This window comes from Thermococcus sp. (assembly GCF_026991495.1).
Lineage (GTDB): Archaea > Methanobacteriota_B > Thermococci > Thermococcales > Thermococcaceae > Thermococcus.
The window spans coordinates 1-52,090 of the sequence record NZ_JALXBJ010000052.1; the positions used below are offsets into that span (position 1 = coordinate 1).

Here is a 52,090-nt window from a genome sequence, read left to right on the forward strand (position 1 = left end):
TATGTGAACTATGGATCATAGGCCCCGCCTCAACAGGAAGCGAGGAGTTCGGGCCGGGTGGGGGCTCTGACGTCTTGTCCTCTGTTCTTTTCTTCTTGCTACATTGCAAGGGAAAGAGTTTAAATTCTATAGTAACAATAGGCCCGGGGGTTATCGATGACGGCAATCTGCGATGAACTTAGGAGCTTAACAATCAAGAACTTCTGCCGTAGGATTATTACATTGGCGAGGGAATCAGGTGGCTACTTTGAGCCGATTGCTCAGGAGTTTTTGGACGAGTATTACAAACTCGTTGAGACTCCGAGGATCAGGGGACACTCCCGGAAGGAGAGTACAGGCAGAAGGGAAACGCTTTTCGTGATTTCATAAGTGAGCTAATCTTTGTTAGGTCCGGAGGTACATATAGACTACTTGACAAAAAAAGTTCGGGGCTATACAGAGCGCAATCATGACGTGGATTTAGCTTACGTTGCTGGGGGCACAGTTCTTGTTGCGGGAGAAGTGAAAATGACGGGCAGTCCTCCCTACCTTAGGAGAAGTTACGTCCAGAAGGAAAGGAAGACTCAGAGTGACCTTGACAAGAGATTAAAGGAAGTAAAATTTACCGCCGTTGACCTGAAGCTTTATCACACTCCTAACGAGGTTATAGTTAAAATCTTATCCAGCGACGGGGATCTTTTATCCGCAACTCTACCTCTATGGTGGGACGAGTGGGTTAAAGCCTCAATTCCAGGTTTTTATTCATTTTGGGCATCGAGACTGGCGTCCGGACAGCTCAAGAACGGTAAAGTTGTAAACGCGGACAATCCTGATCTGCTCCTTGAGAAGTTTGATAGGCTACGGAAGTACAATAACGCCGTTGGTGTCTTTATGTTCAAAGAGGAGAACGACAGATACGTCCCAGTTGAGGTAGAGAATATAAAAAAAGCTAAATCTGATGATAGATAAGGCAATTGATGACTTAATTAGCTTTCTTGACTTCCACGTGGATTCATCTCCTTGATTTTTCAAGTCTATTTTTCCTTAAGTGTTCCCAGACTTCTGTAATCGTTTCAATCTCATCTCTGTGGAGCCCTAGTTCTCCTTCAAGCAAAATTTCATTGAGAATTTCAACGGCATCAGTGACCCTCCTCTTCCTGATAAGTGAGTCAACTTTCCCGCTGACGTTAATAATATCCTGATTGTCTTTGACACATGGAAGTACTACTCTCTCGGCCTCCCTCGGTTCAATCTTAAGTACTCCACCACCGTAGAACCTCCCGTTCAGCTCAAAAGAAGCCAGGGTTAGTGAATTATAGAATGACGTTACAACAACAGTAGGCTCAACGTTTTCTCTTAGGAACACTTGGTGAACTGTGTTCGTACTCGTAGCTTTCTTGTTGTCTATCTTGATTTCGTTGGCTGATGCTTTGGGGACATCGTGAATCATGTAGCTCATAAACACATCTGGAAAACGAACACCTGGAACTTCATACCATCTTTTCCTTATCCTAACTTTGTATCTCTCCTTTACTTTTAGTTCCTCCCCTCTGACTTTAAGGTAATCCCTAACGGATTGCGACAGCCTTTCCCAAGGCTCGGTTATGTAAAGCAAATGGCATTTTTGGCCAAGTTTGCATAAAAGTCTCCAATCGTTGTTTGTGGTTTTAGTACCTTGAATGTGCTCTGCACGCGAGATAAGTGGGACCAGGTACTTTTTCTCAATGTTCCACCTCTCAGCTTCTTGAGCGGTGAGCGTAAAAAATCTGTTGTCCCCTGTAACGACGCCAATGGTTACCTTTCCAAGTTCGTCTAGGGTCGTTATTTTGTCCCTTGTCTTCTCCATAATCTTCAGGTATGCTTTAAGAATGCGGGGAGGTATAATGTACTTAGTCCACTTCTCATCTGCCTTTGGACTAAAAGAAGTGTAGTTTTCAAATTCACCCTGAACGTCAATGCTAAGAAGGTCTTCTTCTGGGTTAACCGTTACAAACCAAACCTTAGGAGTTTTTGCATTGCCTTTCACTCCCATTAAGATAATCGTGTCCTCTAACACAGAAAACGCTCTTTTTTCGAAGGAGATTATGACAATGCTCTCAAAGTTTTTCAAAAGCCATTTCCTTAGAGGTTTGGCGTAGTTAACGTGTAACAACTTGGAGGGAAGGACCATCGTCATTCTTCCTCTTTTTTTTCAGGAATTTCCCTGCGTGTATAACGAATGGAACCCATGATGCCGTAAGTTCTGGTAAATCCACGCCCTCCTCGCTTGAGAGTTTTATTGCCTTCTTCCTGATATTACCCTTGAAGAGCTGATACCTTATGTATGGAGAGATGGGAGTTGTATGTCGAAGAAGTTGGAGTTAATAAGGGTTGGAACAACTCCAAACTCTGACAATAGCCTCCTCCGGGTTTCCTCAATCATATCCCTATCAAGTTCGATTCCATACACTTGATGTGGAATATCATCCGGTTGGGCTCCTAATGATAGAAGCTCCTGTATCGAGGCCTTCAGAAAGACTCCATCTCCACAACTTGGTTCTAATATTTTGTCCTTGGGTGTTTTAATCGCCCATCGAGCCATGAACTCGGCTATGGTTGGCGGAGTTAGTACCTGGCCTAAGCTCTTCACCCTGCTGGAAATTGTGGTCTCCATTTTCTCACCTACTCGAGTTCACTCGAGCGATCTGATAAACTTTATCCCAGCAACTCTTATAATCGGGTATTCGATTGTTGTTCAGGTGGTAGAATGAGGGCAGTCGTCATAGGCTCTGGAATCGGGGGGCTTTTGACGTCATCATTCCTAGCGAAAAACGGCTACGAGGTTACGGTCCTCGAGAAGGCTCCCTACCTCGGCGGTCGTTTCACAAATCTGAATTACAAAGGCTTCGGTCTCTCCACCGGTGCCTTCCACATGCTCCCGCACGGCGAGGACGGGCCTTTGGCTTACCTGCTAAAACTCCTCGGCGCGGACGTTACGATAGTGAACTCAAATCCGAAGGGTATGATTTTCTACGGAGGAGGGATCTTCCACTACCGCGAGGGCTGGAAGTATCTCGGCTGGAGGGAGAAGGCGAGGGCGGTAAAGCTCCTAGCAGATATCAAGAGGAACAAGTTGCCGACCGGCGAAGAGGCCGAGATGAGCGGACGGGAGTGGATAAGGGAGAAAATCGGAGACAACGAGTTCGTTGACCTCTTCATTAAAAGCTTCCTCGGCTGGGCCGACAGTGTCTTAGACGTTCCGGCGGGAGAGCTGGCGAGGGAGATAAAAGCGGCCCTGAAGTGGGGCGGCCCCGGTCTCATCAGGGGAGGCTGTAAAGCTGTAACGGATGAGCTGGCAAGGCTTACCGAGAAAAACGGCGGGAGAATACTCACGAGGAAGAGGGCAGTAGAGGTTGATCCCGATGGGAAGAAGGTTTTCACAGCTGATAACGAGGAGTTCCCCTACGATATCTTGATTTCCAACATCGGCATAAAGGAGACCGTCGAGCTCATCGGGCGGGAACACTTCGACCGCGATTATCTAAGGCGCGTTGATTCCCTTAAGCCAAGCGAGGGGATAAAGTACAACGTTGCCCTTAGAGGGGAGCCGAGGATTGGGAACACCGTCGTCTTCACCCTCGACACCGAGAGGATAAACGGCTACAACGAGCCTTCATCGCTGAGTCCCGAGCTTGCACCTGAAGGTTACACGCTGGTGATGCTTCACCATGCCCTCCAGAGCAGAAACCTCAAAGCAGAGCAGAGGAAGGGCATCGAGGACATCCACCACATATTTCCAAACCTCGATGAGGAAGGGGAGATCCTGCTAATTCAGACGTACCTCGACGGGAACCCGGTCAACAGGGTCGCGGGCGGGCAAACGGTAGAAGACTTCCCGGTTAGAAACGTCTATGTGGTGGGCGATGCGTACAGACCCGCCGGTGGGATAGAGGTCGAGGGGATAGCTTTGGGGGTCATGAAAACCCTCGAAAGGCTGGGCATTGGGAGTTTCAAGGGCTGGTACCCCTGAGCCGCTTTACTTTTGCCAAGCTTTTACTGCCTTTCCCGAACTTTTTTTCCATGGGGATCACCGGCACCTAACGAACGTTTTTATTCTGATGGGCCAACTCTCTCATCCGGGAGGTGAGGGCATGAGGAAGAGGGTCGTCATAGCGCTCGGGGGCAACGCGATTCTCCAGAGGGGCCAGAGAGGTACTTATGAAGAGCAGATGGAGAACGTGAGGAAGACGGCGAGGCAGATAGCCGAGATAATCCTCCACAACGACTACGAGGTTGTTATAACCCACGGCAACGGGCCCCAGGTTGGGGCTTTGCTCCTCCACATGGATGCCGGCCAGCAGGTTTACGGCATCCCGGCCCAGCCGATGGACGTTGCGGGGGCGATGACCCAGGGGCAGATTGGCTACATGATAGGCCAGGCCCTCATGAACGAGCTGCGAAAGAAGGGAGTTGAAAAGCCCGTTGCAACGGTTGTGACCCAGACGGTCGTTGAGGAGGACGATCCAGCATTTCAGAACCCGAGCAAGCCGGTTGGGCCGTTTTATGACGAGGAGACCGCAAAAAGACTTGCGGAGGAGAAGGGCTGGACTGTTGTAGAGGACGCCGGGAGGGGCTGGAGGCGCGTTGTTCCAAGCCCGGACCCAAAGGGCCACGTCGAGGCGCCGGTCATTCAGGATCTCGTTGAGAAGGGCTTCATAGTCATAGCGAGCGGAGGCGGTGGCGTCCCAGTTGTGGAAGAAAACGGCCAGCTTAAAGGCGTTGAGGCAGTCATAGACAAGGATTTGGCCGGTGAGAAGCTTGCAGAAGAGGTCAGCGCTGATATCTTCATGATCCTGACGGATGTGAACGGTGCCGCGATAAACTATGGGAAGCCTGACGAGAGGTGGCTCGGAAGAGTTACCGTGGGGGAGCTGAAGAAATACTACCTGGAGGGCCACTTCAGGAAGGGCAGCATGGGGCCCAAGGTTCTCGCCGCAATCCGCTTCATCGAATGGGGCGGTGAGAGGGCCGTTATAGCCTCGCTCGACCGGGCAGTTGAGGCCCTTGAGGGGAAAACCGGAACCCAGATTCTCCCCCTCTGATCTATATACCTCTATATGCCCTATTTTGTTGAATATATTCTACTGCGGCAAGGCATTTATAGGGCCCCTCCAATGGCCTTCGGTGGGGTTGATGGACTCATGGCTGGTGGTGACGTTAATCCTCGGTTTCTGGATGGCATGGAACATCGGCGCCAATGATGTGGCTAACTCAATGGGAGCGGCTGTGGGCGCTAAGGCCATAACACCGAAGCAGGCGGCAGTGATAGCGGGTATTATGAACTTTACCGGCGCTTATTTTTTCGGTAAGAGCGTCACGGAGACAATACGAAAGGGCATACTCCACGTGAACATGATACACGACCCCTGGGTAATAGTCTACGGCTCCTTGGCAGCCCTTCTGGCGGCTAGTACGTGGCTCATATTTGCAACTTACAACGGCCTGCCCGTGTCAACGACACACTCCATAATCGGCGGCGTGGTCGGTTATGGCTTAGTTTATGCTGGTACCTCCATAGTCTCCTGGGGTAAGCTTGGTCAAGTTGTTTCAAGCTGGATTCTCTCCCCGATATTTGGAGCTGTAATGGCGTTTCTGATTTTCAAGGCCATCAAGAGCACAATACTGATGAGGGATGACCCTCTAAAAAGCGCCCGGCACTGGGCTCCAGTTTGGATTGGATTGGCCTTTGTTGTTATCGGGACCATGTTTTATATGAAGGTGGTTCACGGTAAGAACCTCCTGCTTGGGATTCTGTACTACGGGATTCCAACTGGTGTGGCCGTGCTTGTTCTCAGCTATGTTCTAATCAGGGCGCACTTTGTTTCCAATGATCCATACATAGGGGTTGAGAGCATATTCAAGAAGGTTCAGGTTGTCACATCAGCCTACGTTGCACTTGCCCATGGCTCAAACGATGTTGCCAACGCGATAGGGCCTGTGGCTGCTGTATACACCGTGGCAACGATGGGCATGGTCGGGATGAAGGCCCCCGTTGCAAGATGGATACTCGCCATGGGAGGTCTTGGGATAGCAGTTGGCATATTTATGTACGGCTACCGTGTCATGGAGACAGTTGGGAAGAGGATAACTGAGCTTACCAACACGCGCGGTTTTTCCATAGATTTCTCGGCTGCGACCGTTATATTAATAGCGAGCTGGCTCGGCATGCCGATCTCAACGACCCACACGGTTGTCGGTGCTGTCATAGGGGTGGGCCTCGCCAGGGGGATAAAGGCAATAAACAAGGCCGTCGTCTACGATATAATAATCTCGTGGTTCGTGACGGTACCTGTGGCGGCAGCCATAAGCGCCGTGATATTCAAGCTCCTAATTCTGGTGGGGTGATAGGATGCAGGTCTGGACGAAGCTCTTCGCCAAGAGCCCCTTCAAGCCCCTGATAAAGCACGCAGAAGTGGTCCTTGAGACTGTTGAGACCCTTGAGGAGGCCCTCAGGGCCTGGCATGAGGGGAACTATGAAGACATGGAAAAGCTTGCCGTCGAAGTAGACCGGCTTGAGGACGTCGCAGACAGGATAAAAGAGGAGATAAGGGACTCCCTGAGCTCAAGACTCATGATGGCCGTTTCTCGGGGGGACGTCCTGGTGTACCTGCACATGCAGGACAAGGTGGCCGATGCCGCCGAGGACACAGCTAAGTGGCTGCTCGTTGGCAGGCCTGGGGAGCTACCCCCCGAACTGAAGGATCTGATCCTTGAGATGGGCGTGAAGAGCATAAGGGCCGCCAAGCTCGTTTACGACGCCATAGTGCAGATGGACAGGGTCATAGAGAGCGGTTTTTCGGAGGAGGAGATAGGCAAGGAATACGAGATAATACACGAGATCGAGGGGGTCGAAAAAGAGATAGACGAGCTCGACACGAGGCTCATGAGGAGGGTATTTGAGCTCGCCAACCGGCTGGACTGGGGAACGGGCCTCTACATCCTCAACATAGCGAGAACGCTGAGCAACATCTCGGACAAGGCGAAGGACTCCGCGGAGAGGATAAGGCTCATGATGAACAGATGAGCTCCCGTAGAATGAGAAGGAAGGGAAGGGGTTCAGATGGCTATCATCGTTGATGTCATCTGGATCTCGGGCATGCGCCTTATCTTCTCCGTTATGAACTGGTCGAGGTCCTTGAGCGTTTCAGTCTCGACCTTGACGACGAGATCGTACTCGCCGTAAACGACGTACGCCTCCTTAACCTCGGGCATTGCGAGGAGCTTCTCCATGACTTCCCTTTCCTTTCCAGCGGCCGTGACCATCAAAATAAAAGCCGTCACCATGGCTATCACCAAAAGTATTTTATTGGCTGTGGTATTTAAGCTTATCGAGATGAGAACCTGGTCAGGGATTTTGGGGGAGCTTCTCGAAGAGTTTAAGGATGAGATGGGGAGAATCGGAATCCGAAACATTGAACCCCTCTCAAAGGGAACGAGCAGCGTGGTTCTCTTGGGGAGACTCCCGGGGAGGAAGGTGGTCGTAAAACTGCAGAGGCCTGACTCCCCGAGGAGGAACCTCTTCAAGGAGGCCGCGCTCACCCGGGCGATAGAGCCCTTCGGGATAACGCCCCCTCCAATCTGCGCGGGCACTTTCCGGGGCCTTGAGTACTTAGTCAGGGACTTCGTTGAGGGGGAGCCTATCCTAACCGCGAGGGTGAGGAGAAGGCACGTATTTGAGATAGCCCTCAAGACCGCCGCCCTCGACCGGCTCCGCCTTGATCACGGCCAAATACAGGGGGGAAAGCACGTGATAATCGGCAGGGGGACCTGGGTAATAGACTTCGAGAAGGCCAACTGGAGGAAGCCGAAGAACCTGACCTCGGCCATGTCAATGCTCTTCCTCGGGAAGAACGCCGTCTCGTTGAGAATCAGGGAAAGGTTCGGTGTGGACGGGGCCTTTCTTGAGGAGCTCAGGAGGGAGCTTCTGAACTACAAGAGGGGGAAGGGCATCTCAGGCCTTCTGGGCCTCCTTTCCACTCTTTAGCCTGTCCGCGTAGAGGGCCAATATGGGCACCACTATCGCCAGCGTTATCAGGCCCAGCCTCGGATCCCAGAGGTAGTTGAAGGCTATGATGACGAGAACCGCTATGACTATCATGATGAACAGATCCCTGTCGTAGAGCCGCGAGCTCGCGAGTATGTTCTGGTGTCTCGCGATGTAGGCGAGGTAGGCCGGTATGCCGAGGGCCGCTATGAGGACCCCGTAGTAGGTTTTGAGGGCTATTGAAACGACCATTCCCAAGGTGAATATCACTGCAACAGCCGTGGTCTCCCTCATGCTCTCACCCCGCGGGGTTACCCTTAAATACTTTTAAGGCTCTCTGATACCTGGGTGATACCGTTATGAGCAATATCGAATGGAACGAGAAGACCTTTTCGAGGTTCGCCTACCTCGGCGACCCGAGGATAAGTGGCGACTTCGTAGCCTACACCCTGACGAAGGTGAACATGGAGGACAACAAGTACGAGAGCACGGTCGTCGTCGAGAACCTTGAGAAAGGTTCGAGGCGCTTCGTCGAGAACGCCTCGATGCCGAGGATTTCTCCCGATGGCAAAAAGCTCGCCTTCACGCGCTTTAACGATGACAAGAAGGCAACCGAGATATGGGTGGCTGAGCTGGAAAACCTGAGCTCGAAGAAAGTTCTCACCGCCAAAAACGTCCGCTCCATCGAGTGGAACGATGATTCGAGGAGGCTCCTCGTTGTGGGCTTCAAGAGGAACGATGACGAGGACTTCGTCTTTGATAGCGATGTCCCCTACTGGTTCGACAACATGGGCTTCCTCGACGGGGAGAAGACGACCTTCTGGATACTCGATACCGAGGGCGAGGAAATCGTCGAGGAGTTCGAGAAGCCCCGCTTTTCGAGCGGAATCTGGCACGGCGATGGAGTTGTCATCAACGTCCCCCACCGCGAGGCTTCAAAGCCGGAGCTCTTCAAGTTCTGGGACATCTACCTCTGGAAGGACGGAGACGAGGAGAAGCTCTTCGAGAGGGTCTCCTTCGAGGCGATAGATTCCGACGGGAAGGGACTGCTCCTCCGGGGGAAGAGGGAGAAGAAGTACCTGAGTGAGCACGACTGGCTCTACCTCTGGGACGGCGAGCTAAAAGCGGTCTACGAGGGACCGCTGGATGTTTACTCTGCCAAGCTCGACGGTGGGAGGGTTTACTTCCTCGTTCCGGACTCTGGAAGGGTGAACCTCTACCTCTGGGACGGGAAGGCCGAACCGGCTGTTGTCGGCGACCACTGGATTTACGGCCTCGACGTGGACGACGGCAGGGCGATTCTCCTCATAATGACTGCAACGAGAATTGGCGAGCTCTACCTCTACGACGGCGAGCTTAAGCATATTACAGACTACAACGGGCCGATGTTTGCCAAGCTGAAGACCTTCGAGCCGAGGCACTTCAGGTTCAAGAGCCTTGACCTTGAGATAGACGGCTGGTACCTTAAACCCGAGCTTAAGGAGAACGAAAAGGCACCCGTCATCGTTTTCGTCCACGGCGGGCCCAAGGGCATGTACGGGCACCGCTTCGTCTACGAGATGCAGCTCATGGCGAGCAAAGGCTACTACGTAGTCTTCGTTAACCCGCGCGGAAGCGACGGCTACACCGAAGACTTCGCGCTGAGAGTTCTTGAGAGAACGGGCCTTGAGGACTTCCAGGACATTCTCAACGGCATAGAGGAGTTCTTCAAGCTTGAACCTCAGGCAGACCGCGAGAGGGTTGGAATAACGGGCATAAGCTACGGCGGCTACATGACCAACTGGGCGTTAACACAGAGCGACCTCTTTAAAGCGGGAATAAGCGAGAACGGTATAAGCTACTGGCTCACCAGCTACGCCTTCTCGGACATAGGCCTCTGGTTCGACGTCGAGGTAATCGGGCAAAACCCGCTCGAAAACGAGAACTTCAGAAAGCTGAGCCCCCTATTCTACGCGAAGAACGTTAAGGCACCTATCCTGATTATCCACTCTCTTGAGGACTACCGCTGTCCCCTCGACCAGAGTTTGATGTTCTACAACGTTCTCAAAGACCTCGGCAGGGAAGCCTACTTAGCGGTCTTCAAGAAGGGGCCGCACGGCCACAGCATCAGAGGGAGCCCTAAGCACCGTTCAAAGCGCTACAAGCTCTTTGCTGAGTTCTTCGAGAGGAAGCTGAAGAAGTATGAGGAGGGCTTTGAGGTGAAGGGCCTTTTGAAGAGCTGATCCCTTTCTCTTCATCTACTCTTTCAGACCCACACCTGAGAAAGAGCTTTAATGGCCTCCACCGATTTTCGGTGGGTGGTTCCTGTGAAGGTAAAGGCTCTAATGGCCCTGTTAGTGGTGGGTCTCGTCCTCCTCTCAGCGGGTTGCCTCGGTGGAGGGGGAAAGACCACGGGCTCAAGCGGGAGTAGTGCTGTCAGCTCAAAGTCGAGCAGCTCTTCAAGCGTCCCAACTGGCAGTACGTCCTCAACGACGTCCAGCCCATGGATCCCAGAGGTCTCGATCTTCAACCTCGGGAAGTTCATAGGAAAAAACGTCACGGTGAAGGGGAAGTTCGTGGGCATTGGCTACAACTCAACGAGCCACACGTACGTCCTCACGATAGAGGGCGATGGAAGGAAGGTCAGGATCATAGCGAAGCGCAGCCTGCTCTCCGTCCTCAACCCCATCACCGTCGGAGTCGGGACAACCGTTAAAGTCACGGGAGAGGTCAAAGACGCCGATGAGATGATGGCTAAGGAGATCGTGCTCTTAGAGCCGCTTCAGTCGCCCAAGCTTCTCCCGATAGGGAACGTAAAGGAGGACATGCTCGGCGAGATAGTCGTCGTTGAGGGCAACGTGAAGGAGCTGAAGGAGATAGGCTCAAACCTCAAGCTCGTTTTAGACGACGGGACCGGGGAGATAGCCGTTTTCATACCCGGCTCAGTCGTCAGGGAGCTCTCAAACGACACGCGCTCCAAGCTGAAGGAGGGCCTCGGCGTTGAGGTCGGCGGCTACCTCGATGAGTACAAGGGAACCCTTGAGATCATACCCTACACGGCCTCGGGAATCAGACCCCTCGGAAAGCCACTGGGCGTAACGACGAGCTCCCCCGCGACCTCGACAACCTCAACCGCTGAAACCGGCGGAGGGGTCAAGTGGGTCACCGTTGCTGGCCTTTCAAACGCCTCCGGCGAGGTCTACCTAAACGCCACCTGGGTGAAGCTCTACTACTCCAACCACAACTACCTCATGGAGGTCTCAGACGAAAGCGGGAAGGCCAACCTCACGGTTTCAAGGGATCTCCTTCCGAACCCTGCGGAGGATGGAACAGGGAGCCTGCTGGAGCTCGTTGTGGACGCGCCCTCAATGATCATCAAGAACCTCTCCGTGCTGAACCCGAACCCATCGCCCCTCCTCAGCACAGCTAACATCACCCCCGAGCTGATGGGCAGGACCGTTGTGGTCGAGGGGGAGATCTCGGGCTTCAAGACAATAGGGGCCAACCTTAAGTTCACGGTGGTTGACGGAACCGGCAACGTCACGGTTTTCGTGCCATCATCAGTGGCCGGGAAGCTTCCTTCCGACCTCAGGGAAGGGCTCGGCGATGGCGCCAAGGTCACGGTGGCCGGCTACGTTACCGAGTACAAGGGGACGATCGAGATAATCCCGTACTCCCCGGAGGGCCTGAAGCTCTCCCGCTGACCCTTTCTTTTTCACCGTCCAATTATATACACGAAAATGTTAAAAGCATCCCCTCGAACTCCCTTGCTACGCTTCAAATCTCGCCGCGAGGAGGTGTTGTGAGATGGGGTCAAGCGATTCAAATCGACGGGAAGACTCTGTAAAGGGCGAAAAAAAGCTTTATTATCACGGATTAATCGAGCAGAAGAGGATAGACATCTCAAAGCTTAAGGTTCTCTCCATCATCTTAGCCGTCGCTGGGCTCGCCGTCATACTCATAGCGGCCCAGAGCGCCCAGGCCCCGCTCGCAAAGGTGGGGGACGTCTACGGCAACTACCTCATGAACTACGCAGTTGTTAGGGTTGAGGGCAACGTCAGCGAGGTGCCCTCGGTCTCAGAAAGCGGCGGCAAGCTCTCCATCATCTTCAGCGTGAACGACGGAACCGGGAGCCTGGACGTAAGGGTCTACTCACCGGTGGCTGAGAGGATGATAAGAGAGGGAAAGATCCCGATGCCGGGCGACAGGGTCGAGGCGGAGGTTCAGCTCAGGGTCAGGGAGACCTACACCTACGGCATCCTCAACTACCTCGGCGGCCTCAAGTTCATAGGAAAGGCCTACTCCCCGAACCCAGAGAGGGTGAGCTCCCTCGATAAGTCCCTCTCCCACCGCTACGTAATGGTCGAGGGCATGGTTGAGGACTCAAGGGAGGTCTCAAGGGGCCTCCTCTTCGACGTCGATACAGGCGGGGGAAAGGTCACGGTTCTCCTCCCGAAGGTTCTCTACGTTCTCTCGGGGAAGCCAAACGTAACTGCAGGTGACTCGGTCAGCGTCGCGGGGATTGTCTACCTCTACAGGGGCAGCAGCCCAGAGCTCGTTGTTAGGAACCTCTCCGAGGTGAGGGTCAAAAGGCTGGAGGCCAGGGAGGTTCCCCTGAGTGAGGTCGCCTCGCACGAGGGCGAGGTCATAGAAACGACCGGGAGGCTCGGGAGGATAAGCTACGACCCAGGCACAAAGGAGTACCTCGTTGCCCTCACAGACGGTTCCAACGTTACGGCGGTCGCAAGCAGGGAGGTTCTCTCCGGGATAGACCCCCTCAAGGCCGGAACGGGAAGCGAGGTCAGGGCAGTTGGGAAGGTGGTCGGCGGTAAGATAAAGGCCACGAAGTTCGAGGTCGTGAAGCCCGTCCCGCCGCGCATCTCAAAGGTCTCGGAGCTCACGTCCTCTGAGCTCGGGAAGATAGTGGTCGTAGAGGGCAACGTGGTGGACGTGACTTCAATAGGCTCGAACCTCAAGCTGACCCTGAGCGATGGTAGCGGGAAGATAGCGGTCTTCATCCCATCCCCGGTCGTTTCAGAGCTGGGCGATGAGGTTTCAAAGATCAAACCAGGGCTCGGGCTGAGGGTGGCCGGCTACCTCACCGAGTACAGGGGAAGCCTTGAGATAGTCCCCTACACCGGGGCTGGGGTAGTGACCTACGGGGAGCCCGTCGGCGGAAGCGGGGGAAGCGCAGCCCACACCGCAACCTACACCAAGCTCTCGGAGCTCTCAAGCGCCTCAGGAACCGTAAAGCTGCGGGTGAAGTGGCTCGGCGTTTACTACTCAAAGCCGAACTACCTGATCGAGGTGAGCGACGGGAGCGGAACCGCGAACCTAAGCATAAAAAGGAGCCTCATCCCCAACCCCCTCAAGGCGGGAACGGGCAGCGAACTCGAGGTAACCTACGACGCGGACGCAAAGGAGGTAACCGGCGTTGAGGTGGTATCGGGCGTCGCCTCGCCGAAGCTCCAAACTGGAGAGGTGAGCACGGGCTACCTCGGAAAGACGGTGGTTGTGGAGGGGGTTGTCAGGGGCGTCTACCAGGGCTCGACCTTCGTGAAGCTGACCATCGACGACGGGAGCGGCGAGCTGACCGTATTCATACCGAAGAGCGTTGCCGGCGACAAGACCTTCAGCGAGGGGCAGACAGTGAAGGTCGGCGGCTACGTAACCGAATACCGCGGGAGCGTCGAGGTGGTTCCCTACCGCGGGGACGGTATAATCCTGGAGGGATGAAGATGCTCCCGGTGTCCCAGCTCATCCTCTGGTCATTAATCGGTGTCGTCTTCGGCTCGCTGATATCCTGGATACCGGGGTTCCACATATTCAACATAATGGCCCTCTTGGTGGCCGTGTTTGGGGTCGGCTCGCTGATGCCGGTGAGCGCCTTCCCCTTCTTTGCCATCGGAAGTATAGTGGCCTACGCCTACGTCAGTGCCATTTCGAGCGTTTACTTCAGCGTTGCAGACGAGAGCGCGGTTTTCCTCCTCTTCCCAACCCAGAGGTATCTCCTGCTCGGCAGGGGTCATGAGGCCGTCATGCTCTACCTAATAGGCGCTGTCACCGGAACTTTGATACTCGTCCTCAGCGCGGTCTTCATCTTCCCAAAGGTGCTGCCGCCGATATACCAGGCGACGAGCCCCTACATCACCTACTTCCTCACGGCAATAGTGGTCTTCATGTTCATGAGCGAGTGGCCCAAGGAGGGCGACAGGGGCAGAGGGGCCGGAGAAAGGCTGTGGCTGGCATGGAGGCAGATACTCGGCGGAATAGCGGTTTTCTTCCTCGCCGGAATCCTGGGCTTCGCAGTTATGAACACCAACCTCCTCCCCTCCACAAGCGCCTACACGAGGCTCACGCCGATGTTCATAGGCTTCTTTGGGATGTCGTGGGTTCTGCTCAACATACTCTCGAACCCCCCGATGCTCGAGCAGGTGGTCGATGACAGGGTCGAGAGCAGCCACTACAACATAGCGAAGGCGAGCTTCGGCGGGGCCCTCGGGGGAACGATAGCGGCGATCTACCCCATAATCACCGGTGGAATGGGGGCATTAATAGCGGGCCACATGACGAGCCAGAGGGGCGACGACGCCTTCATAATAAGCCAGGGCGTCAACAGGGTCATCTACTACGTCGGGGCTTTTACTCTGCTCTTCCTGCCCGACCTGCGCCTCACGAGGGGAGCGGCAGCCTGGCTCGTAAGCTCGGTCTACACCCCGAAGAGCTACTCCGAGTACCTCGCCGCGGTTGGGGTCATACTCCTCAGCGCTGGCATAAGCTTCCTCTTCGCCTACTACCTCTCCAAGGGCATCGCCAAAACCTTCAGGGTGGTGCACATCAAGAGGCTCTCCTACATCGTGGCGGTTCTCCTGGTCGGGATATCCTACGTCCTGACGGGGCCGATGGGGGTTCTTGTTCTCTTCGTCTCAGCGGCCATAGGCCTCATGGCAGCGGCCTTCAACACGAGGAGGAGCTACTGCCTCGGCGGACTGATACTCCCGGTGCTCATCAGCATGACCGGGCACACGGGAACCTTCATGCACCTGCTCGGACTGGGGTGATGAAGATGAGGGGTTTCACGCACTACATCTCGGGCCTCGCCGCGGTTACCTTCTTCCCCTCCTTAGTGGCCGACCTCAGAATGGGTATCCTGATCCCGGTCATAGCGGCTGCAGCAGCCTACTTCCCGGACTTCATGGACTTCAAGTTCGGCAAGTTCCTCTCCAGGAGGGACTACGAGATAGACCCGGCCCCATGGGACGAGAAGAAGCACTACGCGCCCAAGATCGTGAAGATCGGTGAGCTCAGCGAGGCCAACAGGTACCAGTTCTTCGCCCTCAGGGGGATCGTAAGGGAGGTGCTCACAAAGGGCTCGGGAGTGCTGAGCTACAGCGTTGTGAAGGAAGACGGCACCGTCGAGACGGTCAGCGAGGAGTACAAGAGCGTGGTATTCACCCTCGACGACGGAACGGGCAGAATAACAGTTGAGGCCTTCGGGGACGACTACAGGTTCTTTGAGGAGGAGTTCGGCAAAATAGAGGAAGGAAAGGAGATGCTGGTCTTCGGCTACATAGACGTGGACGACGAGGGGAAGCTGGAGCTCGTGGTCAGCGACGCACCCCACCCGCAGGGCATAGCCGACACCATAGCGAGGGCCATAGAGGAAGCCTACAGGGAGGGCGAGAGGATAGTTAAGATACACAACGTCCGCCTTCCAGGGGACGTTTACAGGCGCTTCTGGGTTCACCTCGACCCTCCAAAGAGGGAAGTCCGCGTTGAGATGGGGCCGATAGTTACCCCGGGCGGCGTCTCCATAGGGGGCGAGGTTCCGGAGTACAGGAGGTACGGGGTGGCGAAGGTCGGCGTCCCCTTCATCAAGACCTATCCAAAACCCACGAGGGTGGATTCTTTCTCAGGTCCAGAGATAGCCTTCAGAAGGTCCGAGTTCAGGGGAAGGAAGGTCGTCAAGGACAGGTTCCTCCCGTGGCACCACGGCTTCAGCCACTCAATGACAATGGGCCTGATAATAGCGGCGGTGGTCTTCGCCTTCTTCAAGTTGATAGGCTATTCCCACGCCCTTGACCTCGCCCTCGCCTCGATGATAGGCCAGTGGCTCCACGTCTTCGAGGATCAGCTCGGCTTCATGGGCAGCAACCTCTTCCCCCCGCTGACAAAGGATGTCATCCCGGGATTCAAGCTCGGTGAGAGCGGCAGCGGCTTAACCAACTTCTCCACGGCCTGGCTGATGATAGCGCTGATGATATGGAACTTCAACCGCTTCACCCAGCCGAGGCCAATCCCCGTGGGCGACGTTGAGCTCCTGCTCCTCCTCATCTGGCCTTCCCTGATAGGCTTCGCCATCGCAGTGATCAAGAGCTTCCAGCTGAGGAGGGAGGTTAGCCGCCTGATGGACTACTACACGAACCTTGAGGCCTTCGAGGAGATGGAGGAAGTCGGGGGAATCTGATCATTTCCCTTTCTCGGGCTTTCTCGCCACCACCCCAAGGGCCTCCCTAACCCTTTTTACCCCGACGAAGCCTGCTTTCCTAAGCCTCTCCATGACGCCCTTCTGCAGGTCCTTTCCCCTGTACCTACCCCCGGGGTTCCCCACGTAGTGGAAAAGCCTCCCGCCGGGCCTTAAGACCCTGTAAAGCTCGCGGTAAAACTCCTCCGAGTAGAGCTCACCGGCAAGTGAGAACCTCGGTGGGTCGTGGATCACTGCGTCAAAGCTCCCCTCCCTGAACTTTTTAACGACCTCGAAGACGTCCCCCCGGACCACCTGAACCTTTCCGCCAGTGAAGAGCTCCCGGCTCCATGGGTTGATCTTAGCCAGCTCGAGGACGTTCGAGTCCTTCTCCACGGTTATGACGTAGGCTCCACGTTTTGAGGCCTCTATGGCAGTGTAGCCTAAGCCCATGCAGGTATCGAGAACGGTCTCGCCTTCCCCGGGCTTTACCGCTTCAACCTTTCTCCTCGCGTCCCTGAGGGGGTTCGTTCCCTTCGTCCTGTGCATCCTTATCCCGTCTATCTCTATCGTCGGGGGCACGGTGGGAACGAGCTTGTAGTAGTGCCTCCCGGCGATGGCGGCCTTGTAAACGGCCCCTCCCCTTACGAAGTAGAGCGTAGACTCATCCTTGGCTATCCTCTCGATAACCGCCCTCTCCACCCTCGTCCCGTCCGGGAACAGAAAGGCCTCCCCCCGGCGGAGCACCTCGAACGTCCTGTTGGTCTTCCTTAGGTCAAGGTTTAGCCTGGCGCCTTCCCTTGAGAGCAGCAGCCTCAGGGCGTCTCCAGGGAGTATGAAGTAGATCCCCTCCATGATCCCACCTCCGGCACCCCGTATAAAACGCTTTCCGCGGGAAAAATGTTAAAACCGGGGCTGTTCAAAATTAGGGTTGTACGCGGTGGTGGGAATGAAAGCCGGCGACCTTGAGAGGGTGTCCACAGGGGTGCCGGGGCTCGATGAGATAATAGAAGGCGGCCTCATCCCCGGCAAGACCTACCTGATAGTTGGACCGCCGGGGAGCGGCAAGACCACCTTTGGCTTTCACTTCCTCCTTCAGGGGGCGAGGAGAGGGGAGACCGTCGCCTACGCCTCCCTCGTAGTGGATCCGAACGAGGTCGTCAAGGACATGCTCCGTTTTGACCCATCAGTTCAGGTCTACGTGGGCTCCAAAAAGCTCCGCCTCTTCGACCTCGGCCCAATCCTGTGGAGGGAATCCAGCCACGTTCCCACCTGGAAGAGTGTTCTTTTCAGGCTGAGGGAGATAGCGGAAGAAGGGCTGTCGAGACTTGTTATAGATCCGCTAACAGCGATAGAGTTCCCCATGGGCAATCCAGCGGAGAAGAGGGCCGAGCTTGCCCGCTTCATAAGGGGACTTGAGGACCTCGGGGTCACGTCCTACCTCATAGCCGAGCTCACCGACATGAGCAGGTACACCGAGGAGCACTACCTCGTGAGCGGCGTCATAATGCTCCACTACTTCCTGAGAAACGGTAGAATGGTTCGCGGGGTGCAGATCCTGAAGATGAGGCGCACCAAACACGACACCGCCGTTTTTCCCCTTGAATTCACCCACCGAGGGCTCCTTGTAAAGGGGGAAAGCCTTCCGATCTGAAGGGTTCTCAGGGGTCTTCTGAGGTGGAGAACCTACCCAATGACCCGTTCAAAGACCCGCCTGAAGTTTTCAAATGCCACGGCCCTAATCTCCCTTTCGCTGAGCCTTTCGCCGAGCTTTTCGAGCAAGACCGGTATCCTGGACTCGTTCTCGAACCCCTCGATGGACTTTCCGTTCCAGCCGGGGAGGTAGTAGATGAAGTCGAAGCCGAAGCCAACGTGCCTGTAGCCAGCGGTGTCTATCATGTGCTCTATGTGCTCGACGTACCTGTCGAGGGTCGGCCTTTCCCTGTCCACGAAGCTCGGTATCGCGACCGCCCCTATAACGCCGCCCCTCTCGGCTATCGCCTTTATCTGCTCATCCGTCAGGTTCCTTGGATGGTCGCAGAGGGCCCTTGCGTTTGAATGTGAGGCTATAACCGGAAACGCAGTTACCTCAAGGGTGTCCCAGAAGCCGGCCTCGTTTATGTGGCTCAGGTCGAGCAGTATCCCAAGCTCCTCGGCCTTCCCGACAACCTCGACCCCGAAGTTGGTCAGCCCCCCGTTGGTCCTCTCAAAGACGCCGTCCCCGATCATGTTCCTCAGGCTCCACGTCAGAGTTAAGACCCTCAGGCCGAGAGAGTAAAAGACCTCCAAGACATCCAAGCTTTCCAGGGGCTCACCTCCTTCCATACCTATCCAGAGGGCCTTTCCACCGTTTCTCAGAACCTCGTCCATCCCCCCAACACTCGTGACTATCTCAAAGCCCTCAGTCCTGCTGACCTCCTTCCTCAAGCGGTTAACGACCTCTATGCCGTACCCTAACGCCCTCGATCTCTTATCCGGCGGCGTCCAGACCGCCATCACCCTGGCCGAGACCCAGTCTCCGAAGAACTTGCCGGCCCCCTCCCTTAGGGAACCCTTCCTCTTCCATATCAGCGTCGGAAGATCGGAGTGGGCGTCGAAAACCCCCATCATGCTTCCCACCTCTCCCTCTCCTCGATCCTCCCTATCTCCTGCAGGAGCCTTGCCCTGAGCATTGAATCCCCGACTTTCCCGGCCACCTCCCTCGCGTAGATGAAGTCCCTGCCCTCCGCCAGCTTGAGGGCGACCGCGGCGAGCGCTTCGTCCCTTTTCTCCGGATCCTTGATTTCAAGCGCGAAGCTTAAGGCCCTCTCCGGGGAGCCCATCTCCGTCAGTATGGCCGCGGCCTTTTGGACGTTGGCCTGGGACAGGCCGATGCCCTCGAGCAGTTTGAAGGCCTCATCCATCACGTCGAAGTACTCCGGTGCGCCAACCTTCTTGAGCCAGTGGGCGAGTTCGAGCATGGCGATGAACCTATCCTGGGGGTCTTTGAGCCTCTTCTGGAGGCTCTTGAGGGCATACATGTACCTTCCCTCCAGCAGTGCCTTCCTCACCTCTGGGGAGCCGAAGTCAGAGACCGTCCTTGCCACATCCATCTTCTTCTCGACCTCCGCCGCCTTCTGGCTCACGTAGAGCTTGTCGAAAATGTCGTAGGCCATCTCGTAGAACCTCAGCGCGTCCCCCGCGCTCAGCGCGTCCCCTGCGGCCTCTATGAAGTTGGCGACCTCTATTATCAGGTCGAGCTTCCGCCGGTAGTCCATGTTGGCGGAGACCGCGAGGTTGAAGGCCTCCTCAAAGGCCGCGAGGCCGTCCTCGATAAAGCCGGCTGTGGTGAGGTGATAGGCCATTAGGGCCAGGGCGAGCGTCTTCTCCCTTACGTCCTTTATCTTAGCTATGCTGTCTGCGGCCTCATCGAAGAGCTCTGAGGCCTCTTCAACGTTGCCTATCCTACTATGGAGGTGGCCAAGCCTTGAAAGAACATATGCCCTTTCATAGGGCTCCTTTATTTTCTTCAGGCTCTTGTCGATTAGCCCCATTATCCTCTGCATGAGGTCGTCCCTGTTCCCCGCGGCACGGAGGGCGACCTCTATGAGCGCGTCTACCCTGTCTGAGGGTTCTTCTATCTGGGCCGCGAGGTCTATGGCGTCTTCAAAGAGCCCCCTCGCGGCGAGAACCCTGACATCATCAACCGCCGCCATCTCCTTCGCCGGTCTCCATATACACCGAAGTCCTTATAAGGTTCCCGGGGAGGAGGTTTTAGAATGCTTACCCTGGCCCTCTACAACACATACGACCCCAAAAGGTTGCACGAGGCCCACCTGAGGGCCATAGCGCGGGCCGGCCCGGTGGCCTATGCATTCGGCTTCCACTTAGCCCTCGTTGGCTTTCCTGTCGAGGGGAAGCCAGAGGAGGTTGCATTAGAGGTCGGGGAGCGTACGACGATAGGGGAGGGCGGCAGGTACCTGAGGGAGCTGGCAGAGGCCGGCCGCCTCCACATCCTCCCGTTCCCGTCCCGGGGCTTTCCTCCCCAGTTCGGCACGGTTGTAGCGACGACGAGAAAGCCCGCCGATGAAAAGGCCATAACCCCGGCCGAGCTTGCAAAAAGGGCCCTTGCTGGGGAGAGCTTCATCCTCCTCGTTGGCCTGGGCCGGCACGGTCTCCCGAAGGAAACGTTTAAGGCTGCCGCCCACCATATGGACATCACAGGAAGGGGAGTGAGCCTCGAAACCTGCACTGCGATCGGTGCCATAGGGGCGAGGATACGCACGCTGATGGAGGTGCTGAAATGGGTGGGTGGAAGAAGGAAGTTGCGTGGCTTCTGATATCCCTACTCATCGTCTTCGGCTTTGAGTACGGGCTCAAGTGGGCGATGAACACCAGCTCCCCCCTCGTCATAGTCATAAGCGGCTCCATGGAGCCGGTCTTTTACAGGGGGGACGTGGTGCTGCTCAAGGGGGTTAGCCCCGATGAGATACACGTTGGGGACGTCATAGTCTACAACGCCCCCATGTACCCATACCCGATAATCCACAGGGTCCACGCCGTCGAGACCGTTGACCTCGGGGGAAAGATGGAGAAATGCTTCGTGACGTGGGGCGACAACAACCCAGTCCCAGACTGGAGCGAGTACCGCCTCTACCCAACCCCATACGGAGGTGTCCCATGCGTGCCGGCTTACGCCGTTGACGCCAAGGCGGTTATGGTCTTCCCGAAGGTCGGACTGATACCCCTCTGGATCAGGGAACGCATGTGAGGTGGCGGCATGAGGTTCGTCCCCCTAATAGTTGCAAGGCCGGAGGTTCAGATGGCAATAGACGAGGCGGTAATGCGGGCGAGGATCGAGGGGAAAGTCCCTGACACTGTCCGCTTATACGCCTTCTCACCAAGCTCCGTAACTATAGGCCGCTTCCAGAGCGTTTTTCACGACGTGAACTTGGAGGAGGCGAAAAAACTTCGCATCCCTGTGGTGAGGAGGATTACGGGGGGCGGGAGCGTCTTCCACGACGAGTTCGGAGAGATAACCTACTCCGTAGTCATCGGCGAGGACTTCCATCCAGCCCTGAGGAAGGTTGAGACGAGCTACCGCTACTTAGCCGGCCCAATCGTAGATGCTTTAAAGGAACTCGGACTCGACGCTGCCTTTTCGGGCCTGAACGACATCACAGCAAACGGAAAGAAGATCAGCGGCTCGGCCCAGACGAGGAGGAAGGGCGTGATTTTACAGCACGGAACCTTCATGTGCTCCACGCGCGTTGAGGTTCTTGGAAAGGTTCTGAAAGCCTCGAAGGAGAAGCTGAGGGACAAGGGCGTCTCCTCAATATGGGAGCGCGTCACAACGCTGGAGCGCGAGGGGATAAAGCTCAGCCGCTGGGAGGCCTACGGACTTCTCAAAGACAGCTTCTTCAACGCGTTCCCGATGGAGGAAGGGGAACTGACGGACTACGAGCTTGAGCTGGCCGAAAAACTGGTTGAGGAGAAGTACGGAAACCCCGAGTGGAACGAGATGCGTTAGAAAAGACCAAAATCAAGACTCTTAGGGCGGATTCCCGACTGGTGTTAAGGCCTTCCCTTTTTTTCGCCCGCAAAAGCGCCTATGGTAGCCCCGCCGGGATTCGAACCCGGGTCGCGGGATCCAAAGTCCCGCATGCTTGGCCGCTACACCACGGGGCTGCCCTGTAGAAAGAGCTGGAGAGGGGCTTATAAAGTTTAAGAAAACATAGCGCCATTAAAAGGAGAACTCCTCCACGGTGAAGGTCTCCATAACCCTCTCAAAGTCGTGCTCCGGAACGTAGGTAAAGCCGCAGTTGTGGCACTTCAAAACACCGTTCTCTTCGCTAAGAGGTGAGAAGCAGACGGGACAGCGGTAGTCCTCGCGCTTCAGCCTATCGTAGATTTCATCGCGCATAACCAAGAGGTTGAGCTCACTCTCCCAGTCCTCGTGGAGCATGCCCCAGTAGGGGGTCTCCACTGGGTAGAAGTCCTCAAGAACCAGCGCGTTTACCCCAATGCTCCGTATTCCCGGCGGAAGTTTTCCAGTTGGCTCGATTGAAACCACGTACTGGTCGTAGAACTCTATTCCCTCGACCCTAATCGTCAGACCCTTGGAAAGCCGCGACCGGAGCGGCAGGAGCTGGAGGAAGAGGCTCTCCCTTTCAACATCCCAGCTCGCGCTTATCGAGAGCCCGCCCTTGGTGAAGAACTGGGTTATGAAGTGCCCACCCCTTTCTTCCCCGGCGAGGGAGAAGCCCAACTTACCCATGGCCCTGGAGAGAAAGCCCGGCCTGGGAAGCCTCCTGTAGTTTATCAGGTACTCCCCAATCCAGCCGGCGAGCGGCATTGAATAGCCCACGAAGACCTGCCTCTGAACCCTGAGGTAGGCAACGCTGGGAAGGAGCTTGAAGCCCTGCATCTTCACCGGAATAAGAACGGCGCTATCATATATATGGTTAACGGGGAGATACTCAGGAGCCAAAGAAGTCGTCAAGCCTTATACCCTTCTTTTTCTTCTTGTTTGACTTCTTGGGGGTTTTTGCTCCAGATTCCCCAGCCTTGGGTTCCTTGGATTTCTTCTTTTCTTTACCAGTTCCCTTGGACTTTCCGTTAAACTCATCGAGGTAGCCGTTCCTGCCGTTTGAGTGGCCGGTCCTCTCCTTCACCATCTTTTCGCAGACGTCAGCGGAGAAGCCCATCAGCGTCCTCTGTCTCTCGGGGAAAACGTTCTCGAAGAGCGTCTTTATGTCCTTCTCGGTCAGGCATATCCTCTGTCTCGTATAATCGAGAACGTTGTACTTTGTAACGAGCATCTTCGCAGTCGGGAGGTACTTCTCAACGGCGCCCTTGCTCACCGTCAGGACAATCTTTCCGCCGCACTTCGGGCACTTGCCGGTTAAAGGTGGCCTCCTGTACTTTGTATTGCACTTTACACAGCGGAACTCCTGCCTCGTGAAGCTCCTGAGGTTGCCCCTCAAATCGGGAATCAGGTGTGAGTTGAGTATCGTTTCGGCGACGTGGTGCTCGTCAACGGCCCTTATGCGCTCGGCTAAAGCGAGCTGTCTCTCAACCTTATCAACCATATCGCCGAGCTGTTTGTAGAGGCTCATCTTTGGTCCCAAACCGATGTCATCTGTGTCGTGGGTGAACTTTATGCCCTCGTACATCTCGGGTTTGCCGAGTCTGTCCTCTACGCGCTCGATGACCTTTACCTCCTTCGGCGATTTCAGCTCGTAGGTCGCTTCGTAGAATTCAATCGGGTAGTAGCGGACGACGTCCATGTTGTGAACCTCGCTGTCCACCTCCCTCGGGTCCAAACGGGTCGTGACGACCAAAGGCGCATCCATCTTTCCGCCGCGCTTCTCGGGCAGATAGTAACGGGAGAAGTTCAGAAGTGCGTCCATAAGTAACATTACACTATCCTCATCGCCATCACAGTTGCGTCTTTTTGCCGCATGGTAATACGGATGGGCATAACCCACTAAAACGTCGGAGAAGCCTATAATCCTGCCGATGATTCCCGCTGAAGTGTGGGGTGCCAAGCCTATTACCAGGTGCCCAACTAAGTCCTCCATCTTCTCGGCGTTGTAGAACCTCGGAAGACCGTAGAACTTCTCAAGGAGGTCATCTATGAAGCGGGCCACCTTGAGGAGGTATTTCCCAGCTTCGTAGGGAAGGATTACGTCCTGAACTTTCAGCTCTACTATCTGGTCGTCCCGCTCAAGGGGCTTCCCCTCGAAGTCGTGGGTGTAGCCGAGCTCGCGGAGCTTTTCCACGCTCGTCCCTATCTCCCTTGGCTTGAAGTGGGTTAGCGGGGCATCTGTGGCGTCGAAGCGTATTGTACCATCTTTGAAGACGTAGACGTCGTTTTTAGCCCTGAGAAGGCCTTTCTCCAGCGGTTCTGCCATCTTGTAGCCGGAGGTCATCCCCTTTACGCCCTTGAGCCTGTCTACCCCGTAGACCTTGACGTTCTCCATAGCTTGGCGGAGCAGTTCCGAGGGCTTTATCGTTCTCCTCGTGTAGGGTTTGAGTTCAACACCACAGCGCGGACAGCGGAAGTCAAACTCCTTTGCCTCGCTCTCGGTGTAGTCGGCGTTGCACTTGGGGCAGTGCCAGAGGAGCTCCTTCCTCGTCCCGCAGACTGGGCAGAGGTGCTCAGGGCCAACATGTCCGCATTCCGGACACTTGAAAAAGGCTATCTCGACGCTCGCTATCTTGCCTTCCTCAGCTGCCTTCTTTATGTCCCTGCTCGGCCCCCCAGCGAGGCCAATCGGGAAGAGAACCTGTACGGGAGGCTTCATCTTCCGCTCCTTGGCCTTCTCCGGCCTGCCCATCCTCGCCCCTATCCAGCTTATCCCCCTATCGCGAAGCTTTATTCTGTTGTTCTCGTTGATGATATCTATGACCTTGAAGAATGGCTTCGCCTTGAAATCCCACTCAAGGTTGCCGAGGGGGGTTAAGAGGGAAGCCGACCACGGGTAGTCGATTACGATGACCTTCCTCCGATCCTCAGTGCGCTCAAGCCTGTGCGGGAGACCGAGCAGTTCGAGGTAGCGCTTGATTTTGGGATCGTTGTCGAGTATTACCTTCCTCGCGAACTTTATCTTCCTGAACTCGCCCCACTCTATCTGGGTGTTCACCAAAGCCCTCTGAAGCTCCTCCACCTCGCCAGGCTCCAGGGTGTTCCAGTAGAGGGTATAGTAGGGATGAAATGGAACATCGAGAACCTTAGAGAGGTGGATGGCCTCTTCAACGCTTGGCCTGACGCGCAGTGGATCGCGGAGGAGGTTCCAAAGAAAATCGGGATCGATCTCGATGTACTCAGCGGCTTCCTCGACGGCCTCACGCGGGTTCTCCTCAAAGGGCCTGAGCTCAACCTCGTATGTCTCGGCCACGGCCCCAACAAGCTCCTGAATCCACCATTCTTCCACGTAGTTGGCTGGCAGAAGAGTCTGGTTGTTCTCGACGAAGTCGCCGAAATTCACTAAGGCGTCGCCTACGTACAGTATCTCGGCTATCCCGTTACGGACCTTTAGGGCCGTCTCGTAGTCGTCAACCCTCACAACCGAGCCGTTCTTGAGCTTGACCACTGGCCCCTCGACCGTCGTCACAGGGGTAACTATGCAGCCCTTGCCAGGCCTTTCCGTCTTCATCTGCGTCCCAATCGCTATGAACTCGTCAAGGATGAGCATGGTCGCTGGGTTGACGCTCCATGTGGCGAAACCGCTGACGCGGGAACGGCCGTAGCGAAGTCTAAAGCCGCCGTTGGTTGAGGGCTCGGCAAAGAGGGGCCTCCCCCCTATTATCTCCTTGGTGTACTTCTTGTTGGGAGCAATGTTGGCCTTAAAGCGCTCGTAGAGCTCGTAATAAAAGCCCGTCTCGACCTTCTCCTTAACTTCATCCCTGCCAGCTTCCTCGGCTTTGGAGCCGTTAGAGGGCTTTTCCTCGGCCTTGCCCTTTTCCTTGGCCTCCACGAACTCCTTTATCCAGTCCCAACCTTCAACGCCCATCTTGTCAATGTACTTGACGAGCTTCTTCGCCTTCTGGAGGACGCCCTCGGCCAAAACGAGGATTGCACCACCACGGAGGTGGTTGGTCTCAACGCCCGGGATGTCCCTGTGGGAAACCTCGACCTTATCGGTTTCTTCCCCGGTTATCTCTATCGGGATGTTCCTCACTGCGAGTCTCACTTCATCAACCTCTGGATGGTACTGCAACCTCGTTACCGCGCGGTGATAGAGGTCAACCTCCTCGACCATCCTCTCTATGTGCTCATCACTCGGCTTGAAGCGGTCAAGGTCGAGCTTTTTGCGAACGTAGTCCCCGACGAGAACGCTCAAAGCCTGGGCCGTTCCACCGGAGCTCCTTATCGGCCCGGCGTAGTAGAGAGCGAGATACTCGCTGTTGTCAGCCCAGGTGTTTCGCTTGATTTTAACGTCAGCTATTCCCTCCAAAGGGGCGGAAACGATTCCCTCGGTGAGGATCGCCAAAGCGGTCCTGACGGCCTGTTCTGCATAGCGCTCCTTGCTACCGAGGTCGCCGAACTTGCCGTCTATGATCTCATCGACTATCTTGAGGGCGGCAAGCTCTTTCCCGTACTCCTTGACGAGGCTTCTAATGCGGGGGGCAACGCCCTTGGGCCCCACGAGGCTCTCAACGCGGCCGGCCATGTCAGTCGCTTGAGGAACCTCTACCTCCAAGCTCGGGTCTTTTCCCTCGGAGCGGGCTTTTCTCGCTATCTCGTATGCCCTGTCTATCTCGCGCTGAAGGGATTCGAAGTAGGCCTTCATCTCGGGTGAGTAGAGCTCAGACATAAGAAGCAACCCCCTCAAGATTAATCTCAGACATAAGAAGCAACCCCCTCAAGATTAATGATAAAGAAAAGAATACTAACTAACAATCTCATCAGGGGCATGCCTCCTTTCGGAGACATGCCCTCATTACAAGGTTGGCCAAACAATCTATAAAAAGGTTTCGGGATCATTTAATACCCTCCATTAAGCGATGTGAAAGATCTTGTAACGAGAGATAGTCAAAGTCAAATCCTAAGTCATACACCAAATGATGAACAATTTTATTACTTACTGGGCCAGTGGAAACAAGAAAAACATCTCTGTTTCCATCACCACTAATTAAGGCCCTATCACCGACACCATCAAACGAAACCATCTTCAGAGATGCATCCATTAGGTAGGCATAATGAAGCAGATATTGATAGTAGGGAGACTTTCTAAGGATAACAGATTCTTTTTTAATACTGTTTTCAGCAACTACAAGTATAATCGGACGGCTATAATATTCATAAGCTGGTATGTCCTTGTAAGACAGATTTCCAGTTTTAATTGGGTATGGGATTAATTCAATTAAATCCTTAGTACCAGCATGATAAACTCTTAAATTTGGCGTATTCAGCGAAGATTTAATTTTTACTATATCAAAAAAGACATTATTTCGAAGCATATGCAGTTCAATATACCTCAAAACAAGATCTGCAGCAGAGATAAAGGGATTCACCGAATCCCCCGAGGGGTAAACGCGAATATTATTATTGGATCTAATAAGTTGTAACCAAGCATTGGTATATGGTGCACCCGGAGAAAACGCATCAATAAAGCAAGTTGAGCCTTTGATATTCGCACTAGATATTACCTTCCAAGTTGGGATGTAGGAATAATAAGATGCCAACTTATTTAAAAATTCAAACACATTCAAAAGACTGCCCTTAAAAGGTATCCACCTACATTTAGAGATTTCCATGGGCTTTTGACATTTCCCCGAAGGAGTTTTAAAAGAGCTGTACACGAAGTTCACGATAATATCGTCATGGGAAATGACCTCCCCCATAAACATCCCTAAAATAGAATACAATTGATTCTCCCCAAAATAATGGGATAAATCTGATGACTTAAAAATTATTCGTGGGTTAGTAACAAAGTGATGGGGTGAGCTTGAGGAGGATTTTAGTTTTTCAAAAAAAGTAAGATATCTATCAAGAAAATTATGCGGGCGAGAGAAAGAAAGTGAAACCCCAATAACTGCCCTAAAGGACTTTCCGGAGGAAAATTGCCTAATAAATTCCTTAGAATCACTGGAAATGGCTTTTATACCCTTAATTCTAAATCCATCTGTCATCATCTTGGTGCTAAATTTCATTTCTCAAACCCCCTCGCAGAACTGATCGAAGTTGACAACCGCCCTCAGGCGGGCCGTTTCGACGTCTATTATCGGGACTTTCGCAGGCGTAGGGACGATGTTAACCATCTTCTGGAACTCCGTCTGCGCCTGCCAAGTTCCGGTGTTTATGATGAAGACACCGTTGTAGGTCAGGAACTCAAGGACGTGGACGTGGCCGGCCTGGAAGAGATCGGGAACGGACTCTATGACAAGGAAGTCCTCGGGATCCGGGGCCAGCGGGACTTTTTCCCCAAACGTGGGGGCGAGGTGCCTCAGCTTGAGAAGCTCCATCATGGCTTCTGCAGGGTGGTGGTGATCCCTGCCCGGCACTTCCGTGACAACGTCCTCTATACCCCGGCCGTGGGCTATGAGAAAGTCCCTCCCGTGAAGCCGTATCACCGCGGGGTTGCTGATTATAACCGCGTTTTTGAGCTTGAAGAGCGGTCTGGCGTACTCCTCGTAAAAGCCCGGCTGGGGCAGGGCGGCTCTCGCCGCATCGTGATTTCCTGGGCCGATGAACATCGTTATATGCCCCGGCACGTTTCTCAGGAGGTTTGCTAAAGCTTCATACTGGTCGAATATATCCGGAATCGCAAGCTCGTTGTACTGGCCCGGGTAGATCCCGATCCCGTCCACGACGTCCCCGGCGAGGATGAGGTACTTTATCCTGCTGACGAGCTCGGCGTGGGCTTCGTTCTCAACGTTGCCGTTCAGCCATTCAAGGAACTTCTCAAAGGCCTTTTCACAGAACTTGTTGCTTCCAACGTGGATATCGCTCAGGAGCACCGCGTAAACCTTCTCCTCAAGGGGGGGCTTCTTCCTTCTGAACTTCGGAACGTCGGGAAGGTATATCCTGTCCGCGAATATGATCCCCCTGCCGGAGTACTGCCCCTGAACGCCTATAACAGAGTCGTGCATTATGCCTTTGACAAGTCCCGCGTCCTCCTTGTCGCGGCTTATGAATGCCTTAACGATGCCGGTGGCGTCCTCGATCTCCAAGATGTAGCCTTTGGCGCTCTCCCTCTTATCGTTCACCAGGCCTATAACGGTAACCTGCTCCCCGGCCGAGATGTAGCCGAGCTTTCCGATGTCGATCACGCCGCCGACCTCCGGGTTCTCCCGGAGTATCCTGCGCATCTTCCTCACGCGGGATAGAAAGAGGGAGCGGTAGCTCTCAACGAGCAACTCCCCCTCCTTTCCGGAGGCGTTCTTGGCCTTAGGCGGACTTACCTTTAAGTGAGTGAGATCCAAGGCGATGGCGTAGTCATCGGGGATCTGGGCAGCCCGGTAAGAGAACCCCTCCTTGGGGGAGATCCTAACGTCATCGTAGACATCGTAGCTCTTCTCAGCGGAGGGCAGCTCCTCCTCAACGTATGTTATGGGGATGCCGTAGTCACCGTAGACCACCGGGACTTCAACCTCGTCCCCGTTTTCCAGTGGAACATCCCCTCCTGAAAGGCCGTTTTCATCGGCTTCATTTTCATAGGAAGCCTCTTCCACGGGAGTTTGATGGGCCTCGTCTCCAGTGGAAATAGAACTCTCCCCCTCAACAGGGAGGGTTGTATCTCCCATTTCAACGCCGTTTAGAGCAGCTGACAGAGGGGCATTTCCAGTGGAAATGGACCCCTCGACCGCGCCTTTGCCTTCACTCACCGGAGGTTTCTCCTCGCCACCTTCGGGGCGTTCAACGGGGAGCAGCCCTTTACCCCTCAAGAACTCCTCGGCGATCTCAAGGTCTATAACGAACTTTCCCTTTGCCTTAACGAACTTTATCAGTTCGGAGAGGGTGAAATCCCGTCCATAGTGTGGCTGGAGGAGGTGGTAGGCGGGGGCGGTTATCAGGTAGTTGTTCTTCAGGAGGTCTTCAACGAGCATCAGATCAGCCTCCTCTGGCGGGAGAGGTTAACGGTGAGGAGGGGCCGGAGCTGGTCGTCTTGGCCGAAGATCTTCTTAACCTTGTGGGGGATAACGTTAAGCCTTATCTCCTTGGTGCGCCCGTAGCGTCCCTTGCTGACGACCTTCGCGTTTATGATGCCGAGCATGTCGAGCTCGTTTATGAGGTCGCTCACGCGCCTCTGAGTAAGGGAATCAAGGTCTATGTACTCGCAGAGGGTTGTATAGACCGAGTAAACGTCCCCCGTGTTAGCTGGGAGCTCTCCGTTTTCATCGAGCAGGACTATCGAGTAGAGGAGAACCTTAGAATGCAGGGGAAGGGTTTTTATGACCTCCTCCATTGTATCCTGCTCGATCTTCTCCTGGGCAAGCCAGACGTGCCTCTCGGTGACTTTGCCCGCGCCCTCGCGCTCGGCTATCTCCCCGGCGACGCGAAGGAGGTCGAGGGCACGGCGCGCATCCCCGTGCTCCCTCGCCGCCAAGGCGGCGCAGAGTGGGACGACGGCGTCATCGAGGACACCCTCGTTGAAGGCATTTTCAGCACGCTGCAGGAGGATATCCTTGAGCTGCGTGGCATCGTACGGGGGGAAGACCACCTCCTCCTCGCTCAAACTCGACAGAACCCTCGCATCGAGGTACTCCTTGAACTTAAGGTCGTTCGAGATCCCGATGATGCTTACCTTGGCACGCTTCAACTCGGTGTTTATCCTCGTTAGAGAGTAGAGGATGTCATCCCCGCTCTTTTTTATCAGCTTGTCTATCTCGTCGAGGACGATTATGACGAAGCGCTCCTTAGCATCTATAACGTCCTTGAGCTTGGCGTAGACCTCATCGGTTGGCCATCCAACGAGGGGGACCTCCACCCCGCTCTCGTTCTTAAAGTGGTTCACTATGTTTGCCAGAACCCGGTACTGGGTGTCCACTATCTCGCAGTTGATGTAGATCACCTCAACGGGGACGTTATATTTGTCGGATATCCTCTTCAGCTCTTCGGTGACGAACTTTATCGTGACGGTCTTCCCGGTACCGGTTTTCCCGTAGACGAAGACGTTGGAAGGCGTTTCACCGCGCAGAACCGGAACCAGAATGTGGGCAAGCTCCTCTATCTGTTCCTTTCTGTGAGGAAGCTCCTTGGGCGTATAGCTATGCCTAAGAACCTCCTTGTTCTTGAAGATCTTCTTCGCATGCAGATAGCGCTCGAATATCGAGTTTATGTAATCTGCCATCGCCCACACCGTTCCACTGGAAATACAGCCCACCATCTAACATTTAGCAATATATTTGTAAATTTTTCATCCCTATTCGCCAATTATTTGTAATTTCTCAAACATTTTTTATAGTTATTGGGGGATTTTCTTACGCGTCATACCCCGTTCCAGGGGAAGCACGGGGTACAGTGGAAGCAAACCCCAGTAGCAAACAACCCCTTATATCTTTTGTTGGGCATCGGCGTGTGTAATCCAAGCGACCACCCACCCACCATGAACAAGCCGGGGTAAGGCCCTCCACCGGAAGCCGGAGAGTTTTCAGTGGAAACGGTCAAATTAAATGCACATTAAAGTACATCAGATTTTACATAAGAAAAGTCGAGGTCGAAGGGGGAAGGGGTTTCCACTGAAAGAAAAATGAACATTGTTGCACAGCCACATACGAGCATTAACGCCCCAATACGGTCATTCTGATAAAACAAAATTGTTTTCAAAATTAGCAAATGAAAACAGATATATACCCCCAGGGGGTTTTGTTTCCACTGGAACGGGGTTTTGGAAAGATACCCAGTCTAATATCGTGAAACTGATGAAATACTCCCGTTTTTTAGTCGCCCTATCCTTAATATATATTTCTATGAACAATGATCATTTTACCCCGGATACAATGCGAATTTTTAAGAGAATCCCCTAAATTCACCTCTGAATTCTGAACGCCTAAGTCCGTTACATTCATAAAATCTACTCCTAAATCCTCTTTATTTTTGTAATGGCTCTGAAAGATTCCATTTTCCAAAACCCCGTTCCAGTGGAAATGAAACTCTGGGGGGGTTCTTAGATATCTATCATAACGTTTTCATAGTGGTGCAAATATAGTGGAACTTTGGGCTTCTCCCGTTGTGGGGGGTCGGGTATAAGGTTTATCCCGACGCTATTGGCTTAAAAAAGCTTTAATTCTTGGTTTTTTTGAAATTGGGGCCATGAAAATCGGCTCTAAAGATAATGGAAAAGTATTTAACCCTATTTTACTTTCCGATTTTAGGGCAGAAGAGTGGTGAATGGTCATGGCCCGAAAGAAGAAGGATGCTGTTAAGGAGCTTGAGGAGTTTGAGGAGCTTGAGGTGGGAGAGAGCGCCCCCAAAAAGAAGGTGGCCACCCTTGAGGATCTCCCTGGTGTGGGGCCGGCGACCGCCGAAAAACTCAGGGACGCAGGCTACGACAGCCTTGAGGCCATAGCGGTTGCCTCCCCACTTGAACTAAAGGAGATCGCGGGCATAAGCGAGGGTGCGGCGCTCAAGATAATCCAGGCTGCGAGGGAGGCCGCCAACATAGGGACTTTCATGCGTGCGGACGAGTACATGGAGCGGAGGAGGAGCATAGGAAAGGTTTCCACTGGAAGCAAGGCCCTTGACAAACTGCTCGGTGGGGGCATAGAAACCCAGGCGATAACGGAAGTCTTCGGAGAGTTCGGGAGCGGAAAGACTCAGCTCGCCCACACCTTAGCGGTTACGGCCCAGCTCCCACCGGAGGAGGGAGGCCTCGGGGGTTCCGTTATCTGGATAGACACCGAGAACACCTTCAGGCCCGAGAGGATAAGGCAGATCGCCGAGGAGCGGGGCCTCGATCCCGATGAGGTTCTCAAGAACATCTACGTGGCGAGGGCCTTCAACAGCAACCACCAGATGCTCCTCGTCGAGAAGGCAGAGGACATAATAAAGGAGCACGCTTCCACGGACAGGCCGGTAAAGCTCCTGATAGTGGACTCCCTCATGGCCCACTTCAGGAGCGAGTACGTTGGCAGGGGCACCTTGGCAGAGAGACAGCAGAAGCTCGCCAAGCACCTCTCCGACCTGCACCGCTTGGCGGACCTCTACGATATAGCGGTCTTCGTCACGAACCAGGTGCAGTCCAAGCCCGACGCTTTCTTCGGGGACCCGACAAGGCCCGTTGGAGGCAACATACTCGCCCACAGCGCCACCCTGAGGGTGTACCTCCGGAAGGGGAAGGCGGGTAAAAGGGTCGCCAGGCTTATAGACAGCCCACACCTTCCCGAGGGCGAGGCCGTCTTCAGGATAACCTCGAAGGGCGTCGAGGACTAAACTTTTTAACCTCTTTCCCCTTTTCCCTCTGCGATGCCCCCGGAGAAGATCGACTTCGTCACCAATCCCAGCCCGGATGAGCTCCTTAAACTTGTGGACCGGGCGCTTCTAAGCGATTCGATGCTGGTTGTCTTTGCCCGCTGTAAGGTTCACTACGAGGGGCGGGCCAAGAGCGAGCTTGGGCTGGGAGACAGGGTTATACTCGTGAAGCCCGACGGCTCGTTCCTGATCCATCAGAGCAGAAAGAGGGAGCCCGTGAACTGGCAGCCCCCTGGGAGCATGGTCAGGCTTGAGCTCAGGGAGGTCCCGGTGCTCGTCTCGGTCCGCAGGAAGCCTAGGGAAACCCTCATCGTGGAGCTTCACCGGGTTTACCACGCCGTGCTTTACAGGGCGGAGGACTACGAGGAGCTGTCCCTTACTGGGAGCGAGGCGGAGATGGCAGAGCTAATCTTTCGGGATCCATCGGTTATAGAGCCCGGGTTTAAGCCATTATACCGTGAGAAGCCCGTAAAGCACGGGATAGTGGACATCCTCGGAGTTGACTCCTCGGGCAGGCTCGTTGTTCTTGAACTCAAGAGGAGGAGGGCCGAGCTTCACGCGGTGAGCCAGCTCAAGCGGTACGTGGAGGCCCTCAGGGAGGAGCACGGCGACGTGAGGGGGATACTCGTTGCACCCTCACTAACTTCAGGTGCTAAACGGCTCCTTGAGGAGGAGGGGCTTGAGTTCAGACGGCTTGAGCCCCCTAAGAAAGGTGAGAAGAGGAGGGGACGGCAGGCAACCCTCCTTTAATCAACCCATGTTTGCCTCGTGGAGGCGGAACTCCCTAACTTCCGCCCTGATGATCTCGCCCCTCTCAATCCCACTTATCCTCCCGAAGCCGAGGAGCCTTACCTTCACCCTGCACACTGTGACCTCCCTCTCATCGCTCTCACGCCAGGGGATCCTTGTCTCGATCTCCTTTACTTCCACAGGCTCCGCGAGGAGTCCCTCCGTTCCGACCCTGACGTCCTCGAAGGGATCGTAGGTGAGGAAGAGCTTGAGGGCTTCGCTGAGGGCCTTTTCAACCCCGATGACGTTCTTGGCACTCCTGAGCTCTATCGTGCGGTACGGGTTCTTCAGGAGCTCATCGAGAACCCTCCTCGCGACTCCGGCGATAACAACGGCCTCCATACTATCACCTCACAGGTAGAGGGTCTCGTACTGCTGCTGGGCCTTTTTGCGGGCCTTCTCCATCTGCTCGTGCATTCTCCTGAGCTGCTCCTCTATCATCTCGGCCTCCTTCAGCAGGGGCTCCGTCGAGACTTCTATGCCTATCAGGCGTTTTAGGACTTCAATAACGTTGGCCGCTGCCCTCGGGTCTGGCCTGTCCCCGAAGGTCTCCCCCAAAAGCGCGTAGGCCTCTAAGCCCTCTTTCTTGGCTTCCCACAGCAGTTTTCCACTCATGCCCATTATTGAGCCGTACTGGAGGAGCTTCGCCCCCGCTTCCTGGAGCTTTCTGTTGAACTCATCCCTCGTTCCGACCCCCCACACGTCCATCTTTTCCTTGAAAAAGCCGATGCCTATGCCGCCCATCGACACTATCTTTCTCACGCCCATCCCCTTAAGGTACCCTACCAGCTCCTTGGCTATCTCGTTGACGAGCGTGGGGGGAACGTAGATGTCCGCGACAGCCACTATGAGGTTGTCCTTTCCATAGAACCTCAGGGGCGGGTTCGGCTCCCCTTCGAGAACGGTGCTCATCGGGGGCAGAAAAGGACTCTCAACGTAGCCTATCAGCGTCATGTTGAGCTCCTTCGCCAGGAAGTTTCCTGCTATATGGCCCACAAGGCCTATTCCCGGATAGCCCTCTATGAGTACCGGGTTCTTTATCTCGGGGAGGACGATCCTCGCCGGTTTTTCAACCGTCATTGCATCACCCTTAGGATTTTTATTTCCAAAACGTTATTAAACTTTCGGAGTCTGGTTTCCACCGGAAAGGCAACCCTTAAATAACTCGGCCCCTATTTTTATCAGGGTGATGACCATGCCGAGGATAGGGATAATAGGCGGCTCCGGTGTCTACGGTGTCTTCGAGCCGAAGGAGGCGGTGAAGGTTCACACGCCCTACGGGAGACCTTCTTCCCTGGTGGAAATAGGCGAAATAGGGGGCGTTGAGGTTGCATTCATTCCAAGGCACGGGAAGAACCACGAGTTTCCTCCCCACGAGGTTCCCTACCGTGCGAACATCTGGGCACTCAAAGAGCTCGGCGTCGAGAGGGTTATAGGCGTCACGGCGGTTGGCTCGCTGCGCGAGGAGTACAAGCCGGGCGACATCGTCATAACCGACCAGTTCATCGACTTCACGAAGAAGAGGGAATACACCTTCTACAACGGGCCTAAGGTGGCCCACGTGAGCATGGCCGATCCCTTCTGTCCCGAGATGAGGAAGATCTTCTATGAGACCGCCAAGGAGCTCGGCTTCCCGGTTCATGAGAAGGGCACCTACGTCTGCATTGAAGGCCCGCGCTTCTCAACGAGGGCCGAGAGCTTCATGTTCAGACAGTTCGCCCACATCATCGGCATGACGCTCGTCCCGGAGATAAACCTCGCGCGCGAGCTTGGTATGTGTTACGCTAACATAGCCACCGTTACCGACTACGACGTCTGGGCCGAGAAGCCCGTCGATGCGCAGGAAGTCCTCAAGGTCATGGCAGAGAACAACTACAAGGTTCAGGAGCTGCTCAAGAAGGCCATCCCGAGGATTCCCGAGGAGAGGAAGTGTGGCTGCGCCGACGTGCTGAAGAGCATGTTCGTTTGAGCCGATTCTCCCCAACCTTTTTAACTTCCTGAGAAAACACACCCCTTTAAGGGTGGTTGGGATGAGCATTCTCATCAAAAACGGTCACGTTATCTACGGGGATGGGCTTGAGGTCGTGAGGGCGGACGTTCTCATAGAGGGGAACAGGATAGTCAAGGTGGCTAAAGGCATAACCGAGGGCGCCGACACCGTTATAGACGCGACCGGAAGGGTGGTTTCGCCCGGCTTTGTAAACCTTCACACTCATTCGCCTATGGGCCTTTTCAGGGGTTTGGCGGATGATCTGCCCCTAATGGAGTGGCTTGAGAAGCACATCTGGCCGAGGGAGGCCAAGCTAACCCGGAAGGACATAAAGGCAGGTGCCTACTTGGGAGCGCTTGAGATGATAAAGGGCGGCACCACCACCTTCCTCGACATGTACTTCCACATGGACGCCGTTGCCGAAGCCGTCCTCGACGCTGGCCTCAGGGGCTACCTCGGCTACGGTATGATAGACCTCGGCGACCCAGAGAAGACGGAGAAGGAGGTGCGGGAAGCGCTCCGGGAGATGGGGGCGATTGAAAGGCTCGGCTCTGACAGGGTTCAATTCGTCTTTGCCCCCCACGCCCCTTACACCTGCTCCCTGGCCCTTCTCGAGCGGGTGAGGGAGCTTGCGAGCGAGCACGGGAAGCTCATCACCATCCACGTGAGCGAGACGATGAGCGAGGTCGGCAGGATAGTCGAGCGCTACGGAAAGAGCCCCGTTGAGCTCCTGGACGGGATAGACTTCTGGGGTAGAGACGTTATAATAGCCCACGGCGTCTGGCTCGACAGCAGGGACGTTCAGATACTCGCGAGGCACGGCGTTAGCGTTGCCCACAACCCCGGTTCCAACATGAAGCTCGCCAGCGGGGTCATGCCCCTCGGGAAGCTCCTCAACGCCGGGATAAACGTTGGACTCGGCACCGACGGGGCCGCGAGCAACAACAACCTCGACATGCTCGAGGAGATGAAGTTAGCGGCCCTGCTCCACAAGGTCAACAACCTCGACCCCACTATAGCAGACGCCGAGACGGTTTTCAGAATGGCCACGGTAAACGGCGCTAAGGCGCTGCGCCTCAGAGCTGGAGTGATAAAGGAGGGTTACTTAGCGGATCTTGCTATAATAGACTTCAACAGCCCCCACCTGCGGCCTGTGAACAACGTGGTGAGCCACCTCGTCTACTCCGCAAACGGAAACGACGTTGAGAGCACGATAGTGGCCGGTGAAATCCTTATGCTCGATCGGGAGGTTCTGACGCTCGACGAGGAAAAGGTGCTCTCGAGGGCGGAGAAAACTGCAGAATCCCTCTCATGACCTGCTGGCTCAGCCCCCGAAGTACTCCTGAACGAGTTCCTTTGCGGGGGGTTTGTAGAGCTCTATGACCTCTATCTTTTCGATGACGTTCCCCTCTCGAACCTTGAGCCTCACCTTCCCCCCGTAAACCTGAAGGTCATCGAGCATGCCGTAAATGGCATCTTCAGCCTCCAAAGGGGTTTTAAACTTCATTATGTACTCCTCCCCCTCGGAGAGGATGAGTTTGATCCAGTACTCGTTTTTCCTCTTGAAAGGCCTCGTGATCTTCGGCTTGAAGTTGTCAACGATGATCTCCACAGATGCCACCCCCGCTTCGATACCGAACCCTCTATCCGCTTTCCTCCTTAAATTTTTAAGGGTTTTTGCCGAAGGGCAGTTCCATACCCAGCCTCTCGGCCTCCTTCACTATCCCCTCAATCGGGAGGATTGCGCTCCTCGCCCCGACCTTCTGAACCGTCAGGTAAGCGAGCAGCATCCCGAGCTTTGCCGCGTCAACCGGCGACCAGCCCTTCAGGATGCCGTATATGAAGCCCGCGTCGAAGGAATCGCCCGCCCCCGTGGAGTCTATGACCTCGGCGCTCAGGCCCCTGACCTCAAAGGTGTCACCATTCTCATCTCTCAGAACCGCCCCACCCCCGTTCAGGGTCACAACGACGTTTTTGGCCGCCGAAAGGCTCAGGTCGAGGCTTCCAAACTTCCGCCTGTACTCGTCCTCGTTCATCATCAGGTAGTCAACCTTTCCCTCAACATCCCTTGGTATAGGCATCTCCCCTATGTCAACCGATACGGTAATGTCCTTCTCAGCCGCGAACTTCACAACCATTTCTATTATCTCCGCTGGGTTTGAGGAGAGGTGAACGTGCCTGGTTCTGGAGAGGTACCCGAAGTCGAGCTCCTTCCTCAAGTTCGCACCCGGGTACTTCACTATCCTCTTGTCCTCGCCCCTGACCATTATGACCGCCAGGCCCGAGGGCTCCTCTACAACCCTGATTCCTGAAACATCGGTGCCTATGTCCCTGAAATACCTGATGTGGGCTTTTCCGATGTCATCATTTCCAACGGCCCCGATAAAGCCTGTCCTCAGCCCCATGTGGGCCAGCCAGCTTATCGTGTTGCCGGCAGCGCCTCCGAGCCCGAAGGAAGCTCCCTTAGCGTTCACCTTCTCATGGAACTCTGGAAAGTGATCAACGGTCAGTATAATGTCGTAGTTAAGGTTTCCTATCCCCACCACGTCGAACATGCCCATCGCCCCAGTTCATTACCCGCGGCTTTTTATAACCCTATCCTTTCCGGCCCCGAGCACCAGACCATAAATTATTTAAGGGGGATTAGGTTAGCCAAAGCGGAAGCCGCTGTTTTAATATCATGGGGGGCCTGTAATGGAGGAGGTCATCAAGCGCATTGTTGACGCCGAGAGGGCGGCAGAGGAGCGCATTGAAAACGCGAAGAAAGAGGCCAAGAGGATAGTAGAGGAGGCCAGGGCTAAAGCCAAGGAAATCGAGGAGGACATAGTTTCAAAGGCGGAGAAGGAAGCAGGGGAGCTCGTTGAGAAGGCCAAGGCCGAGGGCGAGGAGGAAGCTGAGAAGATCCGCGAGGAGGGGGACCGCGAGATTGAGGAGATGAAGCTCCGCGCGACCCAGAACTTTGAGGATGCCGTCTCCGTTGCCGTAAAGCTCGTGAGAGGGAGCTGAGATGTTCCGGCCCACGCCGATGCTGAAGCTTGAGATGATAACCCTCGAACGCTACCGGGACAGCGTTCTCACCTACCTCCATGAGATGGGCGCGGTTGAGGTGAGGGAGGTCCAGGTGAAGGAGGCCCAGAGGGATGCGCCAAACGAGTTCTACCGGAAGGCCGCTTCGTACAGTATAATCATGTCCAGGATGGCCGATTTCCTCAGGCTTCACCTTCCCGCCAAGAAGGGGGGCATCAGGGAGTTTATATTCCCGCCCGAGCGAAAGAAGCGTCGGTACGTTTACCAGGGTATAGAAAAGCTCATCGATGACGTTGAGGCGTTCCTCTCCGAAGTGGAGCCGGAGATAAGGGAGGTGGAGGGCGAGATAAACTCCCTCAACACGGAAATGGAGAGGATACGCTCCGAGATAGCGGCCCTTGAGCTCCTCTCCGAGTTCGACGTTGACGTCTCCTATCTGAGGCACTCGGGCATTGCCCAGGTTCTCGTCGGGAAGGTCGAGAAGATCCGCTACGGTTCCCTGGAGAGGGAGCTGCTTGAGGCCTTAGGGGGAAGGGTGGTCCTCGTCCCGAAGGAGAGGGGGGACACTGTTGTACTCGCGGTTGTTCTCCTCACCTCGGACTACGAGAGGGCGAACCCAGTCCTCGCGAAGCATTCCTTTGAGAGGATAGAGATACCCGAGGGCGAGGGAAGGCCCTACGAGCTCGTTCGCACCTATCAGAACCTCCTCGGAAGGAAGGAGCGGGAGCTTGAGGACGCCTACGGAAGGGCCGCTGAGATAGCCAGTGAGCGCTACGATGACCTGAGGTTCTACCTTGAACTCGTTGAGAACGAGAGGAACAAGGCCAGCGCCTTAAACATGCTCGCGAGGACCAACATGACATTTGCCCTCACCGGCTGGCTTCCGGAGGGCGAGGCGAAAAAAGTGGAGGAGGGAGTGAGGAAGCTTACCGACGGCATCGTCTACCTCAGGTTCAGCCGGCCGAGTGAGGAAGAGCTCGACGAGATACCAATAAAGCTCAACAACCCTGGATGGGCCAGGCCCTTTGAGATGCTCACCGAAATGTACGGCTTTCCCAAGTACAACGAGTTCGACCCGACGCCTATAATAGCGTTCACCTACTCCTTCTTCTTCGGCTTTATGCTCACCGACTTCTTCTACGGCATGATAGTGGGCATCGTCGCGGCCTTGCTCGTCAAAGGACACAAGAAGTTCAACGACGGGACGTACCGCTTCGCCTACACGCTCCTCTGGAGCTCCCTCTTTACCATGACAATGGGGGCCCTCTTCGGGAGCTATTTCGGAAACGCCCTCGACGTCGTGGGCCAGTACCTCACCGGAAATCCCAACTTCGGGATGTGGCGCATAACAGACCCGCTCAGGGATCCGATGTTCGTCCTCATCCTCGCCCTCGCCATAGGTCTCGCCCACCTATTCGTCGGCTATACGATAGGCTTCATAGTTAAATGGAAGAACGGCGAAAGAAAAGGGGCTCTCTTTGATCAGCTTTCTTGGATGCTCGTCATACTCGGCATAGTGCTCTTTGCCACCGGAAAAGGCGTCCCGGCCTTCGTGGAGTCTGCCGAGGTGCTCTTCGGAATCGGGCTTACGCTCTTCGCCATAGGCGAAGTGGTGAGCAACGGGGGCCTCGCGGCGCTTCTCATTATCTCGGACTTCTTCGGCTTCGTTGGAACGTGGCTCAGCTACGCCCGCCTTATGGCCCTCGCACTCGCTACCAGCGGGATAGCGATGGTCGTAAACGTCCTCGTTCAGATGATATGGGGCATCAAGTTCCTCTACATAGGCCCGATAACAGGTGTGATTTTGTTCTTCGGCGGTCAGTTCTTCTCGACCGCTATAAACGCCCTCGGGGCGTTCGTTCACTCTCTCCGTCTTCAGTACGTGGAGTTCTTCGGCACCTTCTACTCCGGGGATGGCCGGCCCTTTACCCCGTTCATGTCCCGGAGGGAAGTGTCGGAGGTTGTTGTTGAGTCCAGCAGAAAAAATGACTCTGGAGGTGTTTGAGGAATGGAACCGATAGTTTACGTATCCCTCGGTGCGGCCCTTGCCGCGGGTCTGGCCGGTGCGGCCTCGGCCTTCGGTGTGGGCGTGGCGGGTGCAGCGGCGGCAGGAGCGGTTGCAGAGGACGAGAAGAACTTCAAGAACGCTCTGATCCTTGAGGGTCTGCCAATGACCCAGAGCATCTACGGCCTCATTACACTGTTCCTTATACTCCTCAGCGCCCGCATAATAGGCGGCGGCTTCAGGTTTACCGCCAACACGCCGGACAACATAGTTAAGAGCGCCATCCTCTTCGGCGCCGGCCTAACTGTGGGCCTGACCGGTCTCTCCGCAATCCCGCAGGGTATCATAGCCAGTGCCGGTATCGGTGCGGTCGCCAAGAACCCGAAGACCTTCACCCAGGGCATCATCTTCGCGGCAATGGCCGAGACCATGGCCATCTTCGGTCTCGTCGGCGCCCTCATCATGATAGCGACTGGGGTTGGGCTCTGAGCCCGTTTGCTTTTCCCAGCCACTGGGGGAGTTAGAGATGGAAGGGGCGGAGCTCATAATCCAGGAGATAAACAGGGAGGCGGAGCAGAAGATACAGTACCTCCTCGAAGAGGCCAGGAAAAACGCCCGAAGCCTTGAGGAGGAGGCCAGAAAGAGGGGTCAGTCGAGGGCCGAGTGGATACTCCGGAAGGCGAAGACCCAGGCGGAGATAGAGAAGCAGCGCATAGTAGCCAGCGCCAAACTTGAGGTCAGGAAGAAGAAGCTCGCCGTTCAGGAGGAGCTCATAGGTGAGGTGATGAAGGCCGTTAAGGAGCGGCTCTCGGGCCTTTCGGATGAGGACTACTTCGAGACCCTCCTCGGCCTCACAAAAGAGGCCGTTGGCGAACTCGGCGTTCAGCGGGTCGTCGTGAGGTCGAATGGAAGGGGGCTTGAGCTCATCTCCAAGCGGCTGGAGGAGTTCAGCAGGGCCGTCGGTGCCGAGATTGCCCTTGGAGAGCCCATCGAGACCATTGGCGGTGTCGTCGTCAGCGACGTAGAGGGCGTCGTCCGGGTTGACAACACCTTCGAGGCGAGGATGGAGAGGCTCGGCAACGAACTCAGGGCGGAGATCGCTAGGGCTCTCTTCGGGTGAGGCTCAATGCTCTCGGACACAACGCTAACCGCGATACTCGACACGACCCTCGGGGTCGTATTCACGTGGCTCGGCTGGAAGACCTACAAGATCCTCTGGAAGTACACCCCCTACTCCTATCCGAACGCGAGGATAAACGCGATGGAGGCCAAGCTTTTGAGCGAACAGCGGCTTGGAGAGCTCGCCGAATCCAGGACGCTCCAGAACCTCATCGTCAACCTTGAGGACACCGACTACAAGAACTTCATGGGCAGTGCTACGACCGTTGATGAGCTGGAGAGGGCTCTTGAGAGGTCTCTTGCCTCCACGTACTTACTGATGGAGGACATCCTTCCGGACAGGGTCTCCGGCTTTTTCAGGCTGCTCCTCGAGGAGTGGGACGTCAGAAACATAGCGAGCGTCGTCAAGGCAAAGAAGAGGGGAGAGCCTGCGGTTGACTACGTGCTCGAGATCGGCACCATCGTCCCGAGGGTCAGGGCCATGGCGGAGGCGAAGACCATGGAGGAGATCCTCGTCATCCTCGAGGGCACCCCGTACGAGGAGCCCTACCAGAAGCTTCTACTCGACGAGATAAGCCTCACTGAGTTTGAAACCTGGCTTTACAGGATCTACTACTCCAAGCTCCTTGATTACGCCCTGTCAAGGAAGGATGAGGAGGAGAGGCTTATCCTCGGGGAGTTTGTGAGGACGAAGATCGACATTACGAACATCATAACCCTCCTCAGGGGCAAGGCCGCCGGGCTTCCGGGCGAGGAGATAAGGAAGAGCCTAGTGCCCGGGGGAACGCTCAAACTCGACTCCGCGCTCAACGTGGAGGACTTAGGAATGGCGCTGGCCGAGCTCGATTCAACGAAGTACGGCCCGGTTATACGATCCGTGAGGGAGGAGGCCGAGAAGGACGTCTCAGCGGTTAGGGACGCGCTTGAGGACTACCTGCTCCAGAGGGTTGGGGAGCTCACCAAGTTCTACCCCCTGAGCATTGCCACGGCGCTTTCATATATCCTCAGGAAGGAGAGGGAGATGAGGAGACTCAGGGCGCTTATCAGACTCGTGGCCAGCGGGTTCAGCCCCGAGAGGATCAAGGCGATAATCGGAGGGGGGCTTGCCCCATGAAGGTGGCCGTTTTGGGTGATCCGGACACCGCGCTCGGCTTTAAGCTTGCGGGGGCTCATGAGGTTTATTCCTTTGGGGACGGCCCCCTTGAGATAGAAAGGCTGAGGAACAAGCTGGGGGAGCTCATCGAGGCAGGCGACGTTGGGATAATCCTCATAACCGAGCCCCTCGCCCAGAAGATTGAGATGCCCGATGTCAAGTTTCCGATCATCCTTCAGGTGCCGGACAAATCCGGCTCCAGGTTCGGAGAGGCCCAGCTAAGGGAGATAGTTAGGAGGGCAATAGGTGTGGAGTTGAAGAGGTGAATGAAGATGGGAAGGATAATTCGCGTTACGGGGCCGCTCGTCGTCGCGGACGGAATGAAGGGCTCCAAGATGTACGAGGTTGTCCGCGTCGGCGAGCTGGGGCTTATAGGGGAGATAATCCGCCTTGAAGGCGATAGGGCAGTTATACAGGTTTACGAGGAGACGGCAGGCGTAAAGCCAGGTGAACCGGTTGAGGGCACTGGAACTTCCCTCGCGGTTGAGCTTGGTCCGGGCCTGCTCACTTCGATATACGACGGCATACAGAGGCCGCTTGAGATACTCAGGACTAAGAGCGGTGACTTCATAGCGAGGGGCCTCACGGCCCCGGCCCTGCCGAGGGACAAGAGGTGGCACTTCACCCCCATGGTGAAGGTCGGCGACAGGGTAGTTGGCGGCGACGTATTGGGTGTTGTTCCTGAAACGAGCATCATCGAGCACAGGGTTCTCGTCCCACCCGGGATTGAGGGAGAGGTAATTGAGATCGCGGAGGAAGGCGACTACACGATCGAGGAGGTCATAGCGAAGGTCAAGAGGCCCGATGGGAGCGTTGAGGAGCTCAAGATGTACCAGCGCTGGCCCGTCCGTGTGAAGAGACCCTACAAGAACAAGCTCCCGCCAGAGGTCCCCCTCATAACCGGCCAGAGGACCATCGACACGTTCTTCTCCATAGCGAAGGGCGGAACGGCCGCAATTCCGGGCCCCTTCGGTTCGGGTAAGACCGTTACCCAGCACCAGCTGGCCAAGTGGAGTGACGCCAACGTCGTCGTCTACATCGGCTGTGGAGAGCGCGGCAACGAGATGACCGATGTCCTTGAGGAGTTCCCCAAGCTGAAGGATCCGAAGACTGGAAAGCCGCTCATGGAGAGAACCGTTCTCATAGCCAACACCTCCAACATGCCCGTTGCTGCCCGTGAGGCCTCAATCTACACCGGAATTACGATAGCCGAGTACTTCAGGGACATGGGCTACGACGTTGCTCTAATGGCTGACTCGACATCGAGGTGGGCTGAAGCGCTCCGTGAGATTTCGGGCCGTCTCGAGGAGATGCCCGGTGAGGAGGGCTACCCGGCTTACCTCGCGAGCAAGATAGCGGAGTTCTACGAGAGGGCCGGTCGCGTCCTCGCCTTGGGAAGTGACGAGAGAGTTGGAAGCGTTTCGGTCATCGGTGCCGTTTCACCGCCGGGCGGTGACTTCAGCGAGCCCGTCGTGCAGAACACGTTGAGGGTTGTCAAGGTCTTCTGGGCGCTCGATGCCGACCTCGCGAGGAGGAGACACTTCCCGGCGATAAACTGGTTGAGGAGCTACTCCCTCTACCTGGACGCGATACAGGGCTGGTGGCACAGGAACGTTGACCCGGAGTGGAGGAGCATGCGCAACAGGGCAATGGCCCTCCTCCAGAAGGAGGCGGAACTGCAGGAGATCGTTAGAATCGTTGGGCCGGACGCCTTGCCCGACAAGGAGAAGGCCGTTCTAATAGTCACGAGGATGCTCCGCGAGGACTACCTTCAGCAGGACGCCTTCGACGAGGTCGACACCTACTGCCCGCCGAAGAAGCAGGTAACGATGATGCGCGTTATCCTCAACTTCTACGAAAAGACCATGGCGGCAGTCGAGAGGGGCGTTCCCGTTGACGAGATAGCCAAGCTCCCGGTGAGGGAAAAGATAGGGCGCATGAAGTTCGAACCGGATGTGGAGAAGGTTGGGGCGCTTATAGGGGAGACCAACGCCCAGTTTGAGGAGCTCTTCAAGAAGTACGGGGGTTGAAAAATGCCGGGGATGGAGTACTCAACGGTTAGTAAGATCTACGGCCCTCTCATGATCGTCGAGGGAGTCAGAGGGGTCGCCTACGGGGAGGTCGTGGAGATAGAGACCGAGAGTGGCGAGAAGAGGAAGGGGCAGGTCCTTGAGGCCAGGCAGGACATGGCGATCGTTCAGGTCTTCGAGGGAACCCGCGATCTGGACGTCAAAACTACGCGCGTCCGCTTCACCGGGGAGACGCTGAAGGTTCCCGTTTCAATGGACATGCTCGGAAGGGTCTTCAACGGCATCGGAAAGCCCATAGACGGTGGACCCGAGATCATCCCCGAGGACAGGAGGGACGTGCACGGGGCACCGCTCAACCCCGTTGCCAGGGCTTACCCGAGGGACTTCATCCAGACGGGTATCTCGGCCCTGGACGGCATGAACACCCTCGTTCGCGGTCAGAAGCTCCCGATATTCAGCGGTTCAGGTTTACCGCACAACATGCTCGCGGCCCAGATAGCGAGGCAGGCGAAGGTCTTAGGTGAGGAGGAGCAGTTCGCGGTGGTTTTCGCCGCGATGGGCATCACCTACGAGGAGGCCAACTTCTTCAAGAAGAGCTTTGAAGAAACCGGAGCAATAGAGAGGGCGGTTCTCTTCCTCAACTTAGCTGACGATCCGGCCATCGAGAGAATCATTACCCCGCGCATGGCGCTGACGGTTGCCGAATACCTTGCCTTCGACTACGACATGCAAGTCTTGGTTATCCTCACAGACATGACCAACTACGCGGAAGCTTTGCGTGAAATCTCGGCGGCGAGGGAGGAGGTCCCGGGCAGGCGTGGCTACCCCGGCTACATGTACACCGACTTAGCGACTATCTACGAGCGCGCCGGTCGCGTAAGGGGCAAGAAGGGGAGCATAACCCAGATGCCCATCTTGACCATGCCGGACGACGACATAACCCACCCGATTCCTGACCTTACCGGTTACATCACCGAAGGACAGATCGTCCTGAGCAGGGAGCTCCACAGGAAGGGTATCTACCCGCCGATAGACGTTCTGCCTTCGCTAAGCCGTCTGATGAAGGATGGCATTGGTAAGGGGAGAACGAGGGAAGACCACCCCCAGCTCAGCCAGCAGCTGTACGCCGCCTACGCCGAGGGGAGGTCGCTGAGGGATCTCGTAGCAGTCGTCGGCGAGGAAGCTTTGAGCGAGACCGACAAGATGTACCTCAAGTTCGCCGACCGCTTTGAGAGGGAGTTCGTCGCCCAGCGCTACGACGAGGACAGGAGCATCTTCGAAACGCTGGACCTCGGCTGGGAACTCTTAGCGGAACTGCCGGAGAGCGAGCTCAAGCGCGTCAGGAAGGAGTACATCCTCAAGTACCACCCGAAGTACAGGAAGAGGGCTTAAGCCCTCAAAATTTTTAGGTGGTCGAGATGGCAGAGCTGCTCAACGTGAAGCCAACGCGAATGGAGCTCCTGAACCTGAAGAGGCGCATCCAGCTGGCCAAGAAGGGCCACAAGCTCCTCAAGGATAAGCAGGATGCCCTCATCATGGAGTTCTTTACCATCTACGACGAGGCCCTTAACCTAAGGAGGGAGCTCAACGAGAAGATGGAGGTGGCCTTCGAGGCCCTTCTCAGGGCCCAGCTCTCCGCCGGGAACCTCAGGCTTCAGGAGGCAGCCCTATCAGTAAAGCCGAACAGAGAAGTGGAGATCAGGAAGAGAAACATCATGGGCGTCCCCGTTCCCCTCATTGAGGCCGAGTCCTTTAGGAGGGGTGCGGCCGAAAGGGGCTATGCCTTCGTTTCCACCTCCCCCGAGGTCGATGCCGCGGCCGACAAGTTCGAGGAAGTCCTCGATCTCGCGGTTCGCCTCGCCGAAGTTGAGGAGACGCTCAAGCGCCTCGCCAAGGAGATAGAGACGACCAAGAGGCGCGTCAACGCCCTTGAATACATAATCATCCCGCGCATGGAGGCAACGGTCAAGTTCATCAAGCAACGCTTGGATGAGATAGAGCGCGAGAACTTCTTCAGGCTGAAGAGGGTTAAGGCGTTAATCGAGGCCCGCTCCCGGGCGGGGGCTTAACCTTTTATTCTCCCCGCCGATTCTTCAGCGGTGGTAGTATGATGAAAAAGCTGTTCTATCGGGATCCCTACCTCAGAGAGGCGAACGCCAAGATTACCGGTGTCGAAGTTAAGGGAAAGCTGGTAAAGCTGACTCTGGATAGGACGATATTCTACCCCGAAGGCGGTGGGCAGCCATCCGACAGGGGTCGGATTGAAGGGAACGGCTTTGAGGTGCGCGTTGAGAAGGTAACCGGAAAGGACGAAATCGTTCACGAGGGCGTTATTGAAGGCAGAATCCCGGAAGTCGGCGAGGAAGTGAGGCTTGTACTCGACTGGGAATGGAGATACGAGAACATGCGTGCCCACACCGGACAGCACATCCTCTCGGCGGTTATCAAGGGCCTCTACGGGGCTGAGACCACTGGCTTTCAGATATTCCCGGAATACAATAAGATAGAGATAGACCATTCCGGCGAGCTCAAGTGGAAGGACATCCTTGAGATCGAGAGGAAGACGAACGAGATCATATGGGGGGACATACCCGTTGAGGTCGAGGTCTATGCTGAGCTCCCGGATGAACTGAGGGCTCGCCTTAGAAAGGATGTCTCCTCGAAGGTCAGGCCCCCGATAAGGATAGTCCGCATCGGAACTGTCGATGTCACCCCCTGTGGCGGAACCCACGTAAAGAGCACCGGTGAGATAGGCTTCCTCAAGGTTCTGCGCGTTTACCGGAAGAGCAAAAAGCTCCTGCGCGTAGAGTTCGCGACGGGAGTAAGGGCCCTGAAATACCTCGATGAAGTTCTTGAGGATTACTGGGGCGCCTTAAACGAAATGCCCAACAAGAACCGCCCGCTCGTTGAGAGGGTGAGGGAGCTAAAGAAAGAACTTGAGGGCCTTGAAGCTGAGAGGGACTCCCTCAGGAGGGAACTCTGGGAGTGGAAGGGGAGGGCGTTGCTCAAGGACGCCCAGGAGATCGGCGGAATCAAGGTCGTTACCCACGTCGAGAGCTCGCCCATGAAGGACGCCCAGGCCTTCGCGGTCAACTTCGCTGACAAGAACCCCGGAACGGTTATGGTTCTCGCGGGAAAGAACTACATAATCCTCGCGAAGAACAGGGGGGTAAACCTCAACATGAGGGAAGTCCTGAGGGAGGTTCTCTCTAAGACCGGCGGAGGCGGTGGAGGGAGCGAGGTTCTGGCGCGCGGAGGGGGCTTTAAGGAAAACCCTGAGAGGGTTTTGGAGATTGCTTTGGAAGCAATCAGGGGGCGTCTAAGCCGAGCTTTTCCCTGACCAACTTCCACTGCCACTCCGGAACCTCAGGTCTCTCAAGCTCCTTCTCTGCCCTCTCCCTGCTCATAAGGCCGTACCTTACCAGCGCAGCTATCCTCCTGTGCTCAAAGCTGTGCCCGTGCCTCTCCCAGTAGAGCTCTAATGCAGGGCCGAGGACGAGGCAGTTGGTCGTGTAGCCGGGCAACTCCGGGAACTCGAAGGGGAGCTTTTTGAGGATCTCAAAGCGCTCCTCCTCGCTCATCATGGAGAGGAGCCTTACCTGAACTACCCCACCGCTCATCAGCCTGTACGGGTGGTGCCCGAAGGGAAGCTCGTGGCCAGTTATGATGTAGGGGTAGCCTTTTTTGAGGGAGTACTTCCGCAGCTTCTCCATAGTCCTCTTGGAGCAGGCCCTACATGGACTTTGGGCCTTTAAGAGGGCGTTTCTGAAGATGTCTGAGTAGTCGTAGCGTAAGAGCGTAAAGGGAACCCCGAGGTGTTCCGCTATCCTCTCGGCGTTCTCTATAGCTTCCCTTGCCATCAGACCGTGGTCTATCATAACGGCCTCAAGCTCGGGAACTTTGTAGACCTCTTTGCTTAGGTAGAGGGCAACGACGCTGTCCTTTCCGCCCGAGTAGGCAACGATTGCCCTGTCGACTTTCTCCATGAGTTCTTCGAGCTCCCTCCTGACGGCCATCCCATCTATCGGATGCCTCAGGTAGATCTGACACTCCCTGCAGAGGGGTTTTCCGTCAACTATGTCTATCCTCGCCGTTCTCTCATCATGGACGCAGAGGGAGCATTTGAGCATGCCCCCTGAAGGAAGAGAGGCCTTTAAAAAGTTACCTTTTGAGCTTGACTCTCCTCCCGAGCTCATCGGCCTTCTCCCTGCCCTTCTTCCCGGCGAAGAAAGAAACCACAGCTACCTGGTTTTCGAGAAGGATTCCCCGGTTGTTCCTCGCTATGAGCCAGCCGAAGAAGGCCCCGAAGCCGAGGCCGGCCAGCCAGAGTTCGATTATAAACGGCCCGCGGGAGAGCCCACCGGGCCTGGTGGTTACCGATATGGCCTTGTAGGCCAGTCCAAAGGCGAGGACGAAAACCCCCTCGAGAAGGAGGCTTGCCTTTGCGGCCTTCCCTATGAGGGAGAGAACCCTGCTGTCGCCGGTGTATCTCTCAAGTACCTTACCGTCGTGGACGCTGTAAACTAAGGCCCTTGCAACGTTGGCGCCGCTCCTGAAGGCGAGGAAGGCGAAGAGCATTGCTAAGATATCCCAACGAACCTTGAAGCTCGCCCAGAGCCCGATGAGTATCCAGATTGGCGTGAAAATCCTTTCAAGGCCCTTTTTCTCATTCCCCGGAATTTCGACCCTCAGAACCTTCTTGACAGTTATCCCCGCCAGCTTCCCAACGGCCTTAATTAACCAGAGCCAGAGGTTAATTCCGAGGAAGGTTAGGAGGAGGACTGCCGAGAGCAACTTCCACAGCAACGGCCTCACCGTTTAATATAAGACGGAAAGATTTATCACTTTTGCCTCTCCCTCTTGACGACCGGGGCAACTTCCCTCGCGACCCTTTTAACGCTGAAGAGGGTCAGCGCGTCCATCCTCTTGAGCTGGGCGAGGAGGCAACCGCTTATGCGGACATCAATGTACTCTCCAGCCTTCATCGCAGCCTTGAGGAGCTCTCTAATGCTCTCGGCCTTCTCGAAGTCGAGGCCCGCTTTCCTAAGGCGCTCGACGTTGAGCTCGTGTATCGTGAGTGGCTGGAGGTGCATCTCGTCAACGCCGAGGGAAGAGGCCAGTTCTGCTATCTTCGGTATGTCCCCGTCGTTTATCCCTGGCATGAATATCGTCCTGACCACGGAGCGGACGCTTTTGTCTTTTCCAACTATCCGGAGGGCATTAACTACCGCCTCGAAGGTGTCGGCGTTCGTTATTTTTAGGTGTCCTTCCCGCGAGGCGGCGTCGAGGCTTATCATTGCGATGTCGAAGTCGAGCTTCTCCCAGAGCTCCTCGGTCAAAAGCGAGCCGTTGGTCTGTAAATCGAGCCTCGCGTTGGGAAAGCGCTCGCGGAGCATCCTGTTTACCTCAACGATGCGGGGGCTTAGCAAAGGCTCGCCGTACTGGGAGACCGTTATAGCCTTTGGGTCATCCCAGCCGTAGTAGCCGGGCTTTGGGGCCCTTCCAAGCTTCACGGCGACGTTGGAGTAGCAGAATATGCAGTCGTGGTTGCACGCTGGAGTCAGCTCGTAGCTCGGGTGGTGAACGGGATTGGGATTAGTTAAATCAAGCCCCTGACAGAACCGGCAGTGGCTCGGATAGCTTATCTCCCCCACGAACCTCTTCAGGAGCCTCGCCTCCCTGTTCTCAAGGATCTGGGGCTCAACTCCCATCCTCCTCGCGAACTCCTCCCAGCTAATTTTGATGCCCATGCCACCACCGAGCCTCAATCGAAAAACCCTTTAAAAGGGTTGACTGGACTGATGTGGGAAGTGAGTGTTTTGGATCCTTCTGGGGAATTCAATAAAACAAACTGGAATCAGAACTCTATGGTGGGTTTTGAGATGAGCAAAATCGTGACGATTTCGGTTCCTGACTGGGTGGACGAGAAGAAGTTCAAAGACGCGTTCATACGGGCGCTGATCGAGAGCTCACCCGAGAGCATGAGTGCCGAGGAGGTTAGGAGGCTCCTCAGGATAAAAGAAGTCGGGGGGAAATAGACGTTCCTAAGGAGCTCGAGCGGATTAGGGAGAAGGACAAGGAGAGGTTAAGATGGCTGTCATAGACACTAACGTTGCCATAGAGCGGGTTCGTGAGCGTGAGGAAATAACCGAAAACATAACTGGAGTTACCACCCAACAGTCCTTAAACAGGAAAGCAAACTATTTTAAAGCCTAAGAACCATACCATACTTTGAAATGAAGCGAGCAGTGACCATAAGACTCCAGCCCTCAAAAGAGCAAGAGAAAACCCTCTTCGAGTTAGCCGACACTGGAGCCAAGGCCTGGAACAGGGTTAATTATCTAAGACGACAGGAGTTCTTCAAAGGGCAAATCGTGGACTTCAACAAGACTGAAAAGATAGTTTACGGGGAATTCAAGCGGAAAATCGGCTCGGCAACGGTTCAGCAAATTTGTAGGAAGAACGCTGAAGCTTGGAGGAGTTTCTTCTCCCTCTTAAGGAACAAGCGGAACGGAGAACTGCCAGAAGACTTCAAACCAAAACCGCCAAACTATTTGAAGGACGATGGGAAGAGAAAACCATTAATCATCCTCAGAAACGACCAGTACAAGATTGAGGGTAACAAGTTAATC

General features: G+C 55.3%; 51 protein-coding genes and 1 tRNA gene. 32 read left to right on the forward strand and 20 right to left on the reverse strand.

Annotation, left to right across the window (positions count from 1 at the left end; translation table 11 throughout):
* Positions 1-156 precede the first annotated feature (156 nt).
* Both MVB78_RS06485 and MVB78_RS06490 read left to right on the forward strand, forming a co-directional pair.
* Positions 157-369, forward strand: a complete 213-nt coding sequence (locus tag MVB78_RS06485) for a hypothetical protein (protein WP_297489522.1) — start codon at positions 157-159, stop codon at positions 367-369.
* Between the two features lie 12 nt (positions 370-381).
* A complete protein-coding gene (locus tag MVB78_RS06490) occupies positions 382-948 on the forward strand; it encodes a hypothetical protein (RefSeq protein WP_297489524.1) in 567 nt (188 codons plus the stop codon).
* A gap of 43 nt (positions 949-991) precedes the next feature.
* On the opposite strand, the gene MVB78_RS06495 is transcribed toward MVB78_RS06490, so the two are convergent.
* Together MVB78_RS06495 and MVB78_RS06500 are read right to left on the reverse strand one after the other, a co-directional pair.
* Positions 992-2,155 carry a hypothetical protein gene (locus tag MVB78_RS06495; RefSeq protein ID WP_297489526.1) on the reverse strand — a complete coding sequence of 388 codons (1,164 nt, stop codon included), beginning with the start codon at positions 2,153-2,155 and terminating at the stop codon, positions 992-994.
* Positions 2,156-2,296: 141 nt separating this feature from the next.
* The gene (locus MVB78_RS06500) at positions 2,297-2,632 is read right to left on the reverse strand and encodes an N-6 DNA methylase (protein WP_297489527.1); all 336 of its coding nucleotides are present in this window, start codon (positions 2,630-2,632) and stop codon (positions 2,297-2,299) included.
* 93 nt (positions 2,633-2,725) lie between these two features.
* On the opposite strand from MVB78_RS06500, the gene MVB78_RS06505 reads away from it, so the two are divergent.
* The 4 genes from MVB78_RS06505 to MVB78_RS06520 all read left to right on the forward strand — a co-directional run bounded on the left by MVB78_RS06505 (position 2,726) and on the right by MVB78_RS06520 (position 7,042).
* Positions 2,726-3,988: an NAD(P)/FAD-dependent oxidoreductase gene (locus MVB78_RS06505; protein WP_297489529.1), complete on the forward strand. Its 1,263-nt coding sequence runs from the start codon at positions 2,726-2,728 to the stop codon at positions 3,986-3,988.
* A gap of 121 nt (positions 3,989-4,109) precedes the next feature.
* Positions 4,110-5,060: a carbamate kinase gene (arcC, locus tag MVB78_RS06510; protein ID WP_297489531.1), complete on the forward strand. Its 951-nt coding sequence runs from the start codon at positions 4,110-4,112 to the stop codon at positions 5,058-5,060.
* A gap of 91 nt (positions 5,061-5,151) precedes the next feature.
* Positions 5,152-6,363, forward strand: coding sequence for an inorganic phosphate transporter (locus MVB78_RS06515; RefSeq protein ID WP_297489600.1), 1,212 nt, complete (start codon positions 5,152-5,154; stop codon positions 6,361-6,363).
* Positions 6,364-6,367: 4 nt separating this feature from the next.
* Positions 6,368-7,042: a TIGR00153 family protein gene (locus tag MVB78_RS06520; protein ID WP_297489533.1), complete on the forward strand. Its 675-nt coding sequence runs from the start codon at positions 6,368-6,370 to the stop codon at positions 7,040-7,042.
* Between the two features lie 32 nt (positions 7,043-7,074).
* Here MVB78_RS06520 and MVB78_RS06525 read toward each other — a convergent pair whose 3' ends face one another.
* Positions 7,075-7,302: an Lrp/AsnC ligand binding domain-containing protein gene (locus tag MVB78_RS06525; protein ID WP_011251002.1), complete on the reverse strand. Its 228-nt coding sequence runs from the start codon at positions 7,300-7,302 to the stop codon at positions 7,075-7,077.
* A gap of 49 nt (positions 7,303-7,351) precedes the next feature.
* Here MVB78_RS06525 and MVB78_RS06530 point away from each other — a divergent pair, with 49 nt between their 5' ends.
* On the forward strand, positions 7,352-8,002 hold the full coding sequence (locus MVB78_RS06530) for a phosphotransferase (RefSeq protein WP_297489535.1): 651 nt from the start codon (positions 7,352-7,354) through the stop codon (positions 8,000-8,002).
* Here the strand turns inward: MVB78_RS06530 and MVB78_RS06535 are convergent.
* Positions 7,970-8,296 carry a hypothetical protein gene (locus MVB78_RS06535; RefSeq protein WP_297489537.1) on the reverse strand — a complete coding sequence of 109 codons (327 nt, stop codon included), beginning with the start codon at positions 8,294-8,296 and terminating at the stop codon, positions 7,970-7,972. The genes MVB78_RS06530 and MVB78_RS06535 overlap by 33 nt on opposite strands.
* Positions 8,297-8,361: 65 nt before the next feature.
* Between MVB78_RS06535 and MVB78_RS06540 the strand changes: the two genes are divergently transcribed.
* The 5 genes from MVB78_RS06540 (at position 8,362) to MVB78_RS06560 (ending at position 16,448) form a co-directional block, all read left to right on the forward strand.
* Positions 8,362-10,224, forward strand: coding sequence for a S9 family peptidase (locus MVB78_RS06540; protein ID WP_297489539.1), 1,863 nt, complete (start codon positions 8,362-8,364; stop codon positions 10,222-10,224).
* 75 nt (positions 10,225-10,299) lie between these two features.
* Positions 10,300-11,685 (forward strand): OB-fold nucleic acid binding domain-containing protein, encoded by a 1,386-nt coding sequence (locus MVB78_RS06545; RefSeq protein ID WP_297489541.1) that lies wholly within the window; start codon positions 10,300-10,302, stop codon positions 11,683-11,685.
* A 103-nt stretch (positions 11,686-11,788) separates the two neighbouring features.
* The gene (locus MVB78_RS06550; RefSeq protein WP_297489543.1) at positions 11,789-13,717 is read left to right on the forward strand and encodes an OB-fold nucleic acid binding domain-containing protein; all 1,929 of its coding nucleotides are present in this window, start codon (positions 11,789-11,791) and stop codon (positions 13,715-13,717) included.
* 2 nt (positions 13,718-13,719) lie between these two features.
* Positions 13,720-15,042 carry a tripartite tricarboxylate transporter permease gene (locus MVB78_RS06555; RefSeq protein WP_367271000.1) on the forward strand — a complete coding sequence of 441 codons (1,323 nt, stop codon included), beginning with the start codon at positions 13,720-13,722 and terminating at the stop codon, positions 15,040-15,042.
* Positions 15,043-15,047: 5 nt separating this feature from the next.
* The gene (locus MVB78_RS06560) at positions 15,048-16,448 is read left to right on the forward strand and encodes a metal-dependent hydrolase (RefSeq protein WP_366940195.1); all 1,401 of its coding nucleotides are present in this window, start codon (positions 15,048-15,050) and stop codon (positions 16,446-16,448) included.
* Here the strand turns inward: MVB78_RS06560 and MVB78_RS06565 are convergent, their stop codons facing one another.
* Positions 16,449-17,300, reverse strand: a complete 852-nt coding sequence (locus MVB78_RS06565) for a methyltransferase domain-containing protein (protein WP_297489548.1) — start codon at positions 17,298-17,300, stop codon at positions 16,449-16,451. It abuts the gene before it with no gap.
* 94 nt (positions 17,301-17,394) lie between these two features.
* On the opposite strand from MVB78_RS06565, the gene MVB78_RS06570 reads away from it, so the two are divergent.
* Positions 17,395-18,099 carry an RAD55 family ATPase gene (locus tag MVB78_RS06570; RefSeq protein ID WP_297489605.1) on the forward strand — a complete coding sequence of 235 codons (705 nt, stop codon included), beginning with the start codon at positions 17,395-17,397 and terminating at the stop codon, positions 18,097-18,099.
* A gap of 32 nt (positions 18,100-18,131) precedes the next feature.
* On the opposite strand, the gene MVB78_RS06575 is transcribed toward MVB78_RS06570, so the two are convergent.
* Positions 18,132-19,055, reverse strand: coding sequence for a dipeptidase (locus MVB78_RS06575; RefSeq protein WP_297489550.1), 924 nt, complete (start codon positions 19,053-19,055; stop codon positions 18,132-18,134).
* Positions 19,052-20,140: a tetratricopeptide repeat protein gene (locus MVB78_RS06580; protein ID WP_297489551.1), complete on the reverse strand. Its 1,089-nt coding sequence runs from the start codon at positions 20,138-20,140 to the stop codon at positions 19,052-19,054. The genes MVB78_RS06575 and MVB78_RS06580 overlap by 4 nt, the downstream gene beginning before the upstream one ends.
* 63 nt (positions 20,141-20,203) lie before the next feature.
* On the opposite strand from MVB78_RS06580, the gene MVB78_RS06585 reads away from it, so the two are divergent.
* The 3 genes from MVB78_RS06585 to MVB78_RS06595 are packed head-to-tail and all read left to right on the forward strand — an operon-like array spanning position 20,204 to position 21,954.
* Complete coding sequence (locus MVB78_RS06585) at positions 20,204-20,764, forward strand: DUF531 domain-containing protein (protein WP_297489553.1); 561 nt, start codon at positions 20,204-20,206, stop codon at positions 20,762-20,764.
* Complete coding sequence (locus tag MVB78_RS06590) at positions 20,728-21,195, forward strand: signal peptidase I (RefSeq protein WP_297489555.1); 468 nt, start codon at positions 20,728-20,730, stop codon at positions 21,193-21,195. The genes MVB78_RS06585 and MVB78_RS06590 overlap by 37 nt, the downstream gene beginning before the upstream one ends.
* A gap of 9 nt (positions 21,196-21,204) precedes the next feature.
* Entirely contained in the window at positions 21,205-21,954 is a 750-nt protein-coding gene (locus MVB78_RS06595; protein WP_297489557.1) for a biotin/lipoate A/B protein ligase family protein, read from the forward strand.
* Positions 21,955-22,036: 82 nt separating this feature from the next.
* Here the strand turns inward: MVB78_RS06595 and MVB78_RS06600 are convergent.
* The 6 genes from MVB78_RS06600 to MVB78_RS06625 form a co-directional block, all read right to left on the reverse strand.
* A tRNA-Gln gene (locus tag MVB78_RS06600) sits at positions 22,037-22,112 on the reverse strand.
* Between the two features lie 55 nt (positions 22,113-22,167).
* Positions 22,168-22,851 carry a hypothetical protein gene (locus MVB78_RS06605; protein ID WP_297489607.1) on the reverse strand — a complete coding sequence of 228 codons (684 nt, stop codon included), beginning with the start codon at positions 22,849-22,851 and terminating at the stop codon, positions 22,168-22,170.
* A gap of 52 nt (positions 22,852-22,903) precedes the next feature.
* Positions 22,904-26,746: a DNA-directed DNA polymerase II large subunit gene (locus MVB78_RS06610; protein WP_297489560.1), complete on the reverse strand. Its 3,843-nt coding sequence runs from the start codon at positions 26,744-26,746 to the stop codon at positions 22,904-22,906.
* Positions 26,747-26,912: 166 nt separating this feature from the next.
* The gene (locus MVB78_RS06615; protein ID WP_297489562.1) at positions 26,913-28,085 is read right to left on the reverse strand and encodes a hypothetical protein; all 1,173 of its coding nucleotides are present in this window, start codon (positions 28,083-28,085) and stop codon (positions 26,913-26,915) included.
* A gap of 3 nt (positions 28,086-28,088) precedes the next feature.
* Positions 28,089-29,981, reverse strand: a complete 1,893-nt coding sequence (locus MVB78_RS06620) for a DNA-directed DNA polymerase II small subunit (protein ID WP_297489565.1) — start codon at positions 29,979-29,981, stop codon at positions 28,089-28,091.
* Positions 29,981-31,225, reverse strand: a complete 1,245-nt coding sequence (locus MVB78_RS06625) for an ORC1-type DNA replication protein (RefSeq protein WP_297489609.1) — start codon at positions 31,223-31,225, stop codon at positions 29,981-29,983. The genes MVB78_RS06620 and MVB78_RS06625 overlap by 1 nt, the downstream gene beginning before the upstream one ends.
* A gap of 1,046 nt (positions 31,226-32,271) precedes the next feature.
* On the opposite strand from MVB78_RS06625, the gene radA reads away from it, so the two are divergent.
* On the forward strand, positions 32,272-33,306 hold the full coding sequence (radA, locus tag MVB78_RS06630) for a DNA repair and recombination protein RadA (protein ID WP_297489567.1): 1,035 nt from the start codon (positions 32,272-32,274) through the stop codon (positions 33,304-33,306).
* 33 nt (positions 33,307-33,339) lie between these two features.
* Positions 33,340-34,095, forward strand: coding sequence for an endonuclease NucS (gene nucS, locus MVB78_RS06635; RefSeq protein ID WP_297489569.1), 756 nt, complete (start codon positions 33,340-33,342; stop codon positions 34,093-34,095).
* Here the strand turns inward: nucS and MVB78_RS06640 are convergent, their stop codons facing one another.
* Both MVB78_RS06640 and MVB78_RS06645 read right to left on the reverse strand, forming a co-directional pair.
* Positions 34,096-34,476 (reverse strand): DUF473 family protein, encoded by a 381-nt coding sequence (locus MVB78_RS06640; RefSeq protein ID WP_297489571.1) that lies wholly within the window; start codon positions 34,474-34,476, stop codon positions 34,096-34,098.
* 9 nt (positions 34,477-34,485) lie between these two features.
* Positions 34,486-35,214 carry a proteasome assembly chaperone family protein gene (locus MVB78_RS06645; RefSeq protein WP_297489573.1) on the reverse strand — a complete coding sequence of 243 codons (729 nt, stop codon included), beginning with the start codon at positions 35,212-35,214 and terminating at the stop codon, positions 34,486-34,488.
* A 115-nt stretch (positions 35,215-35,329) separates the two neighbouring features.
* On the opposite strand from MVB78_RS06645, the gene MVB78_RS06650 reads away from it, so the two are divergent.
* Positions 35,330-36,103 (forward strand): S-methyl-5'-thioadenosine phosphorylase, encoded by a 774-nt coding sequence (locus MVB78_RS06650; protein ID WP_297489611.1) that lies wholly within the window; start codon positions 35,330-35,332, stop codon positions 36,101-36,103.
* A 61-nt stretch (positions 36,104-36,164) separates the two neighbouring features.
* A complete protein-coding gene (locus MVB78_RS06655; RefSeq protein WP_297489613.1) occupies positions 36,165-37,439 on the forward strand; it encodes an amidohydrolase family protein in 1,275 nt (424 codons plus the stop codon).
* A 9-nt stretch (positions 37,440-37,448) separates the two neighbouring features.
* Here the strand turns inward: MVB78_RS06655 and MVB78_RS06660 are convergent, their stop codons facing one another.
* Both MVB78_RS06660 and MVB78_RS06665 read right to left on the reverse strand, forming a co-directional pair.
* Positions 37,449-37,736, reverse strand: a complete 288-nt coding sequence (locus MVB78_RS06660) for a hypothetical protein (RefSeq protein ID WP_297489575.1) — start codon at positions 37,734-37,736, stop codon at positions 37,449-37,451.
* Positions 37,737-37,791: 55 nt separating this feature from the next.
* A complete protein-coding gene (locus MVB78_RS06665; protein WP_297489615.1) occupies positions 37,792-38,679 on the reverse strand; it encodes an ADP-dependent ribose-1-phosphate kinase in 888 nt (295 codons plus the stop codon).
* A 139-nt stretch (positions 38,680-38,818) separates the two neighbouring features.
* On the opposite strand from MVB78_RS06665, the gene MVB78_RS06670 reads away from it, so the two are divergent.
* From MVB78_RS06670 to MVB78_RS06715, 10 genes are read left to right on the forward strand one after another with little or no spacing between them, the layout of a single operon-like run.
* Positions 38,819-39,130: a V-type ATP synthase subunit H gene (locus MVB78_RS06670; protein ID WP_297489577.1), complete on the forward strand. Its 312-nt coding sequence runs from the start codon at positions 38,819-38,821 to the stop codon at positions 39,128-39,130.
* 1 nt (position 39,131) lies between these two features.
* Complete coding sequence (locus MVB78_RS06675) at positions 39,132-41,156, forward strand: V-type ATP synthase subunit I (protein WP_297489579.1); 2,025 nt, start codon at positions 39,132-39,134, stop codon at positions 41,154-41,156.
* 3 nt (positions 41,157-41,159) lie between these two features.
* Complete coding sequence (locus tag MVB78_RS06680; protein WP_297489581.1) at positions 41,160-41,645, forward strand: V-type ATP synthase subunit K; 486 nt, start codon at positions 41,160-41,162, stop codon at positions 41,643-41,645.
* A gap of 37 nt (positions 41,646-41,682) precedes the next feature.
* The gene (locus MVB78_RS06685; protein WP_297489583.1) at positions 41,683-42,276 is read left to right on the forward strand and encodes a V-type ATP synthase subunit E; all 594 of its coding nucleotides are present in this window, start codon (positions 41,683-41,685) and stop codon (positions 42,274-42,276) included.
* A gap of 6 nt (positions 42,277-42,282) precedes the next feature.
* Complete coding sequence (locus MVB78_RS06690; RefSeq protein ID WP_297489585.1) at positions 42,283-43,389, forward strand: V-type ATP synthase subunit C; 1,107 nt, start codon at positions 42,283-42,285, stop codon at positions 43,387-43,389.
* Positions 43,386-43,694, forward strand: a complete 309-nt coding sequence (locus MVB78_RS06695; protein WP_297489587.1) for a V-type ATP synthase subunit F — start codon at positions 43,386-43,388, stop codon at positions 43,692-43,694. Before MVB78_RS06690 ends, MVB78_RS06695 begins: the two co-directional genes overlap by 4 nt.
* A 6-nt stretch (positions 43,695-43,700) precedes the next feature.
* Positions 43,701-45,458, forward strand: coding sequence for an ATP synthase subunit A (locus MVB78_RS06700; protein ID WP_297489589.1), 1,758 nt, complete (start codon positions 43,701-43,703; stop codon positions 45,456-45,458).
* A 3-nt stretch (positions 45,459-45,461) separates the two neighbouring features.
* Positions 45,462-46,850, forward strand: a complete 1,389-nt coding sequence (locus MVB78_RS06705; protein ID WP_297489590.1) for an ATP synthase subunit B — start codon at positions 45,462-45,464, stop codon at positions 46,848-46,850.
* A gap of 26 nt (positions 46,851-46,876) precedes the next feature.
* Positions 46,877-47,527, forward strand: coding sequence for a V-type ATP synthase subunit D (locus tag MVB78_RS06710; RefSeq protein ID WP_297489617.1), 651 nt, complete (start codon positions 46,877-46,879; stop codon positions 47,525-47,527).
* 38 nt (positions 47,528-47,565) lie between these two features.
* Complete coding sequence (locus MVB78_RS06715; RefSeq protein WP_297489591.1) at positions 47,566-48,798, forward strand: DHHA1 domain-containing protein; 1,233 nt, start codon at positions 47,566-47,568, stop codon at positions 48,796-48,798.
* On the opposite strand, the gene MVB78_RS06720 is transcribed toward MVB78_RS06715, so the two are convergent.
* Genes MVB78_RS06720 through MVB78_RS06730 form a run of 3 tightly spaced genes read right to left on the reverse strand, consistent with a single transcriptional unit; the run spans position 48,767 to position 51,208 of the window.
* On the reverse strand, positions 48,767-49,588 hold the full coding sequence (locus MVB78_RS06720; protein ID WP_297489593.1) for a 7-cyano-7-deazaguanine synthase: 822 nt from the start codon (positions 49,586-49,588) through the stop codon (positions 48,767-48,769). The two genes, MVB78_RS06715 and MVB78_RS06720, sit on opposite strands and share 32 nt — an antisense overlap.
* A gap of 31 nt (positions 49,589-49,619) precedes the next feature.
* Positions 49,620-50,273: a hypothetical protein gene (locus tag MVB78_RS06725; RefSeq protein ID WP_297489594.1), complete on the reverse strand. Its 654-nt coding sequence runs from the start codon at positions 50,271-50,273 to the stop codon at positions 49,620-49,622.
* 26 nt (positions 50,274-50,299) lie between these two features.
* Positions 50,300-51,208 (reverse strand): radical SAM protein, encoded by a 909-nt coding sequence (locus MVB78_RS06730; RefSeq protein WP_297489596.1) that lies wholly within the window; start codon positions 51,206-51,208, stop codon positions 50,300-50,302.
* A 132-nt stretch (positions 51,209-51,340) separates the two neighbouring features.
* Between MVB78_RS06730 and MVB78_RS06735 the strand changes: the two genes are divergently transcribed.
* Both MVB78_RS06735 and MVB78_RS06740 read left to right on the forward strand, forming a co-directional pair.
* Positions 51,341-51,496 (forward strand): hypothetical protein, encoded by a 156-nt coding sequence (locus MVB78_RS06735; protein WP_297489598.1) that lies wholly within the window; start codon positions 51,341-51,343, stop codon positions 51,494-51,496.
* Positions 51,497-51,694: 198 nt separating this feature from the next.
* On the forward strand, positions 51,695-52,090 hold a 396-nt coding region (locus MVB78_RS06740), incomplete at its 3' end, for a helix-turn-helix domain-containing protein (RefSeq protein ID WP_367270999.1).

Bases quoted from the DNA above. Each gene is read 5' to 3' on its own strand.
- MVB78_RS06665 (WP_297489615.1), bottom strand. From the start codon at position 38,679: ATGTTCGACGTGGTGGGGATAGGAAACCTTAACTACGACATTATACTG.
- MVB78_RS06715 (WP_297489591.1), top strand. From the start codon at position 47,566: ATGATGAAAAAGCTGTTCTATCGGGATCCCTACCTCAGAGAGGCGAAC.
- MVB78_RS06735 (WP_297489598.1), top strand. From the start codon at position 51,341: ATGAGCAAAATCGTGACGATTTCGGTTCCTGACTGGGTGGACGAGAAG.
- MVB78_RS06700 (WP_297489589.1), top strand. From the start codon at position 43,701: ATGGGAAGGATAATTCGCGTTACGGGGCCGCTCGTCGTCGCGGACGGA.
- MVB78_RS06615 (WP_297489562.1), bottom strand. From the start codon at position 28,085: ATGAAATTTAGCACCAAGATGATGACAGATGGATTTAGAATTAAGGGT.
- MVB78_RS06520 (WP_297489533.1), top strand. From the start codon at position 6,368: ATGCAGGTCTGGACGAAGCTCTTCGCCAAGAGCCCCTTCAAGCCCCTG.
- MVB78_RS06690 (WP_297489585.1), top strand. From the start codon at position 42,283: ATGCTCTCGGACACAACGCTAACCGCGATACTCGACACGACCCTCGGG.
- radA (WP_297489567.1), top strand. From the start codon at position 32,272: ATGGCCCGAAAGAAGAAGGATGCTGTTAAGGAGCTTGAGGAGTTTGAG.
- MVB78_RS06705 (WP_297489590.1), top strand. From the start codon at position 45,462: ATGCCGGGGATGGAGTACTCAACGGTTAGTAAGATCTACGGCCCTCTC.
- MVB78_RS06580 (WP_297489551.1), bottom strand. From the start codon at position 20,140: ATGGCGGCGGTTGATGATGTCAGGGTTCTCGCCGCGAGGGGGCTCTTT.
- MVB78_RS06555 (WP_367271000.1), top strand. From the start codon at position 13,720: ATGCTCCCGGTGTCCCAGCTCATCCTCTGGTCATTAATCGGTGTCGTC.
- MVB78_RS06655 (WP_297489613.1), top strand. From the start codon at position 36,165: ATGAGCATTCTCATCAAAAACGGTCACGTTATCTACGGGGATGGGCTT.
- MVB78_RS06620 (WP_297489565.1), bottom strand. From the start codon at position 29,981: ATGCTCGTTGAAGACCTCCTGAAGAACAACTACCTGATAACCGCCCCC.
- arcC (WP_297489531.1), top strand. From the start codon at position 4,110: ATGAGGAAGAGGGTCGTCATAGCGCTCGGGGGCAACGCGATTCTCCAG.
- MVB78_RS06595 (WP_297489557.1), top strand. From the start codon at position 21,205: ATGAGGTTCGTCCCCCTAATAGTTGCAAGGCCGGAGGTTCAGATGGCA.
- MVB78_RS06650 (WP_297489611.1), top strand. From the start codon at position 35,330: ATGCCGAGGATAGGGATAATAGGCGGCTCCGGTGTCTACGGTGTCTTC.
- MVB78_RS06640 (WP_297489571.1), bottom strand. From the start codon at position 34,476: ATGGAGGCCGTTGTTATCGCCGGAGTCGCGAGGAGGGTTCTCGATGAG.
- MVB78_RS06515 (WP_297489600.1), top strand. From the start codon at position 5,152: ATGGACTCATGGCTGGTGGTGACGTTAATCCTCGGTTTCTGGATGGCA.
- MVB78_RS06560 (WP_366940195.1), top strand. From the start codon at position 15,048: ATGAGGGGTTTCACGCACTACATCTCGGGCCTCGCCGCGGTTACCTTC.
- MVB78_RS06730 (WP_297489596.1), bottom strand. From the start codon at position 51,208: ATGGGCATCAAAATTAGCTGGGAGGAGTTCGCGAGGAGGATGGGAGTT.
- MVB78_RS06695 (WP_297489587.1), top strand. From the start codon at position 43,386: ATGAAGGTGGCCGTTTTGGGTGATCCGGACACCGCGCTCGGCTTTAAG.
- MVB78_RS06670 (WP_297489577.1), top strand. From the start codon at position 38,819: ATGGAGGAGGTCATCAAGCGCATTGTTGACGCCGAGAGGGCGGCAGAG.
- nucS (WP_297489569.1), top strand. From the start codon at position 33,340: ATGCCCCCGGAGAAGATCGACTTCGTCACCAATCCCAGCCCGGATGAG.
- MVB78_RS06495 (WP_297489526.1), bottom strand. From the start codon at position 2,155: ATGACGATGGTCCTTCCCTCCAAGTTGTTACACGTTAACTACGCCAAA.
- MVB78_RS06575 (WP_297489550.1), bottom strand. From the start codon at position 19,055: ATGATGGGGGTTTTCGACGCCCACTCCGATCTTCCGACGCTGATATGG.
- MVB78_RS06525 (WP_011251002.1), bottom strand. From the start codon at position 7,302: ATGGTGACGGCTTTTATTTTGATGGTCACGGCCGCTGGAAAGGAAAGG.
- MVB78_RS06610 (WP_297489560.1), bottom strand. From the start codon at position 26,746: ATGTCTGAGCTCTACTCACCCGAGATGAAGGCCTACTTCGAATCCCTT.
- MVB78_RS06675 (WP_297489579.1), top strand. From the start codon at position 39,132: ATGTTCCGGCCCACGCCGATGCTGAAGCTTGAGATGATAACCCTCGAA.
- MVB78_RS06535 (WP_297489537.1), bottom strand. From the start codon at position 8,296: ATGAGGGAGACCACGGCTGTTGCAGTGATATTCACCTTGGGAATGGTC.
- MVB78_RS06605 (WP_297489607.1), bottom strand. From the start codon at position 22,851: ATGCAGGGCTTCAAGCTCCTTCCCAGCGTTGCCTACCTCAGGGTTCAG.
- MVB78_RS06540 (WP_297489539.1), top strand. From the start codon at position 8,362: ATGAGCAATATCGAATGGAACGAGAAGACCTTTTCGAGGTTCGCCTAC.
- MVB78_RS06645 (WP_297489573.1), bottom strand. From the start codon at position 35,214: ATGACGGTTGAAAAACCGGCGAGGATCGTCCTCCCCGAGATAAAGAAC.
- MVB78_RS06685 (WP_297489583.1), top strand. From the start codon at position 41,683: ATGGAAGGGGCGGAGCTCATAATCCAGGAGATAAACAGGGAGGCGGAG.
- MVB78_RS06530 (WP_297489535.1), top strand. From the start codon at position 7,352: ATGAGAACCTGGTCAGGGATTTTGGGGGAGCTTCTCGAAGAGTTTAAG.
- MVB78_RS06710 (WP_297489617.1), top strand. From the start codon at position 46,877: ATGGCAGAGCTGCTCAACGTGAAGCCAACGCGAATGGAGCTCCTGAAC.
- MVB78_RS06500 (WP_297489527.1), bottom strand. From the start codon at position 2,632: ATGGAGACCACAATTTCCAGCAGGGTGAAGAGCTTAGGCCAGGTACTA.
- MVB78_RS06590 (WP_297489555.1), top strand. From the start codon at position 20,728: ATGGGTGGGTGGAAGAAGGAAGTTGCGTGGCTTCTGATATCCCTACTC.
- MVB78_RS06485 (WP_297489522.1), top strand. From the start codon at position 157: ATGACGGCAATCTGCGATGAACTTAGGAGCTTAACAATCAAGAACTTC.
- MVB78_RS06720 (WP_297489593.1), bottom strand. From the start codon at position 49,588: ATGCTCAAATGCTCCCTCTGCGTCCATGATGAGAGAACGGCGAGGATA.
- MVB78_RS06565 (WP_297489548.1), bottom strand. From the start codon at position 17,300: ATGGAGGGGATCTACTTCATACTCCCTGGAGACGCCCTGAGGCTGCTG.
- MVB78_RS06505 (WP_297489529.1), top strand. From the start codon at position 2,726: ATGAGGGCAGTCGTCATAGGCTCTGGAATCGGGGGGCTTTTGACGTCA.
- MVB78_RS06625 (WP_297489609.1), bottom strand. From the start codon at position 31,225: ATGGCAGATTACATAAACTCGATATTCGAGCGCTATCTGCATGCGAAG.
- MVB78_RS06570 (WP_297489605.1), top strand. From the start codon at position 17,395: ATGAAAGCCGGCGACCTTGAGAGGGTGTCCACAGGGGTGCCGGGGCTC.
- MVB78_RS06585 (WP_297489553.1), top strand. From the start codon at position 20,204: ATGCTTACCCTGGCCCTCTACAACACATACGACCCCAAAAGGTTGCAC.
- MVB78_RS06550 (WP_297489543.1), top strand. From the start codon at position 11,789: ATGGGGTCAAGCGATTCAAATCGACGGGAAGACTCTGTAAAGGGCGAA.
- MVB78_RS06680 (WP_297489581.1), top strand. From the start codon at position 41,160: ATGGAACCGATAGTTTACGTATCCCTCGGTGCGGCCCTTGCCGCGGGT.